This window comes from Pseudomonas sp. NFPP25 (assembly GCF_900116505.1).
In the GTDB taxonomy this organism is placed as follows: Bacteria; Pseudomonadota; Gammaproteobacteria; order Pseudomonadales; family Pseudomonadaceae; genus Aquipseudomonas; species Aquipseudomonas protegens.
Genome location: NZ_FPBG01000007.1, coordinates 167,793 through 224,285 on the forward strand (window position 1 = coordinate 167,793; position 56,493 = coordinate 224,285).

General features: G+C 62.2%; 49 protein-coding genes (2 of these 49 running past the window's edge). 17 read left to right on the forward strand and 32 right to left on the reverse strand.

What is annotated here, in order from left to right; all coding sequences use genetic code 11:
- Positions 1-342: the beginning of an anti-sigma factor family protein gene (locus tag BM382_RS25990; protein ID WP_072444547.1), read on the reverse strand. The gene continues 384 nt to the left of window position 1, outside the view; the window shows 342 of its 726 coding nt (coding positions 1-342); its start codon is at positions 340-342; the stop codon falls past the left edge of the window.
- Positions 339-845: an RNA polymerase sigma factor gene (locus tag BM382_RS25995; RefSeq protein WP_072444536.1), complete on the reverse strand. Its 507-nt coding sequence runs from the start codon at positions 843-845 to the stop codon at positions 339-341. Before BM382_RS25995 ends, BM382_RS25990 begins: the two co-directional genes overlap by 4 nt.
- A 167-nt stretch (positions 846-1,012) precedes the next feature.
- Here BM382_RS25995 and BM382_RS26000 point away from each other — a divergent pair, with 167 nt between their 5' ends.
- Both BM382_RS26000 and BM382_RS26005 read left to right on the forward strand, forming a co-directional pair.
- A complete protein-coding gene (locus BM382_RS26000; protein ID WP_072444534.1) occupies positions 1,013-2,098 on the forward strand; it encodes a catalase family peroxidase in 1,086 nt (361 codons plus the stop codon).
- The gene (locus BM382_RS26005; RefSeq protein ID WP_072444532.1) at positions 2,095-2,634 is read left to right on the forward strand and encodes a cytochrome b; all 540 of its coding nucleotides are present in this window, start codon (positions 2,095-2,097) and stop codon (positions 2,632-2,634) included. Before BM382_RS26000 ends, BM382_RS26005 begins: the two co-directional genes overlap by 4 nt.
- Positions 2,635-2,655: 21 nt before the next feature.
- Here the strand turns inward: BM382_RS26005 and BM382_RS26010 are convergent, their stop codons facing one another.
- The gene (locus BM382_RS26010; protein WP_011062231.1) at positions 2,656-3,876 is read right to left on the reverse strand and encodes an MFS transporter; all 1,221 of its coding nucleotides are present in this window, start codon (positions 3,874-3,876) and stop codon (positions 2,656-2,658) included.
- A 104-nt stretch (positions 3,877-3,980) separates the two neighbouring features.
- Between BM382_RS26010 and BM382_RS26015 the strand changes: the two genes are divergently transcribed.
- A complete protein-coding gene (locus BM382_RS26015; RefSeq protein ID WP_011062230.1) occupies positions 3,981-4,436 on the forward strand; it encodes a winged helix-turn-helix transcriptional regulator in 456 nt (151 codons plus the stop codon).
- 36 nt (positions 4,437-4,472) lie between these two features.
- On the opposite strand, the gene BM382_RS26020 is transcribed toward BM382_RS26015, so the two are convergent.
- Together BM382_RS26020 and BM382_RS26030 are read right to left on the reverse strand one after the other, a co-directional pair.
- The gene (locus BM382_RS26020) at positions 4,473-5,627 is read right to left on the reverse strand and encodes a M14 family metallopeptidase (protein ID WP_011062229.1); all 1,155 of its coding nucleotides are present in this window, start codon (positions 5,625-5,627) and stop codon (positions 4,473-4,475) included.
- Positions 5,628-6,115: 488 nt separating this feature from the next.
- On the reverse strand, positions 6,116-6,463 hold the full coding sequence (locus BM382_RS26030) for a DUF6124 family protein (RefSeq protein WP_015636319.1): 348 nt from the start codon (positions 6,461-6,463) through the stop codon (positions 6,116-6,118).
- Positions 6,464-6,594: 131 nt separating this feature from the next.
- Between BM382_RS26030 and BM382_RS26035 the strand changes: the two genes are divergently transcribed.
- Complete coding sequence (locus BM382_RS26035; RefSeq protein WP_011062227.1) at positions 6,595-7,260, forward strand: LexA family protein; 666 nt, start codon at positions 6,595-6,597, stop codon at positions 7,258-7,260.
- Between the two features lie 53 nt (positions 7,261-7,313).
- Here BM382_RS26035 and BM382_RS26040 read toward each other — a convergent pair whose 3' ends face one another.
- The 4 genes from BM382_RS26040 to BM382_RS26055 are packed head-to-tail and all read right to left on the reverse strand — an operon-like array spanning position 7,314 to position 12,875.
- Positions 7,314-9,260, reverse strand: a complete 1,947-nt coding sequence (locus BM382_RS26040; RefSeq protein ID WP_072444528.1) for an acetyl/propionyl/methylcrotonyl-CoA carboxylase subunit alpha — start codon at positions 9,258-9,260, stop codon at positions 7,314-7,316.
- Complete coding sequence (locus tag BM382_RS26045) at positions 9,260-10,075, reverse strand: gamma-carboxygeranoyl-CoA hydratase (RefSeq protein WP_072444525.1); 816 nt, start codon at positions 10,073-10,075, stop codon at positions 9,260-9,262. The genes BM382_RS26040 and BM382_RS26045 overlap by 1 nt, the downstream gene beginning before the upstream one ends.
- 17 nt (positions 10,076-10,092) lie before the next feature.
- Positions 10,093-11,700 (reverse strand): carboxyl transferase domain-containing protein, encoded by a 1,608-nt coding sequence (locus tag BM382_RS26050; RefSeq protein WP_072444523.1) that lies wholly within the window; start codon positions 11,698-11,700, stop codon positions 10,093-10,095.
- Positions 11,701-11,711: 11 nt separating this feature from the next.
- The gene (locus tag BM382_RS26055; protein ID WP_015636316.1) at positions 11,712-12,875 is read right to left on the reverse strand and encodes an isovaleryl-CoA dehydrogenase; all 1,164 of its coding nucleotides are present in this window, start codon (positions 12,873-12,875) and stop codon (positions 11,712-11,714) included.
- A 228-nt stretch (positions 12,876-13,103) separates the two neighbouring features.
- On the opposite strand from BM382_RS26055, the gene BM382_RS26060 reads away from it, so the two are divergent.
- Together BM382_RS26060 and BM382_RS31725 are read left to right on the forward strand one after the other, a co-directional pair.
- Positions 13,104-14,807: an AMP-binding protein gene (locus tag BM382_RS26060; protein ID WP_015636315.1), complete on the forward strand. Its 1,704-nt coding sequence runs from the start codon at positions 13,104-13,106 to the stop codon at positions 14,805-14,807.
- A gap of 6 nt (positions 14,808-14,813) precedes the next feature.
- Entirely contained in the window at positions 14,814-15,035 is a 222-nt protein-coding gene (locus BM382_RS31725) for a hypothetical protein (protein WP_125062762.1), read from the forward strand.
- Between the two features lie 383 nt (positions 15,036-15,418).
- Here BM382_RS31725 and BM382_RS26065 read toward each other — a convergent pair whose 3' ends face one another.
- The 3 genes from BM382_RS26065 to BM382_RS26075 all read right to left on the reverse strand — a co-directional run bounded on the left by BM382_RS26065 (position 15,419) and on the right by BM382_RS26075 (position 17,846).
- Complete coding sequence (locus BM382_RS26065; RefSeq protein ID WP_072444521.1) at positions 15,419-16,318, reverse strand: hydroxymethylglutaryl-CoA lyase; 900 nt, start codon at positions 16,316-16,318, stop codon at positions 15,419-15,421.
- A gap of 62 nt (positions 16,319-16,380) precedes the next feature.
- Complete coding sequence (locus BM382_RS26070) at positions 16,381-16,785, reverse strand: MerR family transcriptional regulator (RefSeq protein ID WP_011062220.1); 405 nt, start codon at positions 16,783-16,785, stop codon at positions 16,381-16,383.
- A 125-nt stretch (positions 16,786-16,910) separates the two neighbouring features.
- The gene (locus tag BM382_RS26075; RefSeq protein WP_011062219.1) at positions 16,911-17,846 is read right to left on the reverse strand and encodes a LysR family transcriptional regulator; all 936 of its coding nucleotides are present in this window, start codon (positions 17,844-17,846) and stop codon (positions 16,911-16,913) included.
- Positions 17,847-18,025: 179 nt separating this feature from the next.
- Between BM382_RS26075 and BM382_RS26080 the strand changes: the two genes are divergently transcribed.
- The gene (locus tag BM382_RS26080; protein WP_011062218.1) at positions 18,026-19,255 is read left to right on the forward strand and encodes an acyl-CoA dehydrogenase; all 1,230 of its coding nucleotides are present in this window, start codon (positions 18,026-18,028) and stop codon (positions 19,253-19,255) included.
- 42 nt (positions 19,256-19,297) lie between these two features.
- Here BM382_RS26080 and BM382_RS26085 read toward each other — a convergent pair whose 3' ends face one another.
- On the reverse strand, positions 19,298-20,680 hold the full coding sequence (locus BM382_RS26085) for a substrate-binding domain-containing protein (RefSeq protein WP_072444519.1): 1,383 nt from the start codon (positions 20,678-20,680) through the stop codon (positions 19,298-19,300).
- A 294-nt stretch (positions 20,681-20,974) separates the two neighbouring features.
- Between BM382_RS26085 and BM382_RS26090 the strand changes: the two genes are divergently transcribed.
- On the forward strand, positions 20,975-21,307 hold the full coding sequence (locus tag BM382_RS26090) for a DUF1508 domain-containing protein (RefSeq protein ID WP_011062216.1): 333 nt from the start codon (positions 20,975-20,977) through the stop codon (positions 21,305-21,307).
- Between the two features lie 48 nt (positions 21,308-21,355).
- Here BM382_RS26090 and xthA read toward each other — a convergent pair whose 3' ends face one another.
- Positions 21,356-22,168 (reverse strand): exodeoxyribonuclease III, encoded by an 813-nt coding sequence (gene xthA / locus BM382_RS26095; protein WP_019092829.1) that lies wholly within the window; start codon positions 22,166-22,168, stop codon positions 21,356-21,358.
- Between the two features lie 176 nt (positions 22,169-22,344).
- Here xthA and BM382_RS26100 point away from each other — a divergent pair, with 176 nt between their 5' ends.
- The 3 genes from BM382_RS26100 to BM382_RS26110 all read left to right on the forward strand — a co-directional run bounded on the left by BM382_RS26100 (position 22,345) and on the right by BM382_RS26110 (position 28,462).
- The gene (locus tag BM382_RS26100) at positions 22,345-22,995 is read left to right on the forward strand and encodes a GNAT family N-acetyltransferase (RefSeq protein ID WP_011062214.1); all 651 of its coding nucleotides are present in this window, start codon (positions 22,345-22,347) and stop codon (positions 22,993-22,995) included.
- Between the two features lie 65 nt (positions 22,996-23,060).
- The gene (locus BM382_RS26105) at positions 23,061-24,788 is read left to right on the forward strand and encodes an autotransporter assembly complex protein TamA (RefSeq protein WP_015636311.1); all 1,728 of its coding nucleotides are present in this window, start codon (positions 23,061-23,063) and stop codon (positions 24,786-24,788) included.
- On the forward strand, positions 24,785-28,462 hold the full coding sequence (locus BM382_RS26110) for a translocation/assembly module TamB domain-containing protein (RefSeq protein WP_072444517.1): 3,678 nt from the start codon (positions 24,785-24,787) through the stop codon (positions 28,460-28,462). The genes BM382_RS26105 and BM382_RS26110 overlap by 4 nt, the downstream gene beginning before the upstream one ends.
- A 4-nt stretch (positions 28,463-28,466) precedes the next feature.
- On the opposite strand, the gene BM382_RS26115 is transcribed toward BM382_RS26110, so the two are convergent.
- The 6 genes from BM382_RS26115 to BM382_RS26135 form a co-directional block, all read right to left on the reverse strand.
- Positions 28,467-30,947, reverse strand: a complete 2,481-nt coding sequence (locus BM382_RS26115) for a fimbria/pilus outer membrane usher protein (RefSeq protein WP_072444515.1) — start codon at positions 30,945-30,947, stop codon at positions 28,467-28,469.
- A gap of 85 nt (positions 30,948-31,032) precedes the next feature.
- Positions 31,033-31,782, reverse strand: coding sequence for a fimbrial biogenesis chaperone (locus BM382_RS26120; protein WP_011062210.1), 750 nt, complete (start codon positions 31,780-31,782; stop codon positions 31,033-31,035).
- A gap of 72 nt (positions 31,783-31,854) precedes the next feature.
- Complete coding sequence (locus BM382_RS26125; RefSeq protein ID WP_011062209.1) at positions 31,855-32,436, reverse strand: fimbrial protein; 582 nt, start codon at positions 32,434-32,436, stop codon at positions 31,855-31,857.
- Positions 32,437-32,704: 268 nt separating this feature from the next.
- Positions 32,705-32,875, reverse strand: coding sequence for a helix-turn-helix domain-containing protein (locus BM382_RS31940; RefSeq protein WP_019092833.1), 171 nt, complete (start codon positions 32,873-32,875; stop codon positions 32,705-32,707).
- Positions 32,876-32,896: 21 nt separating this feature from the next.
- On the reverse strand, positions 32,897-36,070 hold the full coding sequence (locus BM382_RS26130) for a hybrid sensor histidine kinase/response regulator (RefSeq protein WP_072444513.1): 3,174 nt from the start codon (positions 36,068-36,070) through the stop codon (positions 32,897-32,899).
- A gap of 68 nt (positions 36,071-36,138) precedes the next feature.
- A complete protein-coding gene (locus BM382_RS26135; RefSeq protein ID WP_225368700.1) occupies positions 36,139-36,390 on the reverse strand; it encodes a hypothetical protein in 252 nt (83 codons plus the stop codon).
- A 299-nt stretch (positions 36,391-36,689) separates the two neighbouring features.
- Here BM382_RS26135 and BM382_RS26140 point away from each other — a divergent pair, with 299 nt between their 5' ends.
- From BM382_RS26140 to BM382_RS26155, 4 genes are all read left to right on the forward strand, one after another.
- Positions 36,690-37,172 (forward strand): MarR family winged helix-turn-helix transcriptional regulator, encoded by a 483-nt coding sequence (locus BM382_RS26140; protein ID WP_011062206.1) that lies wholly within the window; start codon positions 36,690-36,692, stop codon positions 37,170-37,172.
- Positions 37,162-38,631 (forward strand): efflux transporter outer membrane subunit, encoded by a 1,470-nt coding sequence (locus BM382_RS26145; protein ID WP_011062205.1) that lies wholly within the window; start codon positions 37,162-37,164, stop codon positions 38,629-38,631. Before BM382_RS26140 ends, BM382_RS26145 begins: the two co-directional genes overlap by 11 nt.
- Before the next feature lie 14 nt (positions 38,632-38,645).
- Positions 38,646-39,848 carry an HlyD/EmrA/EmrK family protein gene (locus BM382_RS26150; RefSeq protein ID WP_011062204.1) on the forward strand — a complete coding sequence of 401 codons (1,203 nt, stop codon included), beginning with the start codon at positions 38,646-38,648 and terminating at the stop codon, positions 39,846-39,848.
- A 77-nt stretch (positions 39,849-39,925) separates the two neighbouring features.
- Positions 39,926-41,455: a DHA2 family efflux MFS transporter permease subunit gene (locus BM382_RS26155; RefSeq protein WP_011062203.1), complete on the forward strand. Its 1,530-nt coding sequence runs from the start codon at positions 39,926-39,928 to the stop codon at positions 41,453-41,455.
- 194 nt (positions 41,456-41,649) lie between these two features.
- On the opposite strand, the gene BM382_RS26160 is transcribed toward BM382_RS26155, so the two are convergent.
- Together BM382_RS26160 and BM382_RS26165 are read right to left on the reverse strand one after the other, a co-directional pair.
- The gene (locus BM382_RS26160; RefSeq protein ID WP_011062202.1) at positions 41,650-42,402 is read right to left on the reverse strand and encodes a UDP-2,3-diacylglucosamine diphosphatase; all 753 of its coding nucleotides are present in this window, start codon (positions 42,400-42,402) and stop codon (positions 41,650-41,652) included.
- On the reverse strand, positions 42,399-42,902 hold the full coding sequence (locus tag BM382_RS26165; protein ID WP_011062201.1) for a peptidylprolyl isomerase: 504 nt from the start codon (positions 42,900-42,902) through the stop codon (positions 42,399-42,401). The genes BM382_RS26160 and BM382_RS26165 overlap by 4 nt, the downstream gene beginning before the upstream one ends.
- Before the next feature lie 270 nt (positions 42,903-43,172).
- Between BM382_RS26165 and BM382_RS26170 the strand changes: the two genes are divergently transcribed.
- Both BM382_RS26170 and cysS read left to right on the forward strand, forming a co-directional pair.
- On the forward strand, positions 43,173-44,873 hold the full coding sequence (locus tag BM382_RS26170; protein WP_019092838.1) for a glutamine--tRNA ligase/YqeY domain fusion protein: 1,701 nt from the start codon (positions 43,173-43,175) through the stop codon (positions 44,871-44,873).
- 18 nt (positions 44,874-44,891) lie between these two features.
- Entirely contained in the window at positions 44,892-46,274 is a 1,383-nt protein-coding gene (gene cysS / locus BM382_RS26175; protein WP_072444511.1) for a cysteine--tRNA ligase, read from the forward strand.
- Between the two features lie 68 nt (positions 46,275-46,342).
- On the opposite strand, the gene BM382_RS26180 is transcribed toward cysS, so the two are convergent.
- The 10 genes from BM382_RS26180 to nuoG form a co-directional block, all read right to left on the reverse strand.
- A complete protein-coding gene (locus tag BM382_RS26180) occupies positions 46,343-46,660 on the reverse strand; it encodes a helix-turn-helix domain-containing protein (RefSeq protein ID WP_011062198.1) in 318 nt (105 codons plus the stop codon).
- The gene (locus BM382_RS26185) at positions 46,647-46,997 is read right to left on the reverse strand and encodes a hypothetical protein (protein ID WP_011062197.1); all 351 of its coding nucleotides are present in this window, start codon (positions 46,995-46,997) and stop codon (positions 46,647-46,649) included. The genes BM382_RS26180 and BM382_RS26185 overlap by 14 nt, the downstream gene beginning before the upstream one ends.
- A 237-nt stretch (positions 46,998-47,234) precedes the next feature.
- Positions 47,235-48,698, reverse strand: coding sequence for an NADH-quinone oxidoreductase subunit NuoN (nuoN, locus tag BM382_RS26190; RefSeq protein ID WP_011062196.1), 1,464 nt, complete (start codon positions 48,696-48,698; stop codon positions 47,235-47,237).
- Between the two features lie 7 nt (positions 48,699-48,705).
- On the reverse strand, positions 48,706-50,238 hold the full coding sequence (gene nuoM, locus BM382_RS26195; RefSeq protein ID WP_011062195.1) for an NADH-quinone oxidoreductase subunit M: 1,533 nt from the start codon (positions 50,236-50,238) through the stop codon (positions 48,706-48,708).
- A gap of 39 nt (positions 50,239-50,277) precedes the next feature.
- Entirely contained in the window at positions 50,278-52,131 is a 1,854-nt protein-coding gene (gene nuoL, locus BM382_RS26200) for an NADH-quinone oxidoreductase subunit L (RefSeq protein WP_072444509.1), read from the reverse strand.
- On the reverse strand, positions 52,128-52,451 hold the full coding sequence (nuoK, locus tag BM382_RS26205) for an NADH-quinone oxidoreductase subunit NuoK (RefSeq protein WP_011062193.1): 324 nt from the start codon (positions 52,449-52,451) through the stop codon (positions 52,128-52,130). The genes nuoL and nuoK overlap by 4 nt, the downstream gene beginning before the upstream one ends.
- A gap of 4 nt (positions 52,452-52,455) precedes the next feature.
- The gene (gene nuoJ / locus BM382_RS26210; RefSeq protein WP_011062192.1) at positions 52,456-52,956 is read right to left on the reverse strand and encodes an NADH-quinone oxidoreductase subunit J; all 501 of its coding nucleotides are present in this window, start codon (positions 52,954-52,956) and stop codon (positions 52,456-52,458) included.
- 9 nt (positions 52,957-52,965) lie between these two features.
- Positions 52,966-53,514 carry an NADH-quinone oxidoreductase subunit NuoI gene (nuoI, locus tag BM382_RS26215; protein ID WP_003223795.1) on the reverse strand — a complete coding sequence of 183 codons (549 nt, stop codon included), beginning with the start codon at positions 53,512-53,514 and terminating at the stop codon, positions 52,966-52,968.
- Positions 53,515-53,525: 11 nt separating this feature from the next.
- Positions 53,526-54,533 carry an NADH-quinone oxidoreductase subunit NuoH gene (gene nuoH / locus BM382_RS26220; protein ID WP_011062191.1) on the reverse strand — a complete coding sequence of 336 codons (1,008 nt, stop codon included), beginning with the start codon at positions 54,531-54,533 and terminating at the stop codon, positions 53,526-53,528.
- Positions 54,530-56,493: the 3' portion of an NADH-quinone oxidoreductase subunit NuoG gene (gene nuoG / locus BM382_RS26225; protein WP_072444507.1), read on the reverse strand. The gene runs 751 nt beyond the window's last position; the window shows 1,964 of its 2,715 coding nt (coding positions 752-2,715); its start codon lies off the right edge, out of view — the gene reads right to left on this strand; it ends in the stop codon at positions 54,530-54,532. Before nuoG ends, nuoH begins: the two co-directional genes overlap by 4 nt.

A 56,493-nucleotide genomic window follows, 5' to 3' on the forward strand; every position in this document is an offset into this window, starting at 1 on the left:
CACGCTGCTGCCGGCCAGGGTCAGTTCCCGCGCCTGCCAGCCGCTCAGGCCGCCCACGCCCACCGCCACCAGGAGCACCGCGGCACTGGCCAGGCGGCGCAGGCTACGTTGCTTCAGGCGCGCGCGGATCTGCACCGGGTCCAGCGCCGGGTTGGCCGGCTGCAGCAGGGCACCACCCAGGGCCGCCCGCAGGTGCTGGGCGTCCTGCTGCCAGGACTGGACCCGGGCCGCCACCTGCGGGTGGCTGGCCAGGTAGTGTTCCAGCAGCCGGCGGTCCTGCTCACTGAGTTGGTGATCGACATAAGCGTGCAAGTCGCTGTCGCTGGGGGGCAGGCTGATCATTTGAGTATCCGTAGAGAAGGGCTGCTGATTTCGCCGTCGCTGAGTTGGCGCAGGGCCTGGCGGGCCCGGGACAGGCGCGACATCACGGTGCCGGTGGGCACCTGGAGAATCTCGGCGATCTCCTTGTAGCTCAAGCCTTCCACCGACACCCAGAGCAGCAGGGCGCGCTGTTCGGCATTCAGGCGGTCGAAGGCTTCCAGGGTCGATTGCGCCATCACCGTGCGCTCCACCGAGGGCTGGCTGTCGTCACGGCCGGTGAAGAACGCCAGCATCCGCGCGTAGCGTCGGGAACGCCGGTGGGCATCGAGGAACTGCCGGTAGAGGATGGCGAACAGCCAGGCCCGCAGGTCGCCTTCGGGGCGTTTCCCGGTCCATCCGGCGAGGGCGCGTTCCAGGCAGGCCTGCACCAGATCGTCGGCGCTGCTGGGCTGGCGCGTCAGGGACAGGGCAAAGCGGCGCAGCCTTGGAATCAGCGGGCGTAGCTGTTGGTCGAGATCGTTCATGAAATCCTGCGGATGCTGGGCCAGTCACTAGGCTTGAGGCTAGGAAGACGCGCCGCACAGCAGGTTATTCCAGCCGCAGGAAAATAAATACCGGTCGTGGAATAACCCTGGGCGAGCTGCGTCTGACAGATCCTTGCCCTCATGGCTATGCGTATTGGAGATGTCCCATGGTTGATCCTTCATCAAAGCCCGACCGCCCACCCCTGGGGCCCGTCAGCCTGACCCTGCGCCTGGGGGCAATCGCCCTGGTGGTGGCCGTCGCTGCGGCGGCTCTGGCCTATGTGCATGGCAGCCTCGATCCCGGTCGCCTGACCCCCAAGGCCCTGGTGGATGTGCTGGAAACCAACAATGGCGTGCACCCGGGGTATCGCCGCAACCATGCCAAAGGGGTGTGCGTCATCGGCTACTTCGAAAGCAGCGGCGAGGCCCGGGCCTACTCCACGGCGCAGGTGTTCAATGAGGCACGCACGCCGGTGGTGGGGCGCTTTGCCCTGCCCAGTGGCAACCCCTATGCGCCGGACAGCAGCGTGCCGATCCGCAGCCTGGCGCTGCGTTTCCTCCAGGCCAACGGCCAGCAGTGGCGGACCGGGATGAACAGCATGCCGGTGTTCCCGGTGGGCACTCCCGAAGCCTTCTATCAGTTGCAACAGGCCGGCTCCCCCGATCCGGCCACGGGCAAGCCGGACCCGAGCAAAGTGCCGGCATTCTTCGCCAGTCATCCCGAGGCGACGCCGTTCCTGCAATGGGTCAAGGGCGCCAAACCTTCGGCCAGCTATGCCAGTGAAAGCTACAACGGGATCAATGCCTTCTATCTGGTGGATGGCAGCGGCAAGCGCCAGGCAGTGCGCTGGGGGGTAGTGCCCGAGACCCGTGATGGGCCTGATGCAGGCAGTGCCCCGCAAGGCGCCGACTACCTGGAGCAGGACCTGGCTCGGCGCCTGGCCCAAGGGCCGCTGCGCTGGCGCTTGCAGATCACCCTGGCGGCGCCCGGCGACCCCACGGATGACGCCAGCAAGGCCTGGCCGGCGCAGCGGCCGGTAATCAACGCCGGGACCCTGGTGCTGCAAAGCACCCAGGCGCAGAACAGCGGCGAGTGTCGGGACATCAATTACGATCCGCTGATCCTCCCCAGCGGCATCCAGGCGTCCGACGACCCCCTGCTGGCAGCGCGCTCTGCGGCCTACGCCAGTTCCTACCTGCGTCGCACCAGCGAAGTCAGCCAATTGCCCGGCGCCCAGGAGCCACGTCCATGAATAGCCAACCTCGACATTTCGCTCCCCTGGCGCGCCTGCTGCACTGGCTGATGGCGTTGCTGATCATCGCCATGCTGTTCATCGGCGCCGGCATGGTGGCCTCGGTTTCCGCGCGTCATGAATGGCTGATCCACCTGCACAAGCCCCTGGGGATCGCCATCCTGCTGTTGGTGCTGGTGCGCCTATGGGTGCGTTTCTACACCCGACAACCGCCGTTGCCGGCAGACCTGCCGGGCTGGCAGGTGCTGGCGGCCAAGGCCTCCCATGTGCTGCTGTACGTCTTGATGCTGAGCCTGCCGCTGCTGGGCTGGGGCATGATCTCGGCGGCCGGCGACCCGGTGATGCTCGGCAGTTCGCTGCAACTGCCGGCGATCCTGCCGGCCAATGCCCAGCTGTTTGCGGTGTTGCGCAAGGCCCATGGTTATCTGGCGTACCTGCTGTTTTTCACCGTGCTGGCGCACCTGGCCGCGGCGCTGTTCCATGGCTGGGTGCGTCGCGATGGTGTGCTGCAGAGCATGTTGCGCGGCCGCGGTTGATTGAACCCGGCGGCGCCGGGCTCAAGTGGCGCAACGAACCCTGGCCGCGGCTTTGCCCGGGGCCAGGCTCCATAGCCAGTAGATCAGCGCCACGCCGTTGATCCCGGCCCCCAGCAGGCAGACCCCGGTCCAGCCGGCCCAGGCGTAGGTGGCGGTGGCGGCGATGGAACCTGCGGCACTGCCCAGGGAATAGAACAGCATGTAGCCGGCGGCCAGTCGGCTCTGCGCCTCGGGGCGCACGCTGTAGATCAGGCTCTGGCTGGTGACGTGCACGGCCTGCAGGCCCAGGTCGAAGCTGATTACCCCGAACAGCAGGGCCCACAGGGACGATTGAGTGAAGGCAATGGGCAGCCAGGACAGCAGCATCAGGCCCAGTGCCAGGCCGCTGGTCCACTGCGCCAGGCCGCGGTCGGCCAGGTGCCCGGCCCGTGCCGCGCCCAGGGCGCCTGCCGCGCCGGCGAGGCCGAACAGGCCGATCTCGGTGTGGGACAAGGACAGTGGCGGGGCACTCAATGGCAACACCAATGGCGTCCACAGCACGGTGCCGGCGGCGAAGATCAGCATCGCCAGCACCGCCCGGTCCCGCAACACCTTTTCCTCCCTGAACAGTTGCAGCAGCGAACCGAGCAATTGCCCGTAACCCTGGGTGGCCTTGGGTTGCTCGCGGGTAGGCAGGGTTTTCCACAGGGCCAGGGCCACCAGCAGGGTCAGCCCGGCGGACAACAGATAGACCGAACGCCAGCCCGCCAGGTCGGCCATGGTCCCGGCCACGGTACGGGCCAGCAGGATGCCTACCACCACGCCGCTGGTGACCATGCCCACGGTTCGGCCGCGTTGCTCTGCCGGGGCCAGGTTGGCGGCGTAGGCCACCAGTACCTGGGTTACCACCGCCAGCAGGCCGATGCAGGCCATGCCCAGCAGCAGCCAGGCGCTGCTCGGGGCCAGGGCCACGGTGAGCAGGGCCAGCACCGAGAGCAGGGTCTGGGTCACGATCAGCCGTCGCCGGTTGTACAGGTCCCCCAGGGGCACCAGCAACAGCAGGCCCAGGCCATAGCCGACCTGGGTCAGGGTGATGACGATGCCCACGGTGGCCGGCGCCAGGTCGAAGGTATGAGCCATGGCATCCAGCAGTGGCTGGGCGTAGTAGACGTTACCCACCGCCAGACCGCAGGCGATGGCGAATAGCAGCACCACTTTGGTGGAAAGAGCAGGCGAGGCATGAGGGGAAGAATTGGCTGACATGTTGGGCTCCGGGTTTTGGTTTCATAATGAAACCAGTTGTACGGTAAAGATCGTGGTTTTATATTGCAACCACTTTCCTTTGGCCTGATCGGAGAATGCCCTACATGGTCAAGCGCACCAGCCTGCAAGATGCCGAGTGCCCGGTTGCCCGCTCACTGGACGCCATTGGCGACTGGTGGTCGCTGCTGATCGTGCGGGATGCCTTTGACGGAATCCGCCGTTTTGGCGAGTTCCAGCGCAACCTCGGCATGGCCAAGAACATCCTGGCCACACGCCTGCGGACCCTGGTGGAACATGGGGTGTTCGAGGTTGTCCCGGCGTCCGATGGCAGTGCCTACCAGGAGTACGTGCTGACGGAAAAGGGCAGGGGGCTGTTTCCCCTGATCATCGGCTTGCGCCAATGGGGCGAAGCTTTTTTCTACCAGGAAGGGGAAGCGCATTCACGGATGGTCGACCGGCAGACCGGGCAGCCGTTGCGCGCGCTGGAACTGCGCTCGGCGGACGGGCGCTTGCTGGGGCCGGAGGATTGCCGGCGGGTGCCGGTCGGGGAGGGTGACTGAGGGCTGCGCAACGGGGGGCGCAGCCCTGAGTCGGGTTCAGCGCAGGTGATCCACCAGGTCGGCCAGGGTGCTCAGCACATCCTTGCCCAGTTGCATGGAGCGTTTGCCCGACCAGCCGGTGAGCGGGTTGGGGTTGTCATCGTGGTCCTTGAAGGGCATTTCCAGGGTCAGGGCCAGGCAGTCGTACTTTTCCCCGACGGCATTGCAGGCCAGGGCCATGTTGGCCTGGCCGGGTTTGTCCCGGGTGTAGCCGTGGGTGGTCTGGAAGTCCCGGGTCTGGCGTTTCAGGTGGCTGCGGAAATGCTCCTCGAGCTTCTCCAGTCGCGGGGTATAGCCCGGGTTGCCTTCGCAGCCGGCGGTGAACACGTGGGGAATCTCTTCATCGCCGTGCACATCGAGAAACAGGTCGACGCCGTATTGTTCCATCTGCTGCTGGACGAACAGCACTTCCGGGCTGAGTTCCTGGCTGGCGGTCTGCCAGGCACGGTTCAGGTCCTGGCCCTGGGCGTTGGTGCGCAAGTGGCCGTGGAATGCGCCGTCGGGGTTCATGTTCGGCACCAGGTACAGGTCGGCCTTGGCCAGTAGCGCGTTGAGCTCCGCATCATCGTGACGGAACAGTCGCTCGATCACGCCCTCCATGAACCATTCGGCCATGTGCTCACCGGGATGCTGCTGGGCGATGATCCAGATCTTGCGTTGGCCTGGCGCGCCGCTGCCTTTGCGCAGCAACTGGATGTCCCGGCCTTCGACGCTTTTACCCACGGCCAGCAACTCGGTGCCGGCCTTGGTCAGGGCCTGGTCGATCAGCCAGTCGTGGCGGCCACGGCTGTAGGGTTCGAAGTAGGCGAACCAGGCATGGGTCTGGGTGGCTTCCAGGTTGAAGCGCAAGGCGTCGCCTTCGAAGATCGTCGGTACGCGAAACCAGTTCACATGGTCGTAGGAGGCCACTGCCTGGTAGCCGGTCCAGGCTTTGTTGTAGGAGGACTGGCTGGCGTTGGTCAGGCGAAACCAGTGTTCCTGGCCGACATGCAGGCCGCTGACCTTGAAATGAAACCACTGGAAGTGCGGGCTGCGGGTATCCGGGCGGATGGCCAGCAGTGCCTGCAACGGGTTGCTGATATCCAGTACGTCGATGTTGCCACTGTCGAAATCAGCGCAAATATCAAAAGAAGTGTGATTGCCCACGGTCATAATCGATTCCTTATCAGGATTGTTATGAGCGCTACTCTACACAGAAGGGGGGGTAAAAGAAGGGGGGCGTCGTCCTTGACGCAGACGAAGCTTAGTGGCTATGCGATTGATTCTCAAGCGCTACTTTTTGATTTGCGAGGCTTTTACGACGGGCGTTTGCTTGCAAAAGGACATTCTTTTGCTATCATCGCCGCCATTATTTTTTGCGACACCTACAGTCTTCATTAGCCTGAAGCCAAGCCAGAAAAACTGGCAAAAAAAAAGACCCGGCAAAAAGCCGGGTCAAAAACCGTGATTAGCCTGATGAGGAGATAATCCAAAGGTCCGACCTAAGGTCCTTTGGGCTATCGACTGATCTCGCGATCAGTTGCTTGCAATAATAATCATTATCATTTGCAAGTCAAATGTTTTTCCCCGCCTTCCGGAAAATATTTTTCCACTTCCGTTTTTTCCCGTCGCTGGCTTCACGTCCAGCCGTACGCAGGGCTTCAGTTCGACTCAACGCGCTGGCTTTCCAGTGATTTGTCCACCAGGGCCTTGGCCAGATCGATCATGTGCACCACTGAAAACGCCAGGTCGCGATTGGCTCCCCGCAGATTGTCCGCTGCATCGTAGGCGGTGGCCGCTGCACAGCGCAGCAGGTCGGAAGCGTGGATCATGGCTTCCTCGCTGCTCAGGCTGCGCCTGATTTCGAAGAACTTCTCTTCCTTGTCTGACTCGGTAATGGCCGGCTTCAAGTAATAGTCCATTGCGCGTCGGGCAGCCTGGCTGTCCTTGAGTGAGCTTAATGTGGTCTCTGTATCGAGTTCCGGCACGTCCTTGCTGCTTGTGTTCATGAAGTGTTCTGCCCTGTCTGAGAAAGGAAATAGGGGTAGGCCGATGTTAATACACATTGTAATTGTGACGGGATTTCAAATACTACAAGTTGTGTGTTGAGGCTGGAAATACACAACGTATTGTTCGGCCCATGGACAAATGGATCGAGTTGGTCAAAGCCAACATGAAAGGCCGCAAGGTCACACAGGAAAAGCTCGCCGAGCGCCTGGGCATGTCTCAAGGGGGTATCGGTCACTGGTTGAGCAAGCGCCGCCAACCGAAGATCGAAGACATGAACCGGGTGCTGGAAGAGATCGGCATGGGCTTTCTCGAAGTGGCCCTGGTGGTCCGCGAGAAACCCTTGCTAGGAGACGATGGCGAGCCCCTGGCAGACGGGCCTGCGCTCCTCAACAAGTACAACCCGTACTTCCGTTACCCGGTGAGCGATTGGCGGGTGGCCGGCGAGGTTCGCGAAGACGGGCAGCCTGCCTACGTGCCGGAGCGCTACGAGCTTTCCGACTATCAGGCCCGGGGCGCGGCATTCTGGCTGGTGGTGGTCGGCGACGCGATGATCGCTCCCAGCGGTCTGAGCATCAGCCAGGACATGCTGATCCTGGTGGATCCGGCGATTGGCGCCGAACCCGGGAAGTTGGTGGTTGTACAGTGTCCTGGTAGTGACGAGGCGATCTTCCGCAAGTTGGTGCAAGAGGGTGGTTTGCGTTACCTGGTTCCGCTCAATCCTACTTATCCGAAGATGCTCTACAGCGACAAGTGCCGGATTATTGGTGTAGTCGTACAAGCTACTGCGAAGTTTTAACTTTCCCTAGAAGCCCCTTCCTGCAAACAGAAAGGGGCTTTCTTACTTGGGAGTTATTCCAACTCCACCAATGCACTGCCTTCGCTGACCATTTCGCCTTCCTGGCAATACAGCGCCTTGATGACCCCGGCCTGGGGTGCACGAATGCTGTGCTCCATCTTCATGGCTTCCAGCACCACCAATTGCGTACCGGCCTCGACGCTTTGCCCCGGGCTGACCAATATCCGAACGATGCTGCCATTCATCGGCGCAGTCAGCCCGCCTTGCTGGCTATGGCTGGCTTCGGCCGCGGCAATCGGGTCATAGGCGCTGACGGCATGTGTGTCGCCCTGCCAGTTCAGGTACAGGGTGTCGCCGCGACGGATGGCCCGGTGCTCGCGGCGCAGTCCCTGTTGCTCTGTCCATAGGTGCTCGCCCTGCAGCTTAAAGGCCGCAGTGCGAGCGCCAAGGCTGATGGCCTGATCCTGGCCGGCGCAGCTCAGGTGCAGGCTGGTTTGCGCTGGCAGGCCGTTGCGCCAGCCGTTGATGGCGGACCATGGCGAGTCGGGATCATCGCTTCGTGTGCGTGGCGGCTGGCTTTGGCTGTAGGCTTGGGCGGCGGCTTGCCAGAAGTCTGCACTCAGCTCGCCTGCGACTGGCAGCAACTGCTCCTGATAGCGAGGGATAAAGCCGGTATCCAGCTGCGCTTCGGCAAAGGCCGGGTGGGCAATGATGCGCCGTAGAAACGCCAGGTTGGTCTTCAGGCCACCGATGACGAACTCGTCCAGCATGCTCAGCAACCGCAGGCGCGCCTGCTCGCGGTCTTCGCCCCAGGCAATGAGCTTGCCCAGCATCGGGTCGTAGAAGGGCGAAACGCTGTCGCCTTCCTCGACACCGCTGTCCACCCGCCGACCGGGGCCTGCAACCGATTCGCGGTACAGCTCCAGGCGCCCGGTGGCCGGAAGAAAGTCGTTGGCCGGGTCTTCGGCATACAGCCGTACTTCGATCGCATGCCCGCGCAGTGGCACCTGCTCCTGGCTGATGGGCAGGGTTTCGCCGCGGGCCACGCGGATCTGCCAGGCCACCAGGTCCAGGCCAGTGATGGCCTCGGTGACCGGGTGTTCCACCTGCAATCGGGTGTTCATCTCCATGAAGAAGAATTCGCCACGGGCATCCAGGAGAAACTCCACGGTGCCCGCGCCCACGTAGCCAATGGCCTGGGCCGCGCGCACCGCGGCTTCGCCCATGGCCTTGCGCAGTTCGGGGCTGAGGCCCGGGGCCGGAGCTTCCTCGACCACTTTCTGGTGGCGGCGCTGGATCGAACAGTCGCGTTCGTTGAGGTACAGGCAGCTGCCGTGCTGGTCGGCAAACACCTGGATCTCCACGTGCCGTGGCTTGAGCAGGTACTTTTCCACCAGCATCCGCGAATCGCCGAAGGACGACTGGGCTTCGCGCTGGGCCGAGGCCAGGGCTTCGGCCAGTTGGCTGACGTCCTCGACGACTTTCATGCCCTTGCCGCCACCGCCCGCGGTGGCCTTGAGCAGCACCGGGTAGCCGATGCGTTCGGCGGCATTGCGGAAGGTTTCCAGGTCCTGGGCTTCACCGTGGTAACCCGGAACCAGGGGCACCCCGGCGGTTTCCATCAGCGCCTTGGCTGCCGACTTGCTGCCCATGGCGTCGATGGCCGCGGCAGGCGGGCCGAGGAAAATCAGCCCGGCGGCTTCGATGGCTCGGGCAAAACCGGCGTTCTCCGAGAGAAACCCATACCCGGGATGGATGGCCTGGGCGCCGCTGGCCCGGGCGGCGGCAATCAGCTTGTCGATCTGCAGGTAGCTGTCGGCAGCCTTGCTGCCGCCCAGGTCCACGCGGATATCCGCTTCACGGCTGTGCCGGGCGTCGCGGTCGGTAGCGCTGTGCACGGCCACGGTGGTCAGGCCCAGGGCCTTGGCGGTGCGCATCACCCGGCAGGCGATCTCGCCGCGGTTGGCCACCAGCAGGGTGTCTAGAACAGGGGCGCTCATCAACGGGACTCCTTGGACGTGGTCTCGGACTGCCAGCTGGGCGGGCGTTTTTCCAGGAATGCCCGCAGGCCTTCCTGGCCTTCGGCGCTGACCCGGATGCGGGCGATGGCGTTTTCGCAATAGCGACGCAGGGCGGTGGTCAACGCGCCGTTGCCCACTTCCCGCAGCAGGTCCTTGCTGGCGCGCATCGCCTGGGGACTGTTGAACAGCAGATTGTCGACCCACTGCTGGACCTGTTGATCCAGCTCTGCGGCGGGATAGCTTTCTGCCAGGAGACCGATTTCCCGCGCCCGCTGGCCGCCAAAGCGTTCGGCGGTGAGGGCATAGCGGCGGGCAGCGCGTTCGCCGATGGCCTGGACCACGAACGGGCTGATGACCGCTGGTGCCAGGCCGATGCGCACTTCGGAGAGGCAGAACTGCGCCTCGTCACTGCCAATGGCCATGTCGCAGCAACTGATCAGGCCCAGGGCCCCGCCAAAGGCCGCGCCTTGCACCACCGCCAGGGTCGGGATCTTCAGCTTGGCCAGGTTGTACATCAGCTCCGCCAGTTCCCGGGCGTCGTCGAGGTTGGTGTGGTAGTCGAGCTCGGCCGATTGCTGCATCCAGGCCAGGTCGGCGCCGGCGCTGAAATGCCGGCCGCGCCCGCGCAGCAGCAGGAAGCGCAGGCTCGGGTCGCCCTGCACCTGATCCAGGGCGAGGATCAGTTCACGGATCATTTCGGCGTTGAAGGCGTTGTTCTTGTCTTCGCGGCTGAGCCACAGGGTGGCGAAGCCTCGAGGGTCACGCAGCAGTTCCAGGGTATTGAAGTCGCTCATGTTCTTCTCGCGCAGGATTACATGCGGAACACGCCGAAGCGGCTCTGTTCGATGGGGGCGTTGAGGGCCGCAGACAGGGCCAGGGCCAGTACGTCACGGGTTTGCGCCGGGTCGATGACGCCGTCATCCCAGAGCCGTGCGCTGGAGTAGTAGGGGTGCCCCTGATGCTCGTACTGGTCGAGGATCGGCTGTTTGATCTGGGCTTCCTGGGCGGCGTCGAAGCTTTGCCCGCCGCGCTCGGCCTGTTCGCGCTTGACCTGCACCAGGACTCCGGCGGCCTGCTCGGCCCCCATGACGCCGATGCGCGCGTTGGGCCACATCCACAGGAAGCGCGGGTCATAGGCCCGGCCGCACATGCCGTAGTTGCCGGCACCGAAACTGCCGCCGATGATCACCGTGAACTTCGGTACCTGGGCGCAGGCCACTGCGGTCACCAGCTTGGCGCCGTGCTTGGCGATGCCGCCAGCCTCATATTTCTGCCCCACCATGAAACCGGTGATGTTCTGCAGGAACAGCAGCGGAATCCCGCGCTGGCAGGCCAGTTCGATGAAGTGCGCGCCTTTTTGCGCGGCTTCGGCGAAGAGGATGCCGTTGTTGGCGAGGATGGCCACCGGGTAGCCGTGCAGGTGGGCGAAGCCGCAGACCAGGGTGGTGCCGAACAGGGCCTTGAACTCATCGAATACCGAACCGTCCACCAGCCGGGCGATGACTTCACGTACATCGAACGGCTGCTTGGGATCGGCCGGGACCACGCCATAGAGTTCGTCGCGGGCATACAGCGGAGCGATCGGCGTGCGTTGTTGCAATTGGCCCTGTTTGTGCCAGTTGAGGTTGGCCACGCTGCGCCGGGCCAGGGCCAGGGCGTGTTCGTCGCTCTCGGCATAGTGGTCGGCGACCCCGGAAATCCTGCAATGCACATCGGCGCCGCCCAGGTCCTCGGCACTTACCACTTCGCCGGTAGCGGCTTTCACCAGGGGTGGGCCGGCGAGAAAGATAGTGGCTTGTTCACGGACCATGATGGCTTCGTCGGCCATGGCCGGAACATAGGCACCCCCGGCGGTGCAGGAGCCCATCACCACGGCGATCTGCGGGATGCCCTGGGCGCTCATGTTGGCCTGGTTGAAGAAGATCCGCCCGAAGTGCTCGCGGTCCGGGAACACTTCATCCTGGCGCGGCAGGTTGGCGCCGCCGGAGTCCACCAGGTAGATGCACGGCAGGCGGTTCTGCTGGGCGATGGTCTGCGCCCGCAGGTGCTTTTTCACCGTCAGCGGGTAATAGGAACCGCCTTTCACCGTGGCGTCGTTGGCCACGATCATGCATTCGACGCCTTCCACCCGGCCGATACCGGCAATCACGCCAGCGGCGGGTACGTCTTCGCCATAGACCTCATAGGCGGCCAGGGCGCTGATTTCCAGGAACGGCGAGCCGGGGTCGAGCAGGCGGTTGATGCGCTCGCGGGGCAGCAGCTTGCCCCGCGAAGTGTGGCGCTCCTGAGCCTTGGCGCCGCCGCCTTGCTGGACCTGGGCGAGCAGGCTGTGCAAGGCGTCGACCTGGGCCAGCATCGCCTCGCTGTTGGCCACGAACTCCGCCGAGCGCGGGTTGAGCTGGGTATGCAAGATTGCCATGGACAGCTCCGTTAGCGGGTTTCGTTGAACAGTTCGCGACCGATCAGCATGCGACGGATCTCGCTGGTGCCGGCGCCGATCTCGTAGAGCTTGGCGTCGCGCAGCAGGCGGCCGGCGGGGAATTCATTGATGTAGCCGTTGCCGCCGAGGATCTGGATTGCGTCGAGGGCCATCTGGGTCGCGCGCTCGGCGCTGTAGAGGATCACTCCGGCGGCATCCTTGCGGGTGGTTTCGCCGCGCTCGCAGGCTTGGGCCACCGCATACAGGTAGGCGCGGCTGGCGTTGAGCTGGGTGTACATGTCGGCGATCTTGCCCTGGATCAGCTGGAATTCGCCGATGCTCTGGCCGAACTGCTTGCGGTCGTGGATGTAGGGCACCACCAGGTCCATGCAGGCCTGCATGATCCCGGTGGGGCCACCGGAGAGCACCACGCGCTCGTAGTCGAGGCCGCTCATCAGCACTTTGACGCCACCATTGAGCACGCCGAGGATGTTTTCCTCCGGCACTTCCACGTCATCGAAGAACAGCTCGCAGGTGTTGGAGCCGCGCATGCCCAGCTTGTCGAACTTGTTGCTGCGGCTGAAGCCTTTCCAGTCGCGCTCGACGATGAACGCGGTGATGCCGTGGGGGCCTTTCTCCAGGTCGGTCTTGGCGTAGATCACGTAGGTGTTGGCATCGGGGCCGTTGGTGATCCAGGTCTTGCTGCCGTTGAGCACGAAATGGTCGCCGCGTTTGTCGGCCCGCAGCTTCATCGACACCACGTCGGAGCCGGCATTGGGTTCGCTCATGGCCAGGGCGCCGATGTGTTCGCCGCTGATCAGCTTGGGCAGGTATTTGCTCTTCTGTTCGTGGTTGCCGTTGCGGTTGATCTGGTTCACGCAGAGGTTGGAGTGCGCGCCGTAGGACAGCGCCACCGAGGCCGAGCCGCGGCTGATCTCTTCCATGGCCACCACGTGCGCCAGGTAACCCAGGCCGGCGCCACCGTATTCTTCCGCCACGGTGATGCCCAAGAGGCCCATGTCGCCGAATTTGCGCCACATGTCGGCGGGGAACAGGTTGTCGACGTCGATCTGCGCTGCCCGGGGTGCCAGCTCCGCCTTGACGAAGGCCTGGACCTGTTGGCGCAGCATGTCGATGGTTTCACCGAGGGCGAAGTTCAGGGTCGGGTAACTCATGGCGGGGCACCTTCAAACTTGTTTTTATTGAGGGAATAGGATGTCGAGAGCGGCGCGGCCTGGCTCTCACCTTTACGTTAACGTAAACCTGAGACCGGTGGCTGTCAATCGCCCTTTACGTAAACGTCAACTTGCGCCAGAGTAGCGAGGCTTTCGATTGGAGCCAGGCTGTTTTGCACCTTTCGCCTGGCTCCTGCACACCCACTAATAAAGACAATAGGGGTCGTCATGGAACACTCGGGTTTCCAGCCGGATCGCAGTTACACCCGTGGTACGCAAGACCAGCCGCTGCTGGCGTTGACCATCGGCCAGGCTTTCGATAACACCGTCGCCGCCTATCCCCAGGGTGAGGCTCTGGTGGTGCGCCACCAGCAGCTGCGCTACACCTGGCAGCAACTGCGCGAGGCGGTCGACCTGCATGCCCGGGCGCTGCTGGCCCTGGGGCTCAAGACCGGCGATCGCCTGGGGATCTGGGCCCCCAACTGCGCCCAGTGGTGCATCGCCCAGTTCGCCAGCGCCAAGATCGGCGCGATTCTGGTGAACATCAATCCGGCCTACCGCAGTTCCGAGCTGGAGTATGTGCTCAGGCAGTCCGGCTGCCAGTGGCTGATCTGCGCCGGAGCCTTCAAGACGTCCGATTACCACGGCATGCTCCAGGGCCTGGTGCCCGAGCTGGCGGAACAGTCCATCGGCCAATTGCACAGCGAGCGGTTACCCGAGCTGCGCGGGGTGATCAGCCTGGATGCGCAGCCGCCGTCGGGTTTCCTGCCCTGGTCGCAGCTATCGGCGCTGGGGGCGGGGGCCACGGCCGAGCAGTTGCAGGCGCGCCAGGACAGCCTGGATTTCGACCAGCCGGTGAATATCCAGTACACCTCCGGCACCACCGGTTTCCCCAAGGGCGCGACCCTGAGCCACTACAACATCCTCAACAACGGTTACATGGTGGGGGAGAGCCTGGGCCTGACTGCTGCCGACCGGCTGGTGATCCCGGTGCCGCTGTACCACTGCTTCGGCATGGTCATGGGCAACCTGGGGTGCATCACCCACGGCACCACCATGATCTATCCCAATGACGCCTTTGACCCGCTGCTGACCTTGACTGCGGTGGCCGAAGAGCGCGCCACCGGCCTGTACGGCGTACCCACGATGTTTATCGCTGTGCTCGATCAGCCCCGACGCAGCGAGTTCGACCTGTCGAGCCTGCGGACCGGGATCATGGCCGGGGCCACCTGCCCGATCGAGGTGATGCGCCGGGTGATCAGCGAAATGCACATGAGCGAAGTGCAGATCGCCTACGGCATGACCGAAACCAGCCCGGTGTCGCTGCAGACCGGGCCGGACGACGACCTGGAACTGCGGGTGACCACCGTGGGTCGGACCCAGCCGCACCTGGAGAGCAAGATCATCGACGAGGCCGGCAATGTGGTGCCCCGCGGCACCATCGGTGAGCTGTGCACCCGGGGCTACAGCGTCATGCTCGGTTACTGGAACAACCCTGAGGGCACCCGCGAGTCCATCGATCAGGCCGGCTGGATGCATACCGGTGACCTGGCCACCATGAACCAGCAGGGGTACGTGTGCATTGCCGGGCGCAACAAGGACATGATCATTCGCGGTGGCGAGAACATTTATCCGCGAGAGCTGGAAGAGTTCTTCTTCACCCATCCTGCGGTGGCCGATGTGCAGGTAATCGGCATCCCCTGCGACAGGTACGGCGAGGAGATCGTCGCCTGGATCAAGTTCCACCCCGGCCATTCGGCCAATGAGCTGGAGCTGCAGACCTGGTGCAAGGAGCGTATCGCGCACTTCAAGACGCCGCGTTACTTCAAGTTCGTTGAAGAGTTTCCCATGACCGTGACCGGTAAGATCCAGAAGTTCCGCATGCGCGAAATCAGCATCGAGGAGCTGCGTGAGCGCATGAACAAGGGGTGAACCCGGATGGAGCGTGCATCGGCGCCGGTGCACGCTTTATGGGCAGCAAAGAGGGATCGCAGAAAGCACAAAGGGGAGCCGAAGCTCCCCTTTAATTTTGTCGTTGCGTGCTCTTTTTTTATTATTGAGGGGCGGTCTATTGTTGTTTTTGGCAACCGTTGCCCTTTACTGCTGTTTTTGGCGATCCCCATCCGGGATCAAGAGCAAACGTATTTTTTTGAGCGCTGATTCAATGTGTCGCCAGGGCGATCCAACCAGTTCGGGAGCTACCTCAGGGTAGTTTTATTGTTCTCTGACCGGTTGCGGGTGGCTCTTGCAAGCCCTCCTGCACAGTGCATCCTCTCCAAAAAAATCTGTTAGCTGCGTCTCTGCCGTGTTGTTTTTGTTATCTCAGAGTCGTTACGTCTTATTTTTATTAGGTTTGCTGCTTTTTATTCTTGTTATGCCATAGAGGTAGCAGAAGCCGTGCCAACTTTTTAAAGTCCTTTAAAATCAATGGCTTGATAATTTTGTAGGACAATCTGTACCGCAACAAATTCGACAAACTGTTTCCGTGTTACTCGTTCCCGCCCCAGATCGGAGTGGCCGGTAACACCCGGCCGCACAATGCCTCAGCTGGCGTTACGCGCCTTGGCCACGCGGGAGCCGGAGGGGCGCCCCAGCACGTTGCAGATCTGCCGGCCGGCGTCGATCAGGCGGTCCATGTCGATACCGGTATGGATGCCCAGGCCATTGAGCAGGTAGAGCACGTCTTCGGTGGCGACGTTTCCGCTGGCGCCCTTGGCATAGGGGCAGCCGCCGAGGCCGGCGATCGAGCTGTCGAACACCGCGATGCCCTCCAGCAGGCTGGCGTAGACATTGGCCAGGGCCTGGCCGTAGGTGTCGTGGAAGTGCCCGGCGAGTTTTTCCCGTGGTACCTGGGCGCCCACCACCTCGAACATGCGCCGGGTGGCACCGGCGGTGCCGGTACCGATGGTGTCGCCCAGAGAGACCTCGTAACAGCCCATGTCATGCAGCTCGCGGGCGACCATGGCCACCTGTTCCGGGGCCACTTCACCTTCATAAGGGCAGCCCAGCACGCACGACACGTAACCGCGCACGCTGATGCCGTGCTGCTTGGCGGCGTCCATGATCGGCACGAAGCGTTCCAGGCTTTCGCTGATGGAGCAGTTGATGTTGCGCTGGGAGAAGGCTTGCGAGGCCGCGGCGAACACCGCCACTTCCTTGACCCCAGCCGCCAGGGCATCTTCGAACCCCCGCAGGTTGGGCGCCAGTGCGCCATAGACAACCCCGGGCTTGCGCTGGATACGGGCGAAGACCTCGGCTGAACCGGCCATCTGCGGCACCCATTTGGGAGACACGAAACTGCCGACTTCTATGTAGCCCAGGCCGGCGGCGGTGAGGGCATCCACCAATTGCACCTTGTCTTCGACGCTGATGGGCTGGGCTTCGTTCTGCAGGCCGTCGCGGGGGCCGACTTCGATCAGGCGTACATGGCTGGGGAGTGACATAGAGGTTCACCTTCTTATAGGGAGTGGCGGATACCGGCGCCCGGGCGCAGGTGTGCCGATGATTATCGGGCGGTGCTTTTCTGGTTCAGGATGGTCTGCTCCAGCGCCTGGGTGCAGCGCTCTTCGGCGGTGTCCAGTTCCAGCTTCATCTGTTCGATGTCGAGCAATTGCTGTTCGAGCTGTTCGCGACGCTCGGCGATTTTCGCCAGCATGCTGTGCAGCTGCTTCAGGTTGCCGCTGCTCGGGTCGTAGAGCTCGATCAGTTCGCGGCACTCGGCCAGGGAAAAGCCGATGCGCTTGCCCCGCAGGATAAGTTTCAGGCTGACCTTGTCCCGGGGCGAATAGATGCGCTCCTGGCCACGGCGTTCGGGAGCCAGCAGGCCCTGCTCTTCATAGAAGCGGATGGCCCGGGTGGTGATGTCGAGCTCGCGGGCGAGGTCGGAAATGCTGTAGGTCTGGCTGCTCATGGAGGCGCTCAAGAGGGGGCTTGGCGCTAAGCTAAAGGCAGGTTGACGTATACGTCAAGCAGTCCGAGCCGATCCCGTTCGCCGGCAAGCCGGCTCCTGCAGTGAGGGCTTGCCGGCGAAAGGGCTCAGGCGGTCTGCTGGTCGAGCTTCTTTTCGTAGGCCGTGACCTGCTGGCAGAGCTCGATCATCTGCTCGCGCATCCAGCGGTTGGCCGGGTCCTGGTCGGTGCTCTCGTGCCAGTACAGGTGGGTTTCCACCGGCGGGACATCATTGACCGGCAGGTTGAACGCATGCAGTTCATGGCGACGGGCAAAGCGCTCCGGTACGGTCATCACCATGTCGGTCTGCTGCAGCACCTGGGAAGCCATCAGGTAGTGCTGGGAGCGCAGGGCGATCTTGCGCTGGATACCCATCTTGCCCAGGGCCAGGTCGACATGTCCGAGGCCGCTGCGGCGGCTGGAGATATGGATGTGGGTCAGGGACAGGTAATCGTCCAGGCTGAATTTTTCCTTGCCCGCCAGCGGGTGGCCCTTGCGCATGGCGCACACATAGCGGTCTTCCATCAGCTTGACGTGACGCACCTGGGGGTCGGTATTGAGCGGTGCGTCGACGGCAAAGTCCAGGCGCCCGGCTGCCAGCTCCTTGGTGGTTTCCCGACGCTTGGAGAGAAAGCTTTCGATGATCACCGCCGGCGCCAGGCGCCGCAGGCGCTGGAACAGCGGTGGCAGGATCACCGCTTCAGTGAGGTCGGTCATGCTGATGCGGTAGGTCTTGACCGCTTGCAGGGGGTTGAAAATGCGACTTTCCTGGACCGAAACCCGCAGCAGCGACAGGGCATTGCGCACCGGCCCGATGATGTTCTGCGCCATGGGCGTGGGCACCATGCCCTGGGCGGTACGCACGAAGAGCGGGTCGTTGAAGGTCTCGCGCAGGCGTGCCAGGGCGTTGGATACCGCCGGTTGGGTGATGCCGACGATCTGCCCTGCGCGGGTCAGGTTGGCTTCGGTGTAGATCGCATCGAAAACGATGAAGAGGTTGAGATCGACCTTGCTCAGATTCATTGCGCTGCACTCTTATTGTTAGGGCCTGTGGGAGGGCTCGGAAGCCTGTCGGATCAGCCGATCATATATCGGTGATGAATGTTAATACACGCCGAGAATAGGCTAGGTAAATTTTCGTAGCTGATCTAGCATCGATTTCAGTCCTCCAACACCCGATCGTCACAAAGGTAGAGCTGCCCATGGAATTCGCCTATTCCCCCAAGGTTCAGGAACTGCGTGAGCGTGTCACCGCGTTCATGGATGCCTATGTTTATCCGGCTGAAGCGGTCTTCGAGCGTCAGGTTGCCGAAGGCGATCGCTGGCAGCCGACCGCCATCATGGAAGAGCTGAAACTCAAGGCCAAGGAGGCCGGGCTATGGAATTTGTTTCTGCCTGAGTCGGAGTTGGGGGCAGGCCTGACCAACCTTGAGTACGCGCCGCTGGCGGAAATCATGGGGCGGTCGTTGTTGGGCCCGGAACCCTTCAACTGCTCGGCACCGGATACCGGCAACATGGAAGTGCTGGTGCGCTACGCCAACGAAGAGCAGAAACAGCGCTGGCTGGAGCCATTGCTGCGCGGCGAGATCCGTTCCGCGTTCGCCATGACCGAGCCGGACGTGGCGTCCTCCGATGCCACCAACATGGCGGCCCGTGCGGTACGCGACGGCGACCAGTGGCTGATCAACGGCAAGAAATGGTGGACCTCGGGCGCCTGCGACCCACGCTGCAAGATCCTGATCTTCATGGGCCTGAGCAACCCGGATGCGCCGCGCCATCAACAGCACTCGATGATCCTGGTGCCGGTGGATACCCCCGGGGTGAAGATTGTTCGCCCGTTGCCGGTGTTCGGCTACGACGACGCACCCCATGGCCACGCCGAAGTGCTGTTCGACAACGTTCGGGTGCCCTACGAGAACGTGCTGCTGGGTGAGGGCCGTGGTTTCGAGATTGCCCAGGGCCGCCTTGGCCCGGGCCGGATCCACCACTGCATGCGTTCCATCGGCATGGCGGAGCGGGCGCTGGAACTGATGTGCAAGCGCTCGGTGAACCGTACTGCCTTTGGCAAGCCGCTGGCGCGCCTGGGGGGCAACATCGACAAGATCGCCGACTCGCGGATGGAGATCGACATGGCCCGGCTGCTGACGCTGAAGGCCGCGTACATGATGGACACCGTGGGCAACAAGGTGGCCAAGAGCGAGATTGCCCAGATCAAGGTCGTGGCGCCGAACGTGGCCCTGCGGGTGATCGACCGGGCGATCCAGATCCACGGCGGGGCCGGGGTCTCCAACGACTTCCCGCTGGCCTACATGTATGCGATGCAGCGTACCTTGCGCCTGGCCGACGGCCCGGATGAGGTGCACCGCGCGGCGATCGGCAAGTATGAAATCGGCAAGTATGTACCCAAGGAGCTGATGCGCAGCGGGCATTGAGGGCGATGCGGCCGGCCTGTCGAAAGGCCGGCCGCTGTGAGTTCAGTACACCCAGACCTCCACGCGGCGGTTCTTGATCCGCCCTTCGTCGGCACTGTTGGCCGCTACCGGCAGCTCGGCGCCAAAGCCGCGAATCTCGCGAAACACCACGCCGCTCTTCACCAGTTCCCGGCGTACCGCCATGGCCCGCAGTTTGGACAGCAGGGCCGCGCGGGCCGGATCGTTCTTGGCGTCACCGAAGCCGGCCAGGGTCACCTGGCGGTTCATCTTGCCGTGCTGGCGCAGGTAATCCAGTACCCGATTGAGGTCCTGGCGGGCCTTGTTGTCCAGGCTGGCGCTGCCTTCCTCAAAACGAAAGTTGACCGTCAGGCGCTGCGCCTGGCGGGTGAGCGCCTGATAAGCCTCCGGCATCTGCGGGCCGGGAGCGACACGCATGGCCTGCACGGTCTGGGCGATAAAACCGTTGGCGGCGACGATGGCCTGGCCCTTGCTGCCCTGGGCAAAGCTCACCAGGGCATCGGCCCAGGGGTTCTGCCCATTGGGCGGCAGGTACAGATACAGGCGCCGTGACAGCGGGTAATCCTCGGTGGCGATCAGGCTGTTGAGCGGCAGCATCGGCTGTGAGTCGCCGTCGACAATGGCCACCGCCTTGGCCTGGCGCACATAGGGCAGGCCGATGAAACCTATGCCCTGGGGGTCATGGCTGACTGCGTCGGACAACTGCTCGCTGGATTCGAAACGTTTTGCGCCGGGGCTCAGGGTCTTGCCGCGACGGCTGAGTACCAGCTCCTTGAAGGTGTCGTAGGTGCCGGACTGGTCATCCCGGGCATAGAGATGTACCGCGCCGCCAATGCCACCCAGTTCTTCCCAGGTCCTGGCTTCGCCGCTGAACAGCCGGGCCAGTTGCTCGGTGTTCAGTTGGTTCAGCGGGTTGTGCGGATGCAGGATGATTGCCAGCCCGTCGATGGCGATCACCTGTTCGGCGCTGGGGCTTTTCAGGTCCCCCAGGCTTTCAAGGTCCACCAGCTCGCTGTCCTTGATCGGCCGTGAAGCGGCGGCCAGGTCGGCCCGGGCGGTTTTCAGAGCGGCAAAGCCGGTACTCGAACCGTGGGCGGCCACTTCCACCCGCACCGCTCGGCCCTGGGCGGTTTGCCCCACCACCTGTTGTTCATTGTCTTTGCCACTGGCGGTGATCCTGATATCGCGCAGGCCCTGTTCTTCCATCAGGCCCTTGACCAGGGCCGGGCCCAGCCGGGCGCCGATGGTATTGGAGCCTTGGATGCGCAGGACCGGCGCATTGTCCGGGGCTGGGGGCAGGGCGGCGAATACCGACCAGGGCAGGGCGTAGCAAACGAAACCGATCAGAAACAGGCTGATGGTCCGGCACCAGATATCTCGTTCGCTGACGGTGGAAGCGCGGGGCATGGCGGCACTGGCCTTCTATATAGAGGGAGGAGGTAAGTGCTGGGGACATTAAGTCAGGGAGGTGACAGGGATGTGACGGACGGGGCTATTTGCAGAGAAATGGCGAAAGTCCTACATCATAAATAGCTGTTTTCTCTAGATTTTTTGAGATTTGTCCTAAAGACCAACCTCGGAACGGCGCGTAGAGTGGGCAACTTTGTCTGGCGGGGATTGGGGCGACTGCCAACGCGTCATCCCCCGCGGATGCCTCGGCAGTGTTGAGCTGCTATTTCGTAGTGTGCAAAGGAGTTACAAATGAGTGCCTGGTTCGAGCTGAAGCAGTATGGCAGTGGTGCATGCAGATTCTTGCTGAAGACAAAGGAGGCGCAGACCATGCTTCAAAGCGACCGCTACCCTTGCCGGGACAGTGCCGAGGCGGCTCTCGGCCTGTTCCGCGCACACTGCGCTTCCCCGGAACGCTACGTCAAGAAAATTTCGTCGGGCGGCAAACCTTTTTTCAAGCTCAAGTCCGGTAAGGAAGTGATTCTGGTCAGCCACTTGTACGATTCGGAAGCCACCCTCGAGAGCGCCATCAGCGCTATCGCCAGTGCCGGTACCACGGAGCGGGTCGAGCACATACAGCTGTAACCGCAAAAAAAAAGCCCATCGGCAGATGGGCTTTTTTGTGCCTGTCGATCAGCCCAGTTCGAGCCAGATCGGCGCATGGTCCGAAGGTTTTTCCATGCCCCGCAGTTCATAGTCGACCCCAGCGTCCTTGACCCGTGGCAACAACCCCTGGGAAGCCATGATCAGGTCGATGCGCAGGCCGCGCTTGGGCTCATCCTCGAAGCCGCGGCTGCGGTAGTCGAACCAGCTGAAGCGGTCGTTCACCTCGGGGTTCAGGTGACGAAAGCTGTCCACCAGGCCCCAGTTCTTCAGGCGGGCCATCCACTCGCGCTCTTCTGGCAGGAAGCTGCACTTGCCGGTCTTTAGCCAGCGCTTGGCGTTCTCGGCGCCGATGCCAATGTCGCAATCTTCCGGGGAAATGTTCACATCGCCCATCACCACCAGGGGCTGGTCATTGCTGAAACGGCTTTCCAGCAGGTGCTGTAGATCCTGGTAGAAGCGCGCTTTGGCCGGGAATTTGGTGGGATGGTCGCGGCTTTCGCCCTGGGGGAAGTAGCCGTTCATGATGGTCACCGGGGTGCCGTTGGCATCGGCGAAGGTGCCCCAGATAAAGCGCCGCTGGGCGTCCTCGTCGTCACCTTCAAAGCCTTTATGCAGGGCCAACGGTGCCTGGCGCGAGAGCAAGGCCACGCCGTAATGGCCTTTCTGGCCGTGGTAATGCACGTGGTAGCCCAGGGCCTGGATGTCGGCAAGGGGGAACTGTTCGTCGGCGACCTTGGTTTCCTGCAGGCCGATCACGTCCGGCTGGTGTTTGTCGATCAGCGCCGCCAGCTGATGGGGGCGGGCACGCAGCCCGTTGATATTGAACGAGACAATTTTCATGGTCGGCGGTCCTGGCAAAACAGCGATGCTAGCTGACAACGCCCGGGCCGGCCAGCGTGGCGGCGTGGCGGATGCGCTGCTAATGTCCCAGGGGCGCGGGAACGATCAGCGGCGCGCAGGGCTCGTACTAACAAGAACGCGGCCATTTGAGCCGGGTCCAGGGGAGAGTGACCGTCATGCCTGATTCCTCCAATGTCATCGCCGATATTCACCAGCTCGACAGCGGCTATTCCCGCGAAGCGCGGTCGCTGCTGTACCAGGCCTACCGACATGAGCCGACCTTCGGCTTCATTTTCGAAGCCGATCGCCCCGGCTACGAACAGCGGGTACGAGCCACAGTGCGCGAATTGGTGAAGCAGCATTTTCTTCAGGACCTGCCGGCCATCGGCCTGCTGGTCAATGACCGGCTGATCGGTATCGCCCTGATCGCGCCGCCGCAACGGCGCCTGGGCATCACCGAAAGTTGGGCCTGGCGCCTGCGCATGGTGCTCAGCACCGGGTTTCGCTGCACCCAGCGTTATCTGGAGTATCACCAGGCGGTGCAGGCCTGCCTGCCCAATGATGCGGTGCATGTGCTGCCGCTGCTGGGGGTACATCCGCAGTTTCAGGGCCAGCATTTCGGCGAGCAATTGCTGGCGGCGGTGCACAACTGGTGCGCCGTGGACGAGCATTCCCAGGGTGTGGTGCTGGACACCGGCAATCCGCGTTACCTGGAGTTCTACAAGCGTCAGGGCTATGAAGAGATCGGTGAGATTGCGGTGGGGCCGGTGCGTGAGCACGTATTTTTTCACCCCAACCCGCAGCACTTACAAAGAGCAACAGCCTGATATAGAACTTTCCGTGCACCTGAGCGCTCTATCGCCCTCCCAAGCTCGTGATAGCATCCGCGCCTATGAAGTTTCCAGGAAGATTTACCAGCGGCTTTTTGCTGTTGTTCACAAGCTGTGCGGCGCTGGCGCAGAGCGAATTGGATGTCAGGGTCAAGCCCGCCAATGACGAGTTGAAGGCCAATGTGGAGGGTTACATTGGCAGTGTCGGCGATCGCGATGAAGAAGCCTTGCTGCGGTTCAGCCGGGGCGCCGAGGAGCAGGCGAAGAAAGCCGCCCAGGCCCTGGGCTACTACCAACCGCATATCCAGAGTGAGGTGCGCGGCGGTGACAAACCGCGCCTGACGTTGCGGATCGACCCCGGCGAACCGGTGCACCTGCGCAACGTGACAGTCCGGGTCGAAGGCCCGGCGGCTTCCCTCAAGTCGTTTCGCCTTCCCGACGGCGACCAGCTCAAGCCTGGTGCCGTGCTCAATCATGGCCATTACGAAGACGCCAAGCGCCTGATCCAGAACCAGGCTTCGCGCTATGGCTTTTTCAGCGGGCGCTTTACCCAGCAAAAACTGTCGGTGGACCCCCAGGCAGGTGTCGCGGACATCGACCTGGTCTATGACAGCGGCCCGCGCTACGCGCTGGGCAAGGTCAGCTTTAGCGGCGACTCCCTGTTCGATGAAGACCTGTTGCGGCGCATGGTGCCGTTCAAGGCCGGCGCGCCCTATGACTCCGAACTGATTGCCGAACTCAACCAGGCCCTGCAGTCGAGCGGCTACTTCGAGGGCGTGCGGGTGGACGCCGCGCCTACTGCCGCCGAGCACGAGGTGATTCCGGTGGCGGTCCAGCTGGAAACCCGCAAGCCCCGGACCATGGGCCTCGGCCTCGGCTATTCCACCGACGTGGGGCCGCGGGTCAAGGCCAACTGGACCCGGCACTGGGTCAACCCCCAGGGCCACAGTTACGGCTGGGAGGCGGAAGTTTCTGCCCCGCGGCAGAACGTCGGCCTGTGGTACGACATTCCCCTGGACCCGCCTCTGACCGACAAGCTGCGGTTCGCCGGTGGTTACCAGAATGAAGAGATTGCCGGCACCGATACCCTGAGTAAGTTGCTCACCATCGGTCCCGAGTGGCACAGCAAGTTGCCCAGCGGCTGGCAGCGGGTGCTGTCGCTGAAGTATCAGCGAGAGGAATATCGCCTCGGGGACGACTCGGGCCTGAGTAATCTGCTGATGCCTGGCCTGACTTATTCCTACCTGCGCAGCGACAATCGCATCGACCCGCATAACGGCTATCGCATTCAGTTCGATACCAAGCTGGCCAAGGAAGGGGTCGGTTCCGACACCAACCTGCTGTATGGCACGGTGCTGCTCAAGGGCCTGACCACGGTCTGGGACAACCACCGCTTTCTCGGGCGAGTGCAGTTCGGTGGCAGTGCCACCAATGGCTACAAGTCGATTCCGCCGTCCTTGCGCTTCTTTGCCGGTGGCGACCAGAGCGTTCGGGGCTACGACTATCAGACCCTGTCACCGGAAAACTCCGAAGGCGACCGCATCGGCGGCCGCTACATGGTGGCCGGTAGCGTCGAGTACCAGTATTCGATCGCCGAGAAATGGCGGATCGCGACCTTTGTCGACCAGGGCAACTCTTTCAACAAGCTGGAGCTGCCTAACCTCAAGACCGGGGTGGGCGTCGGCGTACGCTGGGTTTCGCCAGTGGGACCGATTCGGGTCGACCTGGCCCACGCGATGAATGACGACGGCGGTATTCGTTTGCACTTTTCCATGGGGCCAGAGCTTTGAAGCGTGGTTTGAAGATAACGCTGCTGGCGATTGTTGCGCTGGTGATCCTGATCATTCTGGCCGTGGCCAGCGTACTCGGAACCCAGGCTGGCAGCCGCTGGGCCCTGGCGCGAGTGCCGGGGCTGACCCTGGACAATTTCGAGGGCCGCCTTGGCGGGCACTGGAGCGCCGATCATTTGCTCTGGCAACAGGAGGGCAACCGGGTCGAGCTCAACGCCGTGCAGTTAACCTGGTCGCCCGGCTGCCTGCTGCGCATGACCCTGTGCATCGAGCAGTTGGAAGCCGATCAGGTCAGCCTGCTGTTCCCTCCGAGCGGCGAAACCGAAACCAGTTCGGAGCCCATCAGCCTGCCGGAACTGAAGCTGCCGTTGGCCATCGAGTTGGGGCAAGTGCGTGTGGGCAGCCTGCTGTTCAATGGCAGTGAAGAACTCAAGACCCTGCAGCTGGCGGCGCACTGGACTGCCCAAGGCCTGCAGATCGACTCTTTGCACCTGAAGCGCGATGACCTGAGTCTGGATCTTTCCGGGCTGCTGCAACCCAGTGGCGACTGGCCCCTGACCGCCCAGGGCAACCTCGGCTTGCCCGCTCCCGGCGGTGGCCCCTGGTCCCTGGCGTTGAAGGTTGAAGGCGACCTGCTCAAGACTCTGCAGCTCAATGCCGACAGCAGTGGCTACCTGCAAGGGCAATTGAGCGGCCAGGTGCAGCCCCTGGTGGAGAACCTGCCGGCCCAGGTGCGCATCACTGCCGACGGGTTCAAGGCCAGCGCCGATCTGCCGGACACCCTGCAACTGGATCAGCTGGAGCTGACTGGCAAGGGCGACCTGAAAAGCGGCTACCAGCTCGCCGGCAAGGCCAGCCTGCCGGCGGAGCAGGGCCCGGTGGCCCTGTTGCTGCAAGGCAAGGTCGACGCCAAGGGCGCACAGATTGCCGCCCTAGACCTGAGCGCCAACGACAAGCAACACCTCAAGCTCAGTGGGCAACTGGACTGGAGCGAAGGTTTCGCTGCCGAGGCCAAGCTGGCCTGGCTGGACTTCCCCTGGCACCGCCTGTATCCGCTGATTGACGAGCCGGCGGTGCGGGTCCGCAGTTTTGATGCCGAAGTGGCTTACCGTGACGGTAACTACCTGGGCAACTTCAAGGGCGACCTGGACGGCCCGGCAGGCGCGTTCAGCCTGAGCAGCCCGTTCAGCGGCGACCTGACGAAAATCTATCTACCGCAGTTCAAGCTGGCGGCGGGCCAGGGCAAGGCCGAGGGCCACCTGAACCTGCAGTTCGCCGACGGCATTGCCTGGGATACCGCCCTGGATCTGTCGGCCATCAACCCCGCGTACTGGGTGGCGGAGCTGCCCGGAACCCTGGCCGGCCCCCTGCGCAGCCAAGGCGAAATGAAGAACCAGCAACTCAAGCTCAATGCCAACCTCGACCTCAAGGGACGCTTGCGCGGACAGCCGGCGGTTCTCCAGGCCAAGGCCGACGGAGCGGGCGAGCAATGGACCCTGGGCGCGCTGGACATCCGCCTGGGAGACAACCGGATCAACGGCTCCGGCAGCCTGCAACAGAAGATCGCCGGCCAGCTGGAGATCAAGATGCCGCGCCTGGGTCAGCTCTGGCCCGAGTTGCGTGGGCAGCTCAACGGTCGGCTGGACCTGGCCGGCACCCTCAAGGCGCCACAGGGCAAGCTGGACCTGGCCGGGCAGCAACTGGCCTTTGCCGAAAACCGCCTGCAGAACCTCAAGTTGGACGCCACTCTGGATGGTGCGCAAAAGGCCCAGGTGGACCTCAAGGGCAGCGGGATTCAGCTGGGCGACACGCAGTTGGGGACCCTGACCCTGGCCGGCCAGGGCGACATCAAGAAACAGAAATTGCAACTGGACCTGCAAGGACCGCTGTTGAAACTGGCCCTGGGCCTGGATGGCGTCCTGGACCAGGGCAACTGGCGCGGGCGCCTGGCCAGCGGTGATGTACAGACCGGCGGCCAGGACTGGAAGCTGCAGAACCCGGCCCGGCTTGAGCGGCTGGCCAACGGCACGCTGAACTTCGCTGCCCACTGCTGGGCCAGCGGCGATGCCAGCCTGTGCGGTGAAGACCAGCGGCTGATGCCGGACCCGAAACTGCGTTATCACCTCAAGCGTTTTCCCCTCGACAGCCTGGCGCAGTGGCTGCCCAAGGATTTCGCCTGGAAGGGCATGCTCAATGCCGATGTGCAACTGGACTTGCCGGCCAGCGGGCCCCAGGGCCAGATCATGCTGGACGCCAGCGGCGGCACCTTGCGGGTCAAGGAAAAGGACCAGTGGCTGGATTTCCCCTATCAGGCGTTGAAGCTCAATACCCGACTCACCCCGCGGCGCATCGACACGCAGTTGCAGTTCGACGGCGGCAAACTGGGTGAGCTGATGCTCCAGGCGCAGATCAATCCGTTGCCGAAAAGCAAACCGCTGTCCGGTGATTTCCGCCTCAGTGGCCTGGATCTGTCCGTGGCGCGGCCGTTCGTGCCCATGGTGGAAAAGCTCAGCGGCAGCCTCAATGGCAGCGGTCGTTTGTCTGGCGGCCTGCTGGCGCCTCAGGTCAACGGCAACGTGCAGTTGTCCGGGGGCGAGGTGTCCGGCTCCGAGTTGCCCATCAGCCTTGAAGACCTGCAACTGAGCGCGCAGATCGCTGGCGAGAGCGTGCAGCTCAACGGCGGCTGGAAAAGCGGCAAGGCCGGGCAGGGCAGCCTCAATGGCAACATCACTTGGGGCCGGGCGCTATTGGTGGACCTGAGCCTCAAGGGCACCCAACTGCCGGTGACGGTGGAGCCCTATGCAGCGCTGGAGGTGGCGCCGAACCTGAAGATCTCGCTGCAGGAGGAAAAGCTGGCGATTGCCGGCAAGGTGCTGATCCCCAAGGGCCAGATCATCGTGCGCGAATTGCCGCCTTCGACAGTCAAGGTCTCCGACGACACGGTGATCGTCGGCCAGCAGACCGACGACGGCAAAAAGGCCATGGCCATGGCCATGAACATCGATGTGGAGGTGGGCCAGGACAAGCTGGCCTTCAGCGGTTTCGGCCTGACTGCCAACCTGCAGGGGCACGTGCACATTGGTGACAACATGGATACCCGCGGTGAGCTGTGGCTCAACGACGGCCGCTATCGGGCCTACGGCCAGCGCTTGACCGTGCGTCGTGCGCGGCTGCTGTTTGCCGGCCCCATCGACCAGCCTTACCTGGACATCGAGGCCGTGCGCCAGACTGACGACGTGATTGCCGGCATCCGCCTGAGTGGCAGCGCCGAGCAACCGGCGACGCAGATCTTCTCGGAGCCGGCCATGAGCCAGGAACAGGCGCTGTCCTATCTGGTTCTGGGGCGCCCGCTGACGTCCACCGGTGAAGACAACAACATGCTGGCCCAGGCGGCTCTCGGGCTGGGGCTGATGGGCAGCTCGGAACTGACCGGCGGCATTGCCAAGAACCTGGGCATTCAGGACTTCCAACTCGATACCCAGGGCAGCGGCAACAACACCAGCGTGGTGGCCAGCGGCGCCATTTCCGAAAGGCTCAGCCTGCGCTATGGCGTCGGGGTCTTTGAGCCGGCCAGTACCATCGCTCTGCGTTACAAGCTGAGCAAGAAGGTCTATCTGGAAGCGGCGAGCGGTTTCGCCAGCTCCCTGGATATCTTTTACAAGCGCGATTTCTGAGGAATCAGGGGCGGCACACCAGTGTCGCCCGCTCATAGTTCAGCGCGGTGTTGCGTTCGGGCAACGCATAAGGCGCTTCACAGCGCTGGCCCTGCCAGTTGATGGTCAGGGTACCGGCGTCGGCTTCAACCAGCGCCAGAGCCTTGCCACCAGGGTCAGAGATCGCCAACTGTTTGCCGGCGCTGTCTTCGAGCGACGCACCAAACGGAATCGGCTGGTGTCGGGCGTCGAACAGCGCGAACTGCACTCGCCGTCCGGTCTTGCTGGTGTAACGCGCCAGCACCACGGCACCACGACGTGGCACCACTTGCCGGGTCGCGCTGTCGATCTCGATATCGGCGCCCAGGTCTCGAGTGTCGAGGTTGATCCAGTTCACGCGATAGGGCTGCGCATTGGGGACCACGGCGAAGCCGTTGCTGCCGGTCCTGGCTCCGGAGAAGCTGCCGATTTTCACCCCTTCCACGCCTTCGACCTGCGCCAGCGCGAACGTCTCGCCCACGGTCTGTCCCAGGTTGATCCCGCCGCCATGGCCGACGATCGAGCCTGACAGGTTAAGGTTTTGCGAGTTGTAGCCGCGCCCCTGGCTGTAGCCGGCACTGATATCCATTACCGAGGTGCGGGTACTGAGGTTGACCGAGCCTGAGCTGCCTCCAGTGCTGCTGTTGCCGGCTTGCACCGAGTAATAGGTGTCGCTGTCTTGCGACAGATAGCCGTTGATGCCCATTTGCGTGGTGTCGCCGGACTTCTGCGTGCTGGCCGAGACGAAGGCGCGGGGTGCACGAGGCTTGGAGCCCAGCGGGAACGATACGGACAGGTTCACCAGCGTGTCATTGTTCGCCGGCCCGTAGTTGCCGACATCCTTGGAGTAGGTGGCGCCGAGGTTGTAGCTCACATCGCCCCAATAGTTGCTGTAACCCGCCGACAGGCTTTGCGAACCACCGCGTCCCCAGTAACGCTGGTCGCTGGCGTTGATGTAGATGCTGCCGTATCGCTGGTTTCGGCCCAGGCTCTGGTTGACGGTCAGGTCGGTACGGGTTTTCGAGTTGCCGATACGCTTCTGGCCGTCGTTGCTCAGTTCCTCGACGTGCTCGGTGAGGGTGCGATAGCCCTCGGTCGAGTAGCGATAGGCGGCGAGGGTGAAGTTGGTGTCGGTGCCGGTAAACGTCTTCGCATACAGGGCGCGCAGGCTGTTGCCGGTGATGGTTGCGCCGAAAGTGCTGCTCATGGAGTGGGTCAAGTCCAGTGAGACGGCACCGATAGTCGTATTGCGGCCAGCTCCGACGGACAGCGCCTTGAAGTTTTCCGAGGCCTGCACCCCGACGATCCCGGACAAGTTACTGCTGATGCCGTACGCCAGGGTGCTGCTGACAAATTGCGGTGACTGCTGGTCATCGCTGTTGCTGTTGTACTGGCCGGCCGAGACGCTGTACTTCAACTGGCCCTCACGGACCATGATCGGCAGGCTGGAAAATGCCTGCACCGTCACCCGGCGGCGACCATCGGCTTCGATAATCGTCATTTCCAGGTCGCCGTTGGAGCCGCTGGGGTAGATATCGCTGATCTCGAACGGCCCCGGCGGCACATTGGCGGTGTAGAGAAGGTAGCTGTCCTGGCGGATCTCCACGGTGGCGCTGGACTGCGCAATGCCGCGAATGATCGGCGCATAACCGCGCTCGCTGTCGGCACGCATGCCGTCGTCGGACGCCAGCTTCAGGCCGCGATAGCGCACGCTGTCGAACAGGTCGGCATCTGAAAAGATATCCCCGGCGCTGAACTGGCCTTTCAGGGCAGTCACGTCATGTTGCAGATAGCTGCGGTTACTTTTGAATGTACTAGGGCGGCCGGTGCTGCTGCTGAAGTTCGATTCGTTACGCAAGCGCCAGGCGCCGAGGTTGATGCCGTTGCGCAGGCCGACGTTGTTGGACAGGGTACTTTCACCCCGAGTGCCGTTGCGGCTGCTGCTCAATTGATAGTTGATGAACGCGGCGGGAACGCCTTCGTCCCACAGGGCCGGGTCGACATAACCACGTCGGCCACGCGCCATGGCGCTTTGCGGGACACTGACCATCAAGCGCAGGCGGGGCACGTCGTAACGCACGCTGGCGTGATCGATCAAGGCGGGCAGGTCCAGGCAGGTGTCGGGATCATCGCTGCCCAGTTTGCCGCTGGCCTGCAGCTTGCCGATGTCGACCCCCAATTGCTGCACCATCTCCAGAGTCAGGCAGGCCTCGATCTTGTTCGTGCCGGGAGAACGACGAAAATCGATGTCGCGGCGCCCGACCAGCGTCTCGTTGCCGTACAGGTCCACCCGATAGATGCCGGGCAGCACGCGGCTGCTGGCGAGCAGTGATTGCAGATCGACAGAAGACGTTGCGCCTTGCAGAAACGAGGTATTGAACTGTTCTTCGTCATCGGCAAGGCAGGTGCAGCTGAAAACCAGGGCAATCGAAAACGGCGCCCATCCGTCGCGCTTGAGTAAAAACATTCAGGAACCCTATATCACCTCCGATACGAACTAACGGAGCGAAGAGAAATACAGTGGAAGTGCAGCCGTCACAGCGGCACGTAAGTTATGGGGTTTGTTTATTCAAACTGGCTCGGGTGTCAGCACTGTTGGAAAGTTGCGCGCCATAACGATCTTGTGCGCCATAGTCATTAATACTGCTGAATGAAAGGTGGGCTGTATTGGCGTTGTGAAGTTGTTTAAGGGGGAAGCTTTTTTGTTCGCCGGGGGCAATCATCATCGAATCGAAGGGGTGTTCACTGATGGTGCCGGATTGAAGTGTGATATCTGCAATCGACACGTGATACCGGCCTGGGTTATTCACCACCAACAAGCTCTTGCCGGCTTGTTCTGTCAGGCGCCAGGTCAGTTCGCTCGGTGCCAGATAGGCGTTGTTTTTCAGGCCTGCCGGGCGGAAGAACACCTTGATGCGCTGGCGCACGGCCAGTTGCAACGTGTTCTCGGATTTCGCCGCTTTAGGGATCTCTTGCACATTGAGCCACACCACCGACTCGCGGTCGGTCGGCATGCCCGCACCTTCGTAGATCACCCGCAATATTTGCTGCTCGTCGCCGCTGACGCGCACCAGGGGCGGCGTCACAGCAAAGGGTACGGCTGCGGTTTCGCTGGAGTCGGTGTCGATCCACGACTGGATCAACACATCTTCACCGCTGTTACGCACGGTGATTCCGGCCTCCTTGTGCTGGCCGTCGAAAATCAGACGGGTGCTGCTCAAGGAAATTCCGGCCATGGCCTGATTGACCGCGAACAGGCCCAGCAGGCCTGCACATAAGGACAGTGAGTGACGATAAAACATGAGGGCTACCGCGCAAGTGAATGAGGATGCAGGGCCGAACGGCCCCGCACCAGGCTTGTGTGTTCGCGCGGGTTATTCGTATTGCAGCGTGAACGGTAGGGTGGCGTCGCCACGACCGGCAACAGCCAGCTTCGGATCGACAGTGGTTACGTAGGCTGCGGAGAATTTGAGGGTGGCGTTGCTGTCTTGCAGAGTGTTTTCGATCTTTGCGGTGCTAGGCGAGCTGAGGTCGATCACGGCGCCATTGGAATCAAGCAGCGCAATGCCGATACCTTTCGCAGCACCCAGGCCGTCGATCAGGCGAAGCACGTTGGTACCGGGCGCGAGACCCGAACCTGCGCCCGTGGTTGGTTCGAAGATCATTGCGACCTTGGTGCCGGCGTTGCAGTTGATCTTCATGCTGAAGTTTTCGACGTTCAGGGTGCCGTTGCCTTTAGGCGCGCTGGGAGTGCCCATGTCTTTGATCGACACTTCGCCCATGTCGACCGCAATGGTTTTACCCTTGCCAGCGCCCTCAACGGAGCAGGCATCGTTGTTGATGGTACCGGTGAAGTTGATAGTGCCACTACCGGCCTTGACGGGGTCATCTGCCAGGGCGTTGCCAGTGGCGGCAATGATCGAAAGGGCGAGAAGTGCGCGAGTTAGCTTTTTCATGTTGTTTTCCAATGGTTAGGTTTAAAACAACAACACGATATAACGCGAATTTTTGGTGGTACATCAGACGATTCCTAGAAGTTGATTGCAACTGGAATGTAGTTGTCTGTTAGTTTGAGTTGGTTGTTGTGTATGGTAATTCAAGTTTTTATAGTTGCTGTTGACTTCAAGTTTGCTCGTGACGAACATCTTTTGAATGCTTGTTATCTTTGCGCTCTCAAGTCAGTCGTCTCTGACTCCCTCTCCCGGAATAAATAAACGCACTATTTTATTTTCCTTTAGCAACAGGTGAGTAAAGCGCTGTCAGCACCAGCACGTTGGGGAGGTGCCGCGTCAGGTATTCCATCAGTGCGAAAGCATTGGCCACGCTCAACCCGCTCTCGTACCCCACCGGGACGATGGGGTGGTCATCGGCAATGGCAACCTTGAGGGTTTCCATGGCTGATTATCCGCGTTGAAATTATTCAAGGGTGCCCAGCAGGTCTTTCAATCGAGCCAGATTCTGGCGTACCTCCAGGTCCAGGGCGTGGGTCAAGCTCAGGCCGTTCAGGCGGCACTCCAGCTCGACGAAGGTTGTGGCCAGTTCTTCGAGCTGTACCGCACCCAATGCACCGGCCATGCTGTGCAGCTGTTGCGCCACGCGATGGGCATCGGCGTTGTCCAATGCCGTCAGCGTGGTCTGCATGTCCTGGCGCAGCGTCGTGACAAAGAGTTCGCGCATTTTCGGTGACAGCTTTAGAGGGGCAACGCTGGTCGCCGGCAGGGCGATTTTGCAATGTCTTTCCAGGTGCGCGCGCAGGGTGGCGAGGTTCAGTGGCTTGACCATCCAGGCGTTCATGCCGACGTCGGCGCAGCGCTCGCCTTCTTCGCGCAAGGCGTTGGCGGTGACGCCGATAATCGGCAGCGTCTGATCCTGAAGCCGTAACGCCGTGGCCAATTGGTAGCCGTTCATGACCGGCATGTTGACGTCGGTCAGCAGCAGATCGAAGCGTCCGGGCGACCACTGCGCCAGGGCCAGCTCGCCATTGGCCGCGACGACCACCGAGCAGCCCAGCACTTCCAGTTGCTCCTTGATGATCGCCGAGTTGATCACATTGTCTTCCGCCACCAGCACTTGCAGATTCAACTGCCGGGGCTTTTCCGGCGACGAAGGTTGGCTGTCGGCGCTGACGCCGTGCTGGGCCTGGTAAATCGCCCAGGCGATCGCGCGGACATCATGGGCGTCGACTTCTCGGTCGGTACCGCGCAATTGCGCAGGGTTGGGGCCATCCGCCCTGGCGACGACCTTCGGACCGGGCCAGGCCGCGGTATCGGCCAGGGGGGAAAGCTCTACCAGCAGTGCCGATGACACCGGTGTATCGGGCCTCAGCGGGCGGCAGTCGAGGCCAAAACGGTTGAGCCAGGCGATCAGGTGTTGTGCCTGCTCAGTGACCTGCGCACGCACATAGACGGTGCTGCTGCCGGGGCTGAACACAGGGCAGTCGGCCAGCTCACCGGGTGCGTGTTCCAGTGCGAGTTGAAGGGTGAAACTGCTGCCGAGCCCGGGCTCGCTGAGTAGGTTCAACTGGCCCGCCATCAACTCGCACAGCCATTTGCAAATGGCCAGTCCCAATCCGGCACCGGCCTGTTCAGTGGCATCGTTGACCTGATAGAAAGGGTCGAACAGTTGTTGCTGTTGCGCCAGGGAAATTCCTCCTCCCGAATCGCTGACCTGCCACTGCACGTGGGCGCGGCCATCGTCGCTTTCCAGCAACTGAACCCGCAGCACTACGCGACCGTTATCGGTGAACTTGATGGCGTTGCTCAGCAGGTTGTTGAGGATCTGGCGAATCCGTATCGGGTCACCGCGCAACCGGTCCGGCAGAGCCGGGTCGATGCAGGCATAGAGCAGCAGGCCCTTGGATCGGGCGAAGGCGCTGTAGGTGCGCACGGTGTCTTCGGTCAGTTGCAGCGGGCAGAAATCCTGAAGTTCGAGGGTCATCTGTCCGGCTTCGATTTTCGACACATCCAGCACATCGCTGATCAGTTGGAACAACGTGGTGGAGGAGCGCTGGATGGTGTGCAGGTAATCCTGCTGGCGCGGGGCGAGCGAGGTCAGGCCGAGCAGCTCCAGAGTTCCCAGCACGCCGTACAGGGGAGTGCGGATCTCGTGGCTCATGGTAGCGAGGAAGCGGCTCTTGGCCTGGTTTGCCGAGTCGGCGGCCTGGCGCGCTTCTTCCAGCGCCGCCGCATCTTCGACATGCCGGGTCACGTCATGCAACGCACATAACCAGGCGTCCTGGCCCTGATAGCGGGTGGGCACAAAGGCGACGTGCAGGTGGCGCCCATTGATTTCAAGATCGGCGTGACCGGGGCCCGTAAGGGGTGTGAGCAAGCTCATCAACCGGCCGTTATCGTGCCATTGCTGGGCGCGCTGGTTTTCCAGCAGTACGTGGTGATCGCTGCGGCGAATCACGCACAGGCCGGTCGGCGCCGTATCGATCACCGTGCGGCTGAACGCCTCGCTTTCGGCGATGCTGGCGTGCGCCCTCTGCGCGGGCAGGATGACCCGGGCCTGGTACCAGCGATTGACCACCCGACTGCAACCGAGTAGCGCAAGCGCCAGAGCAACCAGGCACAGCAATGGCCACAGCGCGTAGTCGAGGAAACTGCGCAGGCTGATGACGTAGATCGCCGTCCAGTGTTGCTCCCCGGGGCTGCTCAGTTTGAACACCAGGCCGTCGCGGTTGAAATTCACCCCTTCATCCAGCACCTGGCCGGGTTTCAGAGCACCGGTCAATACCACGCCACGGGGGGTGATCAAGGTGAAGTCATCGTAGATCGACCACTGCATCAGCCGTTCGATGTTGTTGACCTGGGACAGGTTCATCAGCGAACCCAGTACCACCCAGGTATCGGCGCCCTCGACGGTCAATGCGGTTTTCGCCAGGTTGATACTCACGTAAGCCAGCAGGGTGGGCGCGCTCTTGTCGTCCTCGGAAGAGACATAGGGTTCCCAGCGCACCTGAAGATCTGGCAATGGCGAGTTGTGCCCGCGCAGGCGTTTGTTCACCTGGGTCATCACATCGACCAGATGGCCCGTCTGCATCGGTAATTGCCCCGTACCGCGCAAACGCCCGACGGAGGGTACGGCCAGGTCAAAATTGTCGGGGCCATTGATCAGGACAACCTGCGGAGACTGATAGTGCGAGGCCGACCAGAACGCGCTGTAATAGGCCGCCAGATGGGTACCCAGCGCAAAGATTTTCGGGTATTGGCTGGGGGCAATCCTGTCCGTATTGATCTTCAAGCTATAGGGCAGCGAAAACGGCAGGCCGCGGCCTTCGTAAATGTTCGGCCCTTCATCGGGCAGGGGTTTTTGTGAGTAGGGGGGCAACATGGCATTGGGCAGCCGTTCGCCCTTGGCGCTTTCCCGGGCAATATCCTGCAGGAACACTTCCTGTTCGTGGACATTCTCCATCAGCCGGGCAAAGTGAAATTGCAAGGTTTCGCGCCGCTCTTCGATCATGCGCGTCACCCCCACATAGCTGATGCCCAGCAACAGCAGCACCAGGGCGCCGAGCACCAGCAGGCTCTTGTTCAGGCGCGATGAACTGCTGGCGAGTTTCTCCAGAAAGGCGTTGGGATGTGGCATTAGAGGGCCTGGGCAGCAGTGATGGGAGAGCCGTTGGACACAGTGACCTCGATGGCAAGTGACGGGTATCAACACCCGCTTGCCAATCCGTACGCGTTTGCCGGCCCGTCATGGGACAGCAACTGCCGGAATTGATCCGAAGACATGGCGTGAAAGATCAGGAAATCCTGAATCTGAGTGCAGTCGATTTTATGCAACAGATCAAGTTCTTGCGCGGTCTCCAAGCTTCCCGCCATCACCGGTAGACCCGACGGGTGACCGAGCCGGGCAATGCAGGTTGGCGCCTGGGCCAGTTCCTCGTTGGCGTTGCAGTCGTGCACCTGTATGCGCTCCATCTTCAATTCGCTGAAGGAGGGTGATACCGGGCGCACGTGCGAGCCATAGCCTTTGTCGAAGTCATCGTGGAATAGGCCAACCCCGATGATTCACAGGCAGCAGGCAGAGGGATGGAAACGACCCGTCGCCAGCAGGTTGGCGATGACGCCCGCCTGTTCAACATAAAAACCCAGTCCATTGGTCAACTAATTACAAAGCAACCTAACTATTGCGTTGACATTCGCTGCCTAGGCAGTAACATCTCGACATATATTCACTGCCTAGGCAGTTATTAGGTGGGCACATGAAGCATTTCACCCCGGACGAATTCAAAACCTGCCATCTCGGCCTGTTGCTGGGCCGCGCCGCATTGCTCAAGGACCGGATCATCGACACCCACATGGAACCCCACGGCATCACTGCCGCGCAGTTCAAAGTGTTGATCATCATGGCCCAGTTCGGCGTCGATACCCCGGCCGAGCTGTGCCGGCACCTGTCGCTGGACAGCGGTTCGATGACACGCATGCTCGATCGTCTGGAGCAGAAGGGCTTCCTGGCTCGCCAACGCAGCGAAGGTGATCGCCGCCAAGTGCAACTGACCCTGACCGAACAGGGCCAGCAGTTGACGGATCGGCTGCCGCAGATCGGCGCCGACGCGATGAATGAACTGGCTGGCGCGATCTCCCCGGACGAGTTGAAGACCCTGGAATACATCCTCAAGAAAATCCTGCTGGCCGCCGGTGACCCGATCACCATCCAGCGCTTAGGTGAACACAATGAGCAGTAAAACCTTGCGCAGCAGCCTGACGCTGGTGCTGTCGGCGATGATCCTTGCCGGATGCGCCAATTACAGCGGCCTCGATACCCAAGGCAAAAATCTCGACGCGAAAAGCCTGAAGGCCGGCCAATCCCTCAACGGTGTGACCCTGTCGCCTGCGGCATGGCCGAAAAGCGACTGGTGGACCAGCCTTGGCGATCCACAGCTCGACGGTCTGATCCGCGAAGCCCTGCGCGACAGCCCGGACATGCAGATCGCCGCCGCCCGTGCCCATCAGGCCAGCGCCGCCGCGTATGCCGCCGATGCCGAACGCTATCCGACCCTCGACGCCAGCGCCGGCATCAGCCGTTCGCGCCTGGCCAAGGATCAGGATCCGCTGGGGCAGGGCGATGCCTACGCCACCGTGCGTAACATCAGCGCCGGCTTCAATTACAACTTCGACCTGTGGGGCGGCCAGCGTGATGCCTGGGAAGCCGCACTCGGCCAGGCCCGTGCTGCTGAAGTCGACCGTCAGGCCGCGCAATTGACCCTCGCCGCCGATGTGGCCCGGGCCTACAGCGATCTGGGGCAGGCGCACATCGTCTATGACCTGGCCAGCGACGACCTCAAGCGCACCAGGCAAATGCTCGATCTGAGCCAGCGTCGCTTGAGCGCCGGGATCGACAGCCAGTACCAGCTTCAGCAAACCCAGAGTCTGGAAGCCAGTTCCGAAGCCAGTCTGATCGACGCCGAAAAACGCCTGAGCAGTGCGAAAATCGCCCTGGCCGTGCTGCTCGGCAAAGGCCCGGATCGTGGCAGTGAAATCGCCCGGCCCAAAGTATTGCAAGCCAGCGCCGTGGCAGTGCCCTCGGTTCTTCCGGCAGAGCTGCTTGGCCGTCGCCCGGACCTGGTCGCCGCCCGCTGGCGTGTAGAGGCCGCGAGCAAAGACATCGATTCGGCGAAAACCCGCTTCTATCCCAACCTGAACCTTACGGCGTCCGCCGGTGCCGAATCCCTGTTGGGTGACGCAATGTTTGGTTCGGCCAGTCGCTTCTTCAGCATCGCCCCGACCATTTCGCTGCCGATCTTCGATGGCGGGCGCCTGCGCGCCAACCTCGATTCGCGTGACGCCGATTACGATCTGGCGGTGGCGCAGTACAACAAAAGCCTGGTGAAAGCGCTGGGTGATGTCAGCGACACGATCAACCAGTTGCGTGACATCGGCCGGCAAATCGGCGCGCAACAGCACGCCACCGATATTGCTCAGGATTCCTATAACACCGTGGTCCAGCGTTACGGTTCCGGCATCGGCAACTACCTGGACGTGCTCAGCATCGAGCAGCAACTGCTGCAGGCCCAACGTCAGTTGGCCAACCTCAATGCCGAGCAGATCGATCTGTCGATTCAACTGATGCAAGCGCTGGGCGGGGGCTTTCAGGGCGAGACCCTGAGCGCAGCCAACGCCATTCCAGCTACGCCGCACAACTAATTCAGGTATTTGTCATGGCCACTGCCGAAAACACCCAAGCTCAAGACAACTCGCAAGACACCGGCAATCCGCGCAAGCGCAAAGTGATGCTGCTGGTGCTGGCCATCGTTGTGGCCCTCACCGGTGCCGGTGTCTGGGCTTATCACGAATTCATCGGGCGCTGGAATGAGAGCACCGATGACGCCTACGTCAACGGCAACGTCGTTGAAATCACTCCGCTGGTGACCGGTACCGTGGTCAGCATCGGCGCCGACGATGGTGACCTGGTCCACGAAGGTCAGGTGCTGATCAACTTCGACCCCAACGATGCCGAAGTCGGTCTGCAAAGTGCCCAGGCGAAACTGGCGCGTACCGTGCGTCAGGTTCGCGGCCTGTACAGCAATGTCGACGGCATGAAAGCCCAGGTCAACGCGCAACAGGCCGAAGTGCAGAAGGCTCAGGACAACTTCAACCGCCGGAAAAACCTTGCCGCTGGCGGCGCGATCTCCCAGGAAGAACTGTCCCACGCCCGCGACGACCTGACCTCGGCGCAAAACGCCCTGGCCAACGCCAAGCAGCAGTTGAAAACCACCAGTGCGCTGGTCGATGACACCGTGGTCTCGTCGCACCCGGACGTGATGTCGGCGGCTGCGGATCTGCGTCAGGCCTACCTGACCAATGCGCGCAGCACCCTGATCGCGCCGGTCACCGGTTACGTTGCCAAACGCACCGTGCAGCTCGGCCAGCGAGTGCAACCGGGTACGGCGTTGATGGCGGTGATCCCGCTGGATCAACTGTGGATCGATGCCAACTTCAAGGAAACCCAACTGCGTGACATGCGCATCGGCCAGCCCGTGGACATCGAGTCCGACATCTACGGCAGCAGCGTGAAATACAGTGGCACCGTCGACAGCCTCGGCGCCGGCACCGGCAGCGCGTTTGCTCTGTTGCCCGCGCAAAACGCCACCGGCAACTGGATCAAGATCGTGCAGCGTGTGCCGGTGCGGATTCACATCAATGCCGAAGAGCTGGCCAAGCACCCACTGCGGGTTGGGCTGTCGACCAATGTTGAAGTGAACCTGCATGACCAGAGCGGCCCGGTACTGGCGCAGCAACCGCAGCAAAAGGCCTCGTTCAGCACCAACGTCTACGACCGGCAGTTGGCCGAAGCCGACGCGATGATCGCTCAGCTGATCCATGACAACAGCGCTGTGGTCAGCAAAACCGCGCAACGCTGATTCGCCACTGACCCTGTGGGTGCGAGCTTGCTCGCCCCACAGGGGCGCAGCGCCACCCCGGTTCCAAAGGATTCGCGATGAGCAATAACGCTTCTTTCACGCCGCCCAGCCTGTTGCTCAGCACCATCGGCCTGTCGCTGGCGACCTTCATGCAGGTGCTCGACACCACCATCGCCAACGTGGCGTTGCCGACCATTTCCGGCAACCTTGGTGTGAGTTCGGAGCAGGGCACGTGGGTGATTACCTCGTTCGCCGTGAGCAATGCGATTGCGTTGCCGCTGACCGGCTGGCTCAGCCGGCGCTTTGGCGAGGTAAAACTGTTTCTCTGGGCGACGATGCTGTTTGTGCTGGCCTCGTTTCTCTGCGGCATCTCGACCTCGATGCCTGAGCTGATCGGCTTTCGTGTGCTGCAAGGCCTGGTGGCCGGGCCGTTGTACCCGATGACGCAAACCCTGTTGATCGCCGTTTATCCACCCGCCAGGCGCGGCATGGCCCTGGCATTGCTGGCAATGGTCACGGTGGTGGCGCCGATTGCTGGTCCCATTCTTGGCGGCTGGATCACCGACAGTTACAGCTGGCCGTGGATTTTCTTCATCAACGTTCCGATCGGCATTTTTGCGGTGATGGTGGTGCGTTCGCAGCTGGCCAAGCGCCCGGTGGTCACCAGCCGTCAGCCGATGGACTATGTCGGGCTGATTTCGCTGGTCATTGGCGTCGGCGCGTTGCAGGTGATCCTCGACAAGGGCAATGACCTGGACTGGTTCGAGTCGAACTTCATCATCATCGGCGCGGCGATTTCGGTGATCGCACTGGCGGTGTTCATCATCTGGGAAATGACCGACCAGCATCCGGTGGTCAACCTGCGGCTGTTCGCGCACCGCAACTTCCGCATTGGCACGATAGTGCTGGTGCTGGGCTACGCCGGGTTCTTCGGTATTAACCTGATCCTGCCGCAATGGTTGCAGACCCAGATGGGCTACACCGCGACATGGGCGGGGCTGGCGGTGGCACCGATCGGCATCCTGCCGGTGCTGTTGTCACCCTTTGTCGGCAAGTACGCGAACAAGTTCGACCTGCGCCTGCTGGCCGGGCTGGCATTCCTGGCCATTGGCCTGAGCTGCTTCATGCGTGCCGGTTTCACCAATGAAGTGGACTTCCAGCACATCGCTCTGGTGCAACTGTTCATGGGCATCGGCGTGGCGCTGTTCTTCATGCCGACCCTGAGCATCCTGATGTCCGACCTGCCACCGCACCAGATCGCCGACGGCGCTGGCCTGGCAACCTTCCTGCGGACTCTGGGGGGCAGTTTTGCGGCGTCGCTGACCACCTGGATCTGGATTCGCCGGGCAGACCAGCATCACGCTTACATGAGCGAAAGCATGAGCATCTTCGACCCGGTCACCCGGGATGCGCTGAGCAATCTCGGAGGCGCGAGCACCAAGGCTTACGCGCAGCTGGATCAAGTCCTGACCAGCCAGGCATACATGCTCTCGACCGTGGACTACTTCACCTTGCTGGGCTGGGGCTTCATGGGCCTGATTCTGCTGGTCTGGCTGGCCAAGCCGCCATTCGCTGCCAAGGCCGGCCCAGCCGCGGCGGGGCATTGATGCCCTTCGTCGCAGGCGCAGGCGTCCGAAAGGGCCATGCAAGGCTTGCTGGCCCCTTCGCCGGCAAGCCGGCTCCTATGGTAGGGCATTTGTTGTAGGAGCGGGCTTGCCAGAGAAGGCGCCCGACAGGGCCATGCAAGGCTTGCTGTTCCCTTCGCCGGCAAGCCGGCTCCTACGGCAGCGAGGGCGTCCGTTCAGGGCGAACCGGGCAGCGCCAGTTGCGTCGGTACGAAATCGAACGCCGCCAGTTGGAAACCCTGCTCATCCACCTGCAGCGCCCAGCCCTGACGGTCCCAGTCCCCCAGCACAATGCGCTTGGCGGCTTGTTCGCCGATCTGCAGCTTGTGGATCGCCGGGCGATGGGTGTGGCCGTGAACCAGGGTGCGCACCCCGTGTTCCTGCATGACCTGCGGTACCTGGTCCGGGGTCACATCGACAATGTCGTTGGCCTTCATGCGGGTCTGGGCCCGGCTTTCGTTGCGCAGCTTGCGCGCCAGCTTGCGCCGGGTGCCCAGGGGCAGGTGGCGCAGAATCCACAGGCTCAGCGGGTTGCGCAGGTAGCGGCGCATACGCATGTAGGCTTCGTCACGGGTGCACAGGCTGTCACCGTGCATCAGCAATACCGGCTCGCCGTAGAAGTCGACGACGCTGGGGTCCTTGAGCAGGGTGGCGCCGGCCGCCTTGCAGAAGGCCTTGCCGAGCATGAAGTCGCGATTGCCATGCATCAGGAAGATCTGCGTGCCGCTGTCGCTGAGCTCGCGCAATGCCTGGCAAATGGAAAGCTGGTAGGGGGTCATGGCATCGTCGCCGATCCATACCTCGAAAAAGTCCCCGAGGATGTACAGCGCCTCGGCGGCGCGGGCGCGCCCACCGAGTAATTCCAGAAACGCCCGGGTGATGTCCGGGCGCTCCTCTTCCAGATGCAGATCTGAAATCAGCAGTATCACTCAATGATCTCGGCTTTCTCGATGATCACGTCGTCTGCGGGTACGTCCTGGTGGCCGGACTTCATGGTGGTGGCCACGCCCTTGATCTTGTCGACCACCTCGGTGCCGGCGATCACTTTGCCGAATACGGCGTAGCCCCAGCCCTGCACGGTCTTGCCGCTGTGGTTGAGGAAGCTGTTGTCGGCAACGTTGATGAAGAACTGCGCGGAAGCCGAATGCGGCTCCATGGTGCGGGCCATGGCCACGGTGTACTTGTCGTTGGAAAGGCCGTTGTCAGCTTCGTTCTGGATGCTTGGACGCTTGTCTTTCTTTTCTTTCATGCCAGGTTCGAAGCCGCCGCCCTGGATCATGAAGTTACCGATGACGCGGTGAAAAACGGTGTTTTCATAGTGACCGGCTTTCACGTATTCGACGAAGTTGGCCACGGTCAACGGGGCTTTCTCGGCGTTCAGTTCCAGCACGATCTCGCCGTGGTTGGTGGTCAGTTTGACTTGGGTCATGGTCGGTACTCTTTATAAGGAGAAGCGTTTTCAAGAAAATCCTGGGTATCGGGACGCGCGGGCAACCCGGACCGGTTTGGCCATCTTGTGGCCAAGGAGCGCAGTTTAGCGTGACAGCCACGAATTTCGAGGCTGTTTTTTCACCGGCCTGCCATTAATAGCCGCAGTTTTAAAGCTGCGCTCTGTCAGGTACTTGACAGCATCGGCTATGATATCCGTTTTGATTTGTCAGGCCGCACCCGGCCACGCACTTGTACGTTCAAGGATCCTATGAGCAAGCCCACTGTCGACCCTACCTCGAATTCCAAGACTGGACCGGCCGTACCGGTCAACTTCCTGCGCCCGATCATCCAGGCGGACCTGGACTCGGGTAAGCACACACAGATCGTGACCCGCTTCCCTCCGGAGCCCAATGGTTACCTGCACATCGGTCACGCCAAGTCGATCTGCGTGAACTTCGGTCTGGCCCAGGAATTCGGTGGCGTCACGCACCTGCGTTTCGACGACACCAACCCGGCCAAGGAAGACCAGGAATACATCGACGCCATTGAAAGCGACGTCAAGTGGCTGGGTTTTGAGTGGTCCGGCGAAGTGCGTTATGCCTCGCAGTACTTCGACCAGTTGCACGACTGGGCCGTGGAACTGATCAAGGCGGGCAAGGCCTATGTCTGCGACCTGACCCCTGACCAGGCCAAGGAATACCGCGGCAGCCTCACCGAGCCAGGCAAGAACAGCCCGTTCCGCGATCGCTCGGTGGAAGAGAACCTGGACTGGTTCGCCCGCATGCGCGCTGGCGAGTTCCCGGACGGCGCCCGCGTGCTGCGGGCCAAGATCGACATGGCCTCGCCGAACATGAACCTGCGCGACCCGATCATGTATCGCATTCGCCACGCCCATCACCATCAGACTGGTGACAAGTGGTGCATCTACCCCAACTACGACTTCACCCACGGCCAGTCGGACGCCATCGAAGGCATCACCCACTCGATCTGCACCCTGGAGTTCGAAAGCCACCGTCCGCTGTACGAGTGGTTCCTCGAGCACCTGCCGGTGCCCGCGCACCCGCGCCAGTACGAGTTCAGCCGCCTGAACCTGAACTACACCATCACCAGCAAGCGCAAGCTCAAGCAACTGGTGGACGAGAAGCACGTGAATGGTTGGGACGACCCGCGCATGTCGACCCTGTCGGGCTTCCGCCGCCGCGGCTACACCCCGGCATCGATCCGCAATTTCTGCGAGATGGTTGGCACCAACCGCTCCGACGGTGTGGTCGATTACGGCATGCTGGAATTCAGCATCCGTCAGGACCTCGACGCGAATGCCCCGCGTGCCATGTGCGTGCTGCGTCCGTTGAAAGTCGTGATCACCAACTACCCGGAAGGCCAGGTCGAGAATCTCGAACTGCCGCGTCACCCTCAGAAAGAAGCGCTGGGCGTGCGCCAGCTGCCGTTCGCCCGTGAAATCTACATCGACCGTGACGACTTCATGGAAGAGCCGCCCAAAGGCTACAAGCGCCTGGAGCCTAACGGCGAAGTGCGCCTGCGTGGCAGCTACGTGATCCGTGCCGATGAAGCGATCAAGGACGCCGAGGGCAATATCGTCGAGCTGCGTTGCTCCTACGACCCGGACACCCTGGGCAAGAACCCTGAAGGCCGCAAGGTCAAGGGCGTGATCCACTGGGTGCCGGCTGCCGCCAGCGTCGAGTGCGAAGTGCGCCTGTACGATCGTCTGTTCCGTTCTCCGAACCCGGAGAAGGCCGAGGACAGCGCGAGTTTCCTGGACAACATCAACCCTGACTCCCTGCAAGTGCTCACTGGTTGTCGTGCCGAACCCTCGCTGGGCAACGCACAGCCGGAAGACCGTTTCCAGTTCGAGCGCGAAGGCTACTTCTGCGCGGATATCAAGGACTCGAAACCAGGCGCTCCGGTATTCAACCGTACTGTGACCCTGCGCGACTCCTGGGGTCAGTGATTCAGTCAAGGAACTAACGTGCTAACGATCTACAACACGCTCACCAAGAGCAAAGAAGTCTTCAAGCCGCTGGATGGCAACAAGGTGCGCATGTACGTGTGCGGCATGACCGTGTACGACTACTGCCACCTGGGGCACGGCCGCAGCATGGTGGCCTTCGACCTGATTACCCGCTGGCTGCGTTTCAGCGGGTATGACTTGACCTATGTGCGCAACATCACCGATATCGACGACAAAATCATCAATCGTGCCAATGAGAGCGGCGAGGCCTTCGAGGCCCTGACCGAGCGCATGATCGCGGCGATGCACGAGGACGAGGCGCGGCTGAACATCAAGAAGCCGGACATGGAACCGCGCGCCACCGACCATATCCCCGGCATGCACACGATGATCCAGACCCTGATCGACAAGGGCTACGCCTACGCTCCGGGCAATGGCGACGTGTACTACCGCGTCGGCAAGTTCATGGGCTACGGCAAGCTGTCGCGCAAGAAGATCGAAGACCTGCGCATCGGCGCGCGGATCGAAGTCGACGAGTCGAAACAGGACCCGCTGGACTTCGTCCTGTGGAAAGCCGCCAAGCCGGGTGAGCCGAGCTGGCCATCGCCTTGGGGTGACGGTCGTCCGGGCTGGCACATCGAGTGCTCGGTGATGTCCACCTGCTGCCTGGGCGAGACCTTCGACATTCATGGCGGCGGCAGCGACCTGGAGTTCCCGCACCACGAGAACGAGATCGCCCAGAGCGAGGCGGCTACCGGCAAGACCTACGCCAACGCCTGGATGCACTGCGGCATGATCCGCATCAATGGCGAGAAGATGTCCAAGTCCTTGAACAACTTCTTCACCATTCGCGACGTGCTCGACAAGTACCATCCGGAAGTGGTGCGTTACCTGCTGGTGGCCAGCCACTACCGCAGCGCCATCAACTACTCGGAAGACAATCTCAAGGACGCCAAGGGCGCGCTGGAGCGTTTCTACCATGCACTCAAGGGCCTGCCGAAAGTGGCGCCGGCCGGTGGCGAAGCCTTCGTCGAGCGTTTCACCCAGGTGATGAACGACGACTTCGGTACTCCGGAAGCCTGTGCCGTGTTGTTCGAGATGGTGCGCGAGATCAACCGCCTGCGTGAGAGCGATATCGATGCGGCGGCCGGTCTGGCAGCCCGCTTGAAGGAGCTGGCCAGTGTGCTGGGCGTGCTGCAACTGGAGGCCGACGACTTCCTGCAGGCCGGTGCTGAAGGTCGGGTCGATGGGGCACAGGTCGAGGCGCTGATCCAGGCCCGTCTGGCAGCCCGTGCCAACAAGGATTGGGCTGAGTCCGACCGTATTCGCGATCAGATCACCGCCATGGGCGTGATCCTGGAAGACGGCAAGGGCGGTACGACCTGGCGCCTGGCTGACTGAGCCTGCGTTCGCTGCAACAAGAAACCCGCCTGGTGCGGGTTTTTTGTTGCCCTTCGAACAGTGCCGGATCAGGCCAGCGAGGCGAGGCGCTCCACTGTATCGGGGTAGCGTTCCACCAGGCGTATCAAGGTCGTGGCCTGGGCGTTGGGTATGGCGCGGCCCTGTTCCCAGTTCTCCAGGGTGCGGGTGTTGGTGCGCAGGTACATGGCGAATACCGAGCGCGAGAGGTTGAGTTGCTGGCGGATGTTCATCACCTCGGCGGCGGTGATGGGCGGCAGCTTTTCGAGCTTCACTTTATGGCTGCGCAGGGTGATCTTGCCCTGGCGTTCCTGGGTGAGGGCGTCGATGCCTTCTACCAGTTCGGAAAAGATGTCACGTTTGGTCATGTCGTCTGGCCTCGATTTCACGTTCCAGCAGTTGTTTGAGCTGTTGTCGCTGCTGCGGTAGCAGGTCGTCCATCTGCTCCTTGTCGAACAGGGTGAAGAGCCAGAACTGTGCTCCTCCGGACCACCAGTAATAAATCACCCTCAGCCCGCCACGCCTGCCCTTGTTGCGTCGCTCATCGACGAAACGCATCTTGCGCAAGCCGCCAGTGCCCTGAATCAGAACACCCGCGTGCGGGTGACGCAGCAACTCGATCTGCAGTTCGCAGAACAACTCGTCGTCAAGGAAGCCTTTTCGGTATCGCGCAAATGCCGGTAGTTCAATAAACAGAGCATTCATTTCATACGCTTCCTGCGTATAGACTGGATGACGCTGCAGCTTTGGTCAAGGCCCGCTGAGCGCCGCGTTTGATCTGGCAACAGTCTATGTCTGCGGCAGTGGGCTGAATGTCGGACCGGGCCGACGTGACAGGAAGGGCGATTCCGAGTTTCGCTGGGAAGAGGGGAGGGTAGGGCCCTGAAATGCAAAACGGCACCCGAAGGTGCCGTTCTGTTTGTTGCGTTGAAACCTAAGCGATCAACCCGCCAGGCCGGAGTGCTGGACCAGGGTCAGCAGCGGCTGTGGGTATACGCCGAGGAAGAACGCCAGGAGCGCGATGGCCAGCAGCATGACGCCACCGGCTTTCTGTTCCCAGTGCAGTTGGGCATCGACGCGACGCAGGTTTGGCTCGATCAGGTACAGGGTGACCATCACTCGCAGGTAGTAGAAGACGCCGATGGCGCTGCCCATGACCAGGGAACCGACCAGCCACCATTGGTGCGCTTCGACACCGGTAGCGATGATGTAGAACTTGCCGATGAAGCCTGCGGTGAGCGGGATACCGGCCAGGGACAGCATCATCACGGTGAGGACGGCGGTCAGGTACGGACGGCGCCAGAACAGGCCGCGGTACTCGTACAGGGCGTCGGCATCACGGCCCTTGTACGGCGAGGACATCAGGGTGATCACGCCGAAGGCGCCCAGGCTGGTGATCACGTAGGTGACCAGGTACACGCCGATGGCTTCCATGGCCAGGCCCTTGCTCGCCACCAGGGCGATCAGCAGGTAACCGAAGTGGGCGATGGAGGAGTAACCCAGCAGACGCTTGAGGTTGCTCTGGGTCAGCGCCAACAGGTTGCCCACCAGGATCGAGGCAATGGCGATCACGGTCAGCACGTTGCTCAGGACACCGCTGCTGGCCACTGGCGAGAGCTGGAACAGACGCACCAGTACCGCGAATACCGCCACCTTGCTGGCGGTGGCCAGGAAGGCGGCCACCGGAGCCGGGGCGCCTTCGTAGACGTCCGGAGTCCACAGGTGGAAAGGCACCAGCGACAGTTTGAAGGCCAGGCCGATCAGCATCATGCCCAGGCCCAGTTGCGCCAGCGGGCTTGGCAGCCCAGTGGCGGCCAGGGCCTGGCCGATACCGCTGAAGCTCAGGCTGCCGGCTTCTGCGTAGAGCAGGGCCATGCCGAACAACAGGAAGCCCGAACCGGCGGCCGACAGCACCATGTACTTGATGCCGGCCTCCAGGGAGCGCTTGTTGAAGAAGGCATAGGCCACCAGGCCGTAGACCGGTACCGAGAGCAGTTCCAGGCCGATGAACAGGCCGGCCAGGTTCTGCGCGCTGACCAGTACCAGGCCACCAGCGGCGGCCAGCAGGATCAGCAGGTACAGCTCTTCACGGTTGCCCGGGTAACCGCTACTGCCATCGCCCAGGTAGGCGTGGGCCAGGGTGACGCAGGCCAGGGTGGCCACCAGGATCAGGGCCATGTAGAGGCAGGCGAACTGGTCGATCTGCAACAGCGGGGTGACCGCCAGCGGTGCCACTTTCAGCACCGGGAAGATCGACAGCAATGCCAGGTTCAGACCGGCCACCGATAGCAGGAAGGTCTGGGCGTGGTTGCGCCGCCAGGCGATCGCCAGCATCACCACCACAAGGGTGGCGCTGGTGATCAGCAGCGGCGCCAGGGCTATAAAGTGTTGAATCGTAAAGTCCATAGCGCTCTTACCGGGCCGAAGCGAGTTGAGTGAAGGCGGTGCTGAGCCATTGCTGCACGCCATGCATGGTGGCGGCAGAGGTATCGAGGAACGGTTGCGGGTAAACGCCGATGTAGATCAGCAGTACCGCCAGCCCCAGCACCATGATCAGTTCGCGAGCATCCATTCCGTGCAGTACCGCGTCCGACTTGGACGGGCCGAAGTAGGCACGGTGGATCATGATCAGCGAGTAGACCGAGCCGAACACCAGGCCCGAAGTCGCGATCGCGGTGATCCATGGAGCGCTGACGAAGGTGCCGATCAGGATCAGGAACTCGCCGACGAAGTTGCCGGTGCCCGGCAGGCCCAGGGAGGCGGCTGCGAAGAACAGGCTGATGGCCGGCAGGTAGGCGATACGCGACCATAGGCCGCCCATTTCACGCATGTCGCGGGTATGGGTGCGCTCGTACAGCTGGCCGCTGAGGATAAACAGCGCGGCTGCCGAAACACCGTGGGCCAGCATCTGGATCACCGCGCCCTGCAGGGCCTGCTGGCTGCCGGAGTAGATCCCGATCAGCACGAAGCCCATGTGGGAAACGCTGGAGAAGGCGATCAGGCGCTTGATGTCGGTCTGGGCGAAGGCCAGGAAGGCACCGTAGAAGATCCCGATCAGACCCAGGGTCATGGCGATCGGTGCGAACTCTGCCGAGGCGTTGGGGAACAGTGGCAGGGCGAAACGCAGCAGGCCGTAGGCCGCCGTCTTCAACAGGATGCCCGCCAGGTCCACGGAACCGGCGGTCGGTGCCTGGGCGTGAGCGTCAGGCAGCCAGGAGTGGAACGGCACCACGGGCAGCTTCACCGCGAAGGCGATGAAGAAGCCGAGCATCAGGATGTACTCGGTGGCGGTGGACATCTTGGTCTTCAGCAACTGGGCGTAATCGAAGGTGATGACCCCGGTGTTGTTGAAGTTCACCAGCACCAGGCCCAGGATCGCCACCAGCATGATCAGGCCGGAAGCCTGAGTGAAGATGAAGAACTTGGTCGCTGCGTAGATCCGGGTTTTCTTGCCGTCTGCCGAGCTGTGACCCCAGAGCGCGATGAGGAAGTACATCGGCACCAGCATCATTTCCCAGAAGAAGAAGAACATGAACAGGTCCAGCGCCAGGAACACGCCGACCACGCCGCCCAGGATCCACATCAGGTTCAGGTGGAAGAAGCCCACGTGGCGCTGGATCTCTTTCCAGGAGCAGAGTACCGAGAGGATACCCAGCAGGCCGGTCAGCAGGATCATCAGCAGCGACAGGCCGTCCAGCGCCAGGTGCACGTTGATGCCGAAGCGCTCGATCCAGACGTGCTTGAACTCGATGGCCCAAGTTGGATCGGCGCCAGGCGCCGGAGCAAATGAATAGTTACCGTGGGCCCACAGCCAGAGGCCGAGAGCGAGTTCCAGGGTCATGGTCAACAGCGCAATCCAGCGGGGGAGGGTGGCGCCGAAGCGCTCACCCAGCCAGCACAGCAGGCCGCCGATGAAGGGGATCAGGATTAGCCAAGGCAGAATCATGACGGGCTCAATTCCTTTCGCAAGTTCGCAAGGTTCATATCAGACCGCTACCAGCACAATGGCGCCGATGACCAGCACGGCACCGGCTGCCATCGAGGCGGCGTACCAACGCAGTTGACCGGTCTCGGTACGGCTCAGGGAGGTGTGACCCCCCTTGGCCATACGCGGGATCAAACCGATGGTCTGATCGAGCGGGTCCTTGCGCAGTACATGGCTGATGGCCAGGTATGGCTTGACGAACAGTTTGTCGTAGATCCAGTCGAAGCCCCAGGCGGCGAACCACCAGGCCGAGAGCAGACGCCCGATGCCGCTGTTGGCGATGGCGGTCACAACGCGACGCTTGCCAAGGAACAACAGGGCGGCCAGCAGGATACCGGCCAGGGCGATGGCGCCCGAGGCGATTTCCAGGCTGTGCTTGGCTTCGCCACCAGCATGGCCGACGCTTTGCGGCAGCACGCCATGCAGGGGCGGGGTGATCATCGCGCCGATCCCGGTGGACAGCACGATCAGTACCACCAGCGGCAGCCAGTGGGAGATCCCGTGGCCGGCGTGGGCTTCGGTCTTGGCTTCACCGTGGAAGGTGATGAAGATCAGGCGGAAGGTGTACAGCGAGGTCATGAACGCACCCACCAGGCCGGCGTACAGCAGGCCATGGTTGCCGCTGGCGAAGGCTTCCCAGAGGATCTCGTCCTTGGAGTAGAAGCCTGCGGTCACCAGAGGCAGGGCCGCCAGGGCCGCGCCGCCGACGATGAAGCTGGCGTAGGCCAGAGGCAGTTTCTTCCACAGGCCGCCCATCTTGAAGATGTTCTGCTCGTGGTGGCAGGCAACGATCACCGCACCGGAAGCAAGGAACAGCAGGGCCTTGAAGAAGGCGTGGGTCATCAGGTGGAAGATCGCGCCGTCCCAGGCGCCAACGCCCAGGGCCAGGAACATGTAGCCGATCTGGCTCATGGTGGAGTAGGCGAGGATCCGCTTGATGTCGGTCTGCACCAGCGCGGCGAAACCGGCCAGCACCAGGGTCACGCCGCCGACCAGGCCCACCAGGTGCAGGATTTCCGGCGCCAGGGTGAACAGGCCGTGGGTACGGGCGATCAGGTAGACACCGGCGGTGACCATGGTTGCGGCGTGGATCAGTGCCGAAACCGGAGTCGGGCCGGCCATCGCGTCCGCCAGCCAGGTCTGCAGTGGCAACTGGGCAGATTTACCCACGGCGCCACCCAGCAGCATCAGGGTTGCCAGGGTGATCCAGAAGTCGCCGGCCTGGAATTTCTGCGGGGCCAGCACCAGCAGTTCCTGGACGTTCAGCGTGCCCACCTGTTGGAACAGGATGAACAGGCCGATGGCCATGAACACGTCGCCGATACGGGTAACGATGAAGGCCTTGAGTGCGGCGTTACCGTTGTTGCGGTTGCTGTAGTAGAAACCGATCAACAGGTAGGAGCACAGGCCCACGCCTTCCCAGCCGAAGTACAGGAACAGCAGGTTATCGCCCAGTACCAGGAACAGCATGCTGGCGATAAACAGGTTGGTGTAGGCGAAGAAGCGCGAGTAGCCGGCTTCACCACGCATGTACCAGGACGCGAACAAGTGGATCAAAAAGCCCACGCCCACCACCACGCCCAGCATGGTCACGGACAGACCATCCAGGTACAGGGCGAAGTTCGGCGCGAAACCGTCCACCGACATCCACTGCCACAGCACCTGGGTGTAGTGGCCACCCTCGGGCGGCGCGACGTTGAATTGCCAGATCACGTAGGCAGCAACGATGGCCGAAAGGCCAATGGAGCCGACACCGATCAGGGCCGAGAGGTTTTCCGAGAGGCGTCCACGGGAGAACGACAGCAGCAGGAAACCGATCAGGGGGAATACGAAAGTCAGAAAGAGAAGGTTCATCCGCGCATCTCGCTGGCTGCATCGATATCGAGAGTGTGGAAGCGGCGGTACAGCTGCAGCAGGATCGCCAGGCCGATACTGGCCTCGGCGGCTGCCAGGCTGATCACCAGGATGAACATCACTTGTCCATCCGGCTGCGCCCAGCGGGCGCCAGCAACGATGAAGGCCAGTGCAGAGGCGTTCATCATCACTTCCAGGCTCATCAACACGAAGAGGATGTTACGGCGGACCATCAGGCCGACCAGACCGAGGCAGAACAGGATGCCGGCAACCGCCAGGCCATGTTCCATCGGGATAGTACCGAGAGAGATAGTAGGCATCGTATTACTCCTTCGCCTCGTTGCGGCCCAAGTGGAACGCCGTGACGGCCGCGGCAAGCAGCAGCATCGAGGCGAGTTCGACCACCAGCAGGTAAGGACCGAACAGGCTGATGCCCACGGCCTTGGCGCTGACGGTGGTTTGACCGATACCGGCACCGCTCTGATGGCTGAACAGTACGTACAGCAGTTCAGCCAGCAGCAGCGCGGCCAGGATGACCGGGCCGATCCAGATGCCGGGCGTGAGCCAGATGCGCTCTTGCTGAGCCGCGGCCGGGCCGAGGTTCAGCATCATCACCACGAACACGAACAGCACCATGATGGCGCCGGCGTAGGCGATCACTTCCAGGGCACCGGCGAACGGCGCGCCAAGGCTGAAGAAGGTCATGGCCACGGCGATCAGCGAAATGATCAGGTAGAGCAGGGCGTGCACAGGGTTGGTATTGGTGACCACACGGAGTGTGGAGACAACCGCAACACCTGACGCGAAATAGAAAGCGAATTCCATCTTTCTTCCTTAAGGCAGCAAGCTCTTCACGTTGATCGGCTCGGCTTCATTCTGCGCGGAGCCTTTTGGCTTACCGGCAATGGCCATGCCTGCAACACGATAGAAGTTGTAATCAGGGTTCTTTCCGGGACCGGAGATCAGCAGATCTTCTTTCTCGTAAACCAGGTCCTGACGTTTGAACTCGGCCATCTCGAAATCCGGTGTCAGCTGGATCGCGGTGGTCGGGCAGGCTTCCTCGCAGAGGCCACAGAAAATGCAGCGCGAGAAGTTGATGCGGAAGAAGTCCGGGTACCAGCGACCGTCTTCGGTTTCAGCTTTCTGCAGCGAGATGCAACCTACGGGGCAGGCCACGGCGCACAGGTTGCAGGCTACGCAACGCTCTTCGCCATCGGGGTCGCGGGTCAGGACGATGCGGCCACGGTAGCGTGGAGGCAGGTAGACCGGCTCTTCCGGGTATTGCAAGGTGTCGCGCTTGCGAAAGCCATGGCCGAAGACCATGACCAGGCTGCGCAACTGGGTACCAGTACCCTTAACGATGTCGCCAATATATTTGAACATGGGTCAAATCCTCACTGAACCGCAACCGCAGGTGTGTTCCACAACACAACCGCAGCGGTTATCAGCAAATTGATCAGGGTCAGTGGCAGGCAGAATTTCCAGCTGAAGTCCATCACCTGGTCATAACGCGGACGCGGGATGGAAGCGCGCAGCAGGATGAACAGCATGATGAAGAACGCGGTCTTCAGTGCGAACCAGACGAAGGACAGTTGCGGCAGGATGCCGAACGGACCGTGCCAGCCACCGAAGAACAGGGTGACCAGCAGCGCCGAGATCAGGATGATGCCGATGTATTCACCGACGAAGAACATGCCCCATTTCATACCGGCGTATTCGATGTGGTAGCCGTCGGCCAGTTCCTGCTCCGCTTCCGGCTGGTCGAAGGGGTGGCGGTGAGTCACGGCCACGCCGGCGATGAAGAAGGTACAGAAGCCGAAGAACTGCGGAATGATGAACCACAGGTTCTGCGCCTGGTACTCGACGATGTCGCGCATGTTGAACGAGCCGACCTGTACCACGATGCCCATCAGGGCCAGGCCCATGAACACTTCGTAGGACACGGTCTGCGCCGAGGCACGCAAGCTGCCGAGCAGGGCGAACTTGTTGTTGCTCGACCAGCCGGCGAACAGTACCGCGTAGACCGACAGACCGGCCATGGCGAAGAAGAACAGCAGGCCGATGTTCAGGTCCGCCACGCCCCAGGTCGGGGTGATCGGGATGATCGCGAAGGCGATCAACAGGGCGGACATGGCCACCACCGGTGCCAGGGTGAAGATCACCTTGTCGGCAAACGGTGGAGTCCAGTCTTCCTTGAAGAACATCTTCAGCATGTCGGCTGCGATCTGGAACATGCCGAACGGGCCAACACGGTTCGGACCGTAACGGTCCTGCCACCAGCCAAGCAGGCGACGTTCGACAAAGCTCAGCAGCGCACCGGCGATCACTACGGCCAGCAGGATGACGATGGCCTTGACGACCGTCAGGATCACGTCGATCACTTCAGGGGTAAACCAACTCATTGTGCCGCCTCCTGCAGACCATCAACGGAAATGCCTGCGATTGCCGGAGGAATACCCGCCAGGCCGGCAGGCAGGCCCACCAGGCCAGCACCCAGCTCTTCGTTGATGCGCAGCGGCAGACGCAGGGTCTGGCCAGCCACGTTCACCGCGAGCAGGGCACCGTCGTTGACACCCAGGCGATCCGCTTCGGATTTGGCCAGAGCAACGTACGGAGCCGGGATGCGCTCCTGCACCGGAGCGGCTTTCGAAGAGTTTTCCTCGCTGCCGAACAGGTGGTAGAACGGCACGGCCTGCCAGGTGCCCGGAGCCGGGGAGAAGGCTCGCGGCACGCTGGCGAACCAGTTGAGGCGGTCGCCCTGGGTTTCGATCAGGCGAGTGCCCGGGTCACCGGCGCGCAGGTGGCCACCGACTTCGTCCTGGAACTTGTTCCAGGCCTGTGGCGAGTTCCAGCCCGGAGACCAGGCGAACGGCACTTGCGAGCGCGGTTCGACGGAGCCCGAGTAACCTTCCATGGAGTAGGCGAAGGCGGTATCCGGATCTTGCGGGGTACGTGGCTCGTGCACGCTCTGGTTGGCGCGCATGGCGGTACGGCCACTGTAGCGCAGCGGTTCGCGCGCCAGTTTCAGGCCCTTGATGCGGAACGCCGCGGAAGGTGCGGCATCGACGATGCTGGCCAGTTGCGCCGTGCTCGCGGCGCAGGCTGCGGTCACGTGGTCCAGTTGGGTCCAGTCCACCGGCTTGTTCAGCAGGGTGCTGCGCAGGGCGTGCAGCCAGCGCCAGCCTTCGTGGACCATGATGCTGGCGTCCAGGTAGGTCGGATCGAAGACCTGGAAGAAGCGCTGGGCGCGACCTTCCTGGCTGACCAGGGTACCGTCGCCTTCGGCAAAGCTCGCCGCCGACAGCACCAGGTGCGCGCGCTCGACGGTAGCGGTTTGTTGATGATCGGCAACGATCACCACCTTCGCCGCGTTCAGTGCTGCATCCACCTTGGCCGCGTCGGTGCGGGTGTACAGGTCGTTTTCCAGTACCACGATGGCGTCGGCACGGCCGTCGATCACCGCCTGCAGGGCGGCGTCCACGGATTCGCCGCCGAGCATGGCCAGGCCGAGGCTGTTGGCCTCTGGCACTACCAGGCTGATGGAGCCGGCTTTCTCGCGCAGCTTCAAGGCTTTGGCGATGTTCGCCGCCGCTTCGATCAGTGCCTTGGAGCCCAGGGAGGTACCGGAAATGATCAGCGGGCGCTTGGCTGCCAGCAGGGCATCGGCAATGCGCTTGGCCAGTTCCAGGGCTTCGCTGTCCAGGCCTTCCACGGCAGGGGCACTGGCGTCGATGGCGTGGGCCACGGCAAAACCGATGCGCGCCAGGTCGTCTGGAGCGGCGTGTACACACTCCTCGGCCACGTCGTCGAGCTTGGTTTCAGCCAGGCTGGCGATGAACAGTGGGTTCAGCGCGTGCTGGCCGATGTTTTTCACCGCAGCGTCGAGCCAAGGCTGGACGCGCATGGCATCGGCCATTTCCTCGGCCTTGCCCTTGACCGACTGGCGCAGGGCCAGGGCCATGCGTGCGGCGGTCTGGGTCAGGTCTTCACCGAGAACGAAGACGGCGTCGTGGTCTTCGATGTCGCGCATGTTCGGAACCGGCAGCGGGCTGTCGTTCAGGACCTGCAGAACCAGGCGGATGCGCTCCAGCTCGGAGGCTTCGATACCGGAGTAGAAGTGCTCGGCTCCGACCAGTTCCTGCAACGCGTAGTTGCTTTCCAGGCTGGCGCGGGGCGAACCGATACCGACGATGTTACGGCCACGCAGCAGGTCTGCGGCCTGATCCAGTGCCTGGTCCAGGGTCAGCTTGGTGCCATCGGCCAGGCGTGGCTGGCGTGGACGGTCCTTGCGGTTGACGTAGCCATAGCCGAAGCGGCCACGGTCGCAGAGGAAGTACTGGTTCACCGAACCGTTGTAGCGGT

What these genes read in the sequence shown, in the direction of transcription:
- BM382_RS26165 (WP_011062201.1), bottom strand. Translation starts at nt 42,902, where the DNA reads ATGACCCAAGTCAAACTGACCACCAACCACGGCGAGATCGTGCTGGAA.
- BM382_RS26075 (WP_011062219.1), bottom strand. Translation starts at nt 17,846, where the DNA reads ATGAATCTGAGCAAGGTCGATCTCAACCTCTTCATCGTTTTCGATGCG.
- BM382_RS31725 (WP_125062762.1), top strand. Translation starts at nt 14,814, where the DNA reads ATGGAGCGTGCATCGGCGCCGGTGCACGCTTTATGGGCAGCAAAGAGG.
- BM382_RS26065 (WP_072444521.1), bottom strand. Translation starts at nt 16,318, where the DNA reads ATGTCACTCCCCAGCCATGTACGCCTGATCGAAGTCGGCCCCCGCGAC.
- BM382_RS26105 (WP_015636311.1), top strand. Translation starts at nt 23,061, where the DNA reads ATGAAGTTTCCAGGAAGATTTACCAGCGGCTTTTTGCTGTTGTTCACA.
- BM382_RS26170 (WP_019092838.1), top strand. Translation starts at nt 43,173, where the DNA reads ATGAGCAAGCCCACTGTCGACCCTACCTCGAATTCCAAGACTGGACCG.
- BM382_RS26015 (WP_011062230.1), top strand. Translation starts at nt 3,981, where the DNA reads ATGGTCAAGCGCACCAGCCTGCAAGATGCCGAGTGCCCGGTTGCCCGC.
- BM382_RS26150 (WP_011062204.1), top strand. Translation starts at nt 38,646, where the DNA reads ATGGCCACTGCCGAAAACACCCAAGCTCAAGACAACTCGCAAGACACC.
- BM382_RS26055 (WP_015636316.1), bottom strand. Translation starts at nt 12,875, where the DNA reads ATGAGTTACCCGACCCTGAACTTCGCCCTCGGTGAAACCATCGACATG.
- BM382_RS26005 (WP_072444532.1), top strand. Translation starts at nt 2,095, where the DNA reads ATGAATAGCCAACCTCGACATTTCGCTCCCCTGGCGCGCCTGCTGCAC.
- BM382_RS26185 (WP_011062197.1), bottom strand. Translation starts at nt 46,997, where the DNA reads ATGAATGCTCTGTTTATTGAACTACCGGCATTTGCGCGATACCGAAAA.
- BM382_RS26060 (WP_015636315.1), top strand. Translation starts at nt 13,104, where the DNA reads ATGGAACACTCGGGTTTCCAGCCGGATCGCAGTTACACCCGTGGTACG.
- BM382_RS26040 (WP_072444528.1), bottom strand. Translation starts at nt 9,260, where the DNA reads ATGAGCGCCCCTGTTCTAGACACCCTGCTGGTGGCCAACCGCGGCGAG.
- nuoK (WP_011062193.1), bottom strand. Translation starts at nt 52,451, where the DNA reads ATGCCTACTATCTCTCTCGGTACTATCCCGATGGAACATGGCCTGGCG.
- BM382_RS26050 (WP_072444523.1), bottom strand. Translation starts at nt 11,700, where the DNA reads ATGGCAATCTTGCATACCCAGCTCAACCCGCGCTCGGCGGAGTTCGTG.
- nuoI (WP_003223795.1), bottom strand. Translation starts at nt 53,514, where the DNA reads ATGTTCAAATATATTGGCGACATCGTTAAGGGTACTGGTACCCAGTTG.
- nuoJ (WP_011062192.1), bottom strand. Translation starts at nt 52,956, where the DNA reads ATGGAATTCGCTTTCTATTTCGCGTCAGGTGTTGCGGTTGTCTCCACA.
- BM382_RS26115 (WP_072444515.1), bottom strand. Translation starts at nt 30,947, where the DNA reads ATGTTTTTACTCAAGCGCGACGGATGGGCGCCGTTTTCGATTGCCCTG.
- BM382_RS26090 (WP_011062216.1), top strand. Translation starts at nt 20,975, where the DNA reads ATGAGTGCCTGGTTCGAGCTGAAGCAGTATGGCAGTGGTGCATGCAGA.
- BM382_RS26030 (WP_015636319.1), bottom strand. Translation starts at nt 6,463, where the DNA reads ATGAACACAAGCAGCAAGGACGTGCCGGAACTCGATACAGAGACCACA.
- BM382_RS26140 (WP_011062206.1), top strand. Translation starts at nt 36,690, where the DNA reads ATGAAGCATTTCACCCCGGACGAATTCAAAACCTGCCATCTCGGCCTG.
- BM382_RS26100 (WP_011062214.1), top strand. Translation starts at nt 22,345, where the DNA reads ATGCCTGATTCCTCCAATGTCATCGCCGATATTCACCAGCTCGACAGC.
- BM382_RS25995 (WP_072444536.1), bottom strand. Translation starts at nt 845, where the DNA reads ATGAACGATCTCGACCAACAGCTACGCCCGCTGATTCCAAGGCTGCGC.
- BM382_RS26035 (WP_011062227.1), top strand. Translation starts at nt 6,595, where the DNA reads ATGGACAAATGGATCGAGTTGGTCAAAGCCAACATGAAAGGCCGCAAG.
- BM382_RS26130 (WP_072444513.1), bottom strand. Translation starts at nt 36,070, where the DNA reads ATGCCACATCCCAACGCCTTTCTGGAGAAACTCGCCAGCAGTTCATCG.
- xthA (WP_019092829.1), bottom strand. Translation starts at nt 22,168, where the DNA reads ATGAAAATTGTCTCGTTCAATATCAACGGGCTGCGTGCCCGCCCCCAT.
- BM382_RS26085 (WP_072444519.1), bottom strand. Translation starts at nt 20,680, where the DNA reads ATGCCCCGCGCTTCCACCGTCAGCGAACGAGATATCTGGTGCCGGACC.
- BM382_RS26155 (WP_011062203.1), top strand. Translation starts at nt 39,926, where the DNA reads ATGAGCAATAACGCTTCTTTCACGCCGCCCAGCCTGTTGCTCAGCACC.
- BM382_RS26180 (WP_011062198.1), bottom strand. Translation starts at nt 46,660, where the DNA reads ATGACCAAACGTGACATCTTTTCCGAACTGGTAGAAGGCATCGACGCC.
- BM382_RS26010 (WP_011062231.1), bottom strand. Translation starts at nt 3,876, where the DNA reads ATGTCAGCCAATTCTTCCCCTCATGCCTCGCCTGCTCTTTCCACCAAA.
- BM382_RS26045 (WP_072444525.1), bottom strand. Translation starts at nt 10,075, where the DNA reads ATGAGCGACTTCAATACCCTGGAACTGCTGCGTGACCCTCGAGGCTTC.
- BM382_RS26125 (WP_011062209.1), bottom strand. Translation starts at nt 32,436, where the DNA reads ATGAAAAAGCTAACTCGCGCACTTCTCGCCCTTTCGATCATTGCCGCC.
- nuoN (WP_011062196.1), bottom strand. Translation starts at nt 48,698, where the DNA reads ATGGACTTTACGATTCAACACTTTATAGCCCTGGCGCCGCTGCTGATC.
- nuoL (WP_072444509.1), bottom strand. Translation starts at nt 52,131, where the DNA reads ATGAACCTTCTCTTTCTGACTTTCGTATTCCCCCTGATCGGTTTCCTG.
- BM382_RS26020 (WP_011062229.1), bottom strand. Translation starts at nt 5,627, where the DNA reads ATGACCGTGGGCAATCACACTTCTTTTGATATTTGCGCTGATTTCGAC.
- BM382_RS26080 (WP_011062218.1), top strand. Translation starts at nt 18,026, where the DNA reads ATGGAATTCGCCTATTCCCCCAAGGTTCAGGAACTGCGTGAGCGTGTC.
- nuoM (WP_011062195.1), bottom strand. Translation starts at nt 50,238, where the DNA reads ATGATTCTGCCTTGGCTAATCCTGATCCCCTTCATCGGCGGCCTGCTG.
- nuoH (WP_011062191.1), bottom strand. Translation starts at nt 54,533, where the DNA reads ATGAGTTGGTTTACCCCTGAAGTGATCGACGTGATCCTGACGGTCGTC.
- BM382_RS26120 (WP_011062210.1), bottom strand. Translation starts at nt 31,782, where the DNA reads ATGTTTTATCGTCACTCACTGTCCTTATGTGCAGGCCTGCTGGGCCTG.
- BM382_RS26000 (WP_072444534.1), top strand. Translation starts at nt 1,013, where the DNA reads ATGGTTGATCCTTCATCAAAGCCCGACCGCCCACCCCTGGGGCCCGTC.
- BM382_RS26070 (WP_011062220.1), bottom strand. Translation starts at nt 16,785, where the DNA reads ATGAGCAGCCAGACCTACAGCATTTCCGACCTCGCCCGCGAGCTCGAC.
- BM382_RS26145 (WP_011062205.1), top strand. Translation starts at nt 37,162, where the DNA reads ATGAGCAGTAAAACCTTGCGCAGCAGCCTGACGCTGGTGCTGTCGGCG.
- BM382_RS31940 (WP_019092833.1), bottom strand. Translation starts at nt 32,875, where the DNA reads ATGGAAACCCTCAAGGTTGCCATTGCCGATGACCACCCCATCGTCCCG.